Consider the following 57,671-nt stretch of genomic DNA (forward strand, 5'->3'; position numbering starts at 1 on the left):
TATTCGAACATATACAAAAATTATCATTAAAGTATTTTGACAAAACTCCTATCGGTAAAATTGTTACAAGAGTTACAAATGACGTTGAAGCATTGAATGAATTATTTTCATCCGGAATAATTACCGTATTTAGTGATGTGTTTACAATTATTTGGATTTTCGGATTTATGTTTTTTATGTCATGGGAATTAGCATTAATTACCTTATCTGTATTGCCGATTTTATTTTACGCGACTTTTCTTTTCCGTAAAAAAGTTAGAGAAGCATACCGAAAAGAAAGAAAACAATTATCGAGATTGAATTCCTACATGCAGGAACACATTACCGGAATGAATATAGTTCAGGTGTTTAACAAAGAAAGGCAAGAATTTAAAAAATTTCTTAAAATAAATACAGATTATAAAGAAGCTATTATTAAATCTATTTACTATTATGCAGTTTTCTTTCCAACGGTTGAAATACTTAGTTCAATTTCAATTGCATTAATAATTTGGTACGGCGGAGGAAGTGTAATTCAAAATACAATGACAATTGGAATTTTATTCGCGTTTCTTCAGTATACTGAAATGTTCTTCCGACCAATCCGCGATCTTTCCGAAAAATACAATATTATGCAAACGGCAATGGCGGCTTCCGAAAGAATATTTGAAGTGCTGGATGATAAAACAATTATTGTAAACCCTGAAAATCCAAAATCATTTAATGAATTCAAAGGTGATGTAGAGTTTAAAAATGTAACTTTTGCATATAACGCTGACGAGTATGTTTTAAAAAATGTTTCATTTAAAATAAAACCCGGTGAAACTGTTGCGATTGTTGGTGCTACCGGCGCGGGTAAGACGAGCATTATAAGTTTGCTTACAAGGTTTTATGATATTGAAAAAGGTGAAATATTAATTGACGGTATTAATATTAAAGAACTTAGCAAACATGAATTGAGAAGAAAAATATCAGTAGTACTTCAAGACGTTTATCTTTTTTCGGGCAATATTAAATCAAATATTGGATTGAACTCCGATGAAATTTCTGATAAAAAAATTCGGGAAGCTGCAAAAATTGTAGGCGCGGATAAATTTATTGAAAGACTTCCGCAAAAATATAATCAGGAAGTAAAAGAAAAAGGTTCATCACTTAGTGTTGGACAAAAACAGCTTATCTCTTTTGCGCGCGCTTTAGCATATGATCCGCAAATTTTAATTTTAGATGAAGCTACCTCAAGCATCGATACGGAAACTGAAATTTTAATTAAAAATGCGATTCAAAACTTATTAGTCGGCAGAACGTCAATTGTAATTGCGCATCGCCTTTCAACTATTCAAAAAGCAGATAAGATCATTGTTATGCATAAAGGTGAAATTAGAGAAATGGGAACTCACCAAAATTTGCTTTCTCAAAAAGGAATATATTATAAGTTGTATCAGCTTCAATATAAGGAACAGGAGATTAAAGTATAATAATAAATTGATAAATTGAGTATTCGAGCAGTATCTTATTCATTATTTAGGAGAAGTTATGGCAATTAATTTTATGACCTTAACAAGACATATTTATGAAGGAGAAAAAAAACATCCCGGCGCAACCGGAGAACTTTCAGATTTGCTTCATGAGCTTTCACTCGCCGCTAAAGTAATTTCGTTAGAAGTAAATAAAGCCGGACTTGTAGATATAATCGGTTTTGCGGGTCATCAAAATATACACGGTGAAAAAGTAAAAAAATTGGATATTTTCGCGCACGAAACACTTTTTAAAGCAATGGATCATGGCGGACATCTTTGCGTAATGGCATCTGAAGAAGAAGAAGATATTTTGCATATTCCCGATTATCACAGTAAAGGTAAATATGTGCTGCTTTTTGATCCTTTAGATGGATCTTCCAACATAGACGTTAATGTTAGCATAGGAACAATTTTTTCAATTTACAGAAGAGTAACACCCAATGATGGTTCCGGAGGAACTTTAGAAGATTGTTTACAACCGGGATTAAAGCAGGTAGCAGCCGGTTATATAGTTTACGGTTCAAGTACAATTTTTGTTTACAGTGTTGGTGACGGAGTTCATGGTTTTACTTTAGATCCTGCTTTCGGCGAATTTTTGCTATCACATAAAGACATTAAAATTCCGGAAAAAGCAAACATTTACAGTATCAACGAAGGTAATTATAAATATTGGCATCCTGGTGTAAAAAAATATATTAAGTATATTCAAGATGCCGATAACAGAGGAAGAAAACCATATTCGGCACGTTACATTGGCTCAATGGTCGCAGATATTCACAGAAATTTATTATATGGCGGAATTTTTATTTATCCAGCGGATAATTTAAATCCAAACGGTAAATTAAGATTGATGTATGAATGTAATCCAATGGCTTATATTATTGAACAAGCCGGCGGCAGAGCAATTGACGGAACTAAAAGAATATTAGAAATTCAACCTACTGATCTGCATCAGCGGGTTCCAATATACATAGGCAGCAAAGATGCTGTAGATAAAGCTGAAGAATTTTTAAAAGCCGAAATAAGATAAGCTATTTTATTGCAGTTAATTTTTCTTCAATTAGCTTTGCTAAATTTACTTTGCTAATTCCTTTTAACGTAAGTTTGTTATTTCTTACGGTAATTGAAGGTTCATCTCCCTGGCCTTTTAAATAATTTAGTAAAGCAAAAGACAACCGGTTTCTATCATTCATTATTGGAATGTATTGTTCAAGTGAATCTACCAAACTATATACTTTTTTTTCCATAGAATCTTCCGGAAAAAGCTTTACTTTAGGAGGAGGTAATGTTGACATTTAATTTTCCTAATTTCTTCAAAATAATACTGCAAAATATAGATAATTAAATAATATCACAATATCTGTTTAGCAAGCTTTGATGTAATTGCTTAAATTTCTTTCCAACAAATTTTATTTTACGTGAATTTTTCAGAGATCAATAAAATATTAATTATTCGTTTAAGTTCTTTAGGGGATGTTATACTAACCTCGCCGCTAATTAGAACTTTAAAAAACAAATTTCCTCATTTGAAAATTGATTTTTTAGTTAGAGAAGAATTTAAAGATACGGTGCTGTTTAATCCGTATTTGAATTCAATAATTACATTTAACAAAAAAGAGAACTCGTTTGAATTAATCTCTAAAGAAACAAAGACAGAAAAATCAAAAAACAAAATTGCTAATTTGCCTTCTCAAAATTATGATTTGGTAATTGATCTTCAGAATAATTTCCGCAGCAGAAGTATTTCTAAAAATTTAGCCCATAGAATTTTCAAATTTAAAAAACCTTCTGTCAAAAAATTTCTTTTAGTCAAATTCAAATGGAATCTGCTGAAAGAAATAATTCCAATCCCGGTTAGATACGCAAATTCAATTCCAGAATTTAAATTAGATGAAAGTGGTTTGGAAATTTTTACCGGATCTAACGAACAAAAAACAATTTTGGAAAACAATATTGGATTTTGTCCCGGTTCAAGGCATAAAACAAAAATGTGGGATGAAAATTATTTTGTTGAATTGGGAAAGATGCTCTCCTCCGAAGGTAAAAATATTTTAATTTTTGGCGGAAAAGATGATAAGGAAATTTGCGCCAAAATCTCATCACAGATTGCAAATTCGCAAAATTTATCAAATGATAATAAATTATTTAAAACAGCCGAAGAAATGAAAAAATGTAAAGCTGTAATTTGCAATGATTCGGGATTAATGCATTTGGCCTTAGCGGTAAATGTTCCGGTAATTGCAATTTTCGGCTCAACAGTTAAAGAATTCGGATTTTTGCCTTATAAAGGAAAAAGTTTAGTTTTGGAAAATAATTCGTTATCTTGCAGACCGTGCAGTCATTTTGGTTTGGGGGAATGTCCGCAGAAACATTTTAAGTGCGTGCTTGATATAACTCCTCAGTTTGTGTTTAACAAAACAATGGAATTTATAAAAGCGATATGAAAACTTTTTGGTTTTATTTTTACAATATTTTAATTCTTCCTCTTTTAAAAGTTACGTTATACTTTTTAAGTATTTTTAATAAAAAAATCCGTGAAGGAATTAAAGGCAGAAAGCGTCTTTTTGAAAAACTGATAATTGATTTAACAGAAATTGATAGAAACAAAAAAATTATATGGATTCATTCATCTTCAATGGGAGAGTTTGAGCAAGCAAAACCAATAATTGAAAAAATTAAAAGCGCTTCACAAGTAAATATTTTAGTTACGTTTTTTTCACCCTCTGGATACAATAACTCATTAAAATATCCGCACGCCGATATTATTTCATATATCCCATTAGATTCGTTCCATAATGCAAAGAGATTTGTCGGGTTGGTAAAACCTTCGGCAGTACTTTTTATGAGGTATGATTTTTGGCCTAATTTTATTTGGGTATTAAGTAAGTACAAAGTGGCTACTTTTATTGTTGATGCAACAATGAGCAAAAATTCCAAAAGAAAGCTTCCAATTTCTAAACAATTTCATATTGTTTTATTTCAAGATTTTTTAAAGATTCTTACAATAAGTGAAAAGGATAAGCAAAATTTTGCCGAGTTTGATATTCCTAATGAAAAGTTGGCAGTTGTTGGCGATACAAGATTTGATCGTGTTTATCAAAAAAGTATAGACGCAAAAACTAAAGATTTATTTAAAGCGAATATTTTTGATGGTAAAAAAGTTGTTGTTCTTGGAAGCTCTTGGGAATCAGACGAAGAGGTGATTTTTCCCGCAATTCTAAAATTATTAAAATATGATAAAAACATTGTAACAATTGTAGTTCCTCACGAGCCTTCTGTACAGCGCCTTGAAGCATTAGAGTTTACATTTAGAGGAATTCCAACGATCAGATTTTCGTACAAAAATAACTACAAAGATGAACCAATAATTTTAGTCGATTCAATTGGAGTTTTGCTGACACTTTATAAATATGCGGATATTGCCTACGTTGGCGGAAGCTTTAAGCAGGGAATTCATAATGTATTGGAACCTGCGGTCTATGGTATCCCGGTTATATTCGGTCCAAAAAATAAGAATAGTCAAGAAGCAAGAAAAATGTTGGAATTAGGATGTGGAATAGAAATTACCGATAAAATTCAAGCTTATAAAGTATTGAGAGATTTATTACAAAACGATGAAAAAAGAAAACAATTGGGCGCCATTTCGCATAAATATGTAGAAAGTAATATTGGTGCAACGGAAAAAATTATTTACGAATTAATAAAAGTAAATAAAATCAGATAAAGATTTAAAAACTTATTATAAAAAAGCAGTGAACGAAAAATTTCATTCACTGCGTTAAAATATTATAATTGCGGACCAGCAGCAACTAAACTTTTACCTTCTTCATTATCTGTGTATTGTTCAAAATTTTTAATGAATAAAGAAGCCAATTCTCTTGCTTTCTTTTCCCATTCTGCGGGATCTGAATAAGTATCTCTTGGATCTAAAATTTTTGGGTTAACATCATGCAGCGAAGTAGGAACCTCTAAATTAAATATTGGGATTACTTTAGTTTCGGATTTTTCAATAGATCCATCCAAAATAGCGTCAATAATTGCTCTTGTATCTTTTATAGAAATTCTTTTTCCGCTTCCGTTCCATCCCGTATTAACCAAATACGCGTCTGATCCGTGTTTTTCCATTTTCTTTACCAGCTCTTCACCGTATTTTGTTGGGTGCAGACTTAAAAACGCTTTTCCGAAACACGCAGAAAATGTTGGCTGTGGAGAAGTTACTCCTCTTTCAGTTCCAGCTAATTTTGCGGTAAATCCAGATAAAAAATGATACTTGGTCTGTTCTGGAGTTAACTTAGAAACAGGAGGCATTACTCCATAAGCATCTGCAGTTAAGAAAATTACTTTTGTCGCGTGTCCAGCTTTAGAAACCGGCTTAACAATATTGTGGATATGATAAATTGGATAAGAAACACGAGTATTGTTTGTAATTGAACCATCGTTAAAATCAATTTTACCGTTAGCATCAACAGTTACATTTTCCAACAAAGCGTCTCTTTTAATTGCAGCATAAATATCCGGTTCAGATTCAATATCCAAGTTAATAGTTTTTGCGTAGCATCCACCCTCAAAATTAAAAACGCCGTCGTCATCCCAGCCGTGCTCATCATCGCCAATTAATTCTCTTTTAGGATCAGTTGAAAGTGTTGTTTTACCGGTACCTGAAAGTCCGAAGAATATTGCAACATCACCGTCTTTGCCTTTATTTGCTGAGCAATGCATAGATGACATACCTTTCAAAGGCAGATAATAATTCATCATTGCAAACATACCTTTCTTCATTTCGCCGCCGTACCAAGTTCCGCCTATAACCTGCATTTTTTCGGTCAAATTAAAAACGGTAAAAACTTCAGAATTCATTTTATGTTCCTGCCATTTAGGATTTGAAGTCTTTGAACCATTCATAATAATAAAATCAGGCTCGCCGAAATTTTTTAATTCTTCTGCTGTTGGTCTAATAAACATATTAGTTACAAAATGAGCCTGCCAAGCAACTTCCATAATAAATCGAACCTTTAATCTTGAATCTTCATTAGCGCCGCAAAATGCGTCAACAACATATAGATCTTTTCCGGAAAGTTGGTCTGTAACAGTTTTCTTTAAATCATTCCAAACTTCTGTGGTTATTGGTTTATTATCATTTTTTGCTTTGTCCGATGTCCACCAAACTGTTTCTTTTGTTACATCATCTTTAACGATGTATTTATCTTTTGGTGAACGACCTGTAAAAACTCCTGTCATAACATTTACAGCTCCAAGTTCGGTTAAGTAAGCTTTTTCAAAACCTTCTAATTTTAGATTCGTTTCATGTTCGTAAAGTTGATCAAATGTCAAATTGTAAAATAAACTCTTCGTATTCTTTATGCCGTACTTATTTAAATCTATTCCATTCATTTAAATTCTCCTTAGGTATTATATTAGAAATGGTAGGTTTTCAATAATGGGGAATTAAAAAAACCTTTGACGATTATAAATTATTTTCGAGTGTAAAATTATTAAGATTTATAATTTTTAGCAATGAAAAAAAAGACATTATTGACTCATATCAAAAATAGTTCGTTTATTTTTGCATATTATTACATAATCATAATATGGAATATAGCATTGTGTTTTTTGTCACATCTAATTAAACTTTCATCACCTTATTATGTTTATTATTTAAATAATAGTGTTAAATTGTAGATATATGCAGCAGAATATTGAAATAGAAAAATTCATTGAAAAGGCTAATATTAATGTTCAAAATTTAATTGAGCATTTGCCGATTGGAACAATTATTTTCAATGAAAAATGGAATATTATTTCTGTAAACAGCAGCGCAAAAAAAATAATTACGCGTGGAAAAGATATTCAAATTGAAAAAGATTCAAATATTTTTTCGCATTATTATTTGTCTTCCATTCTTCCATTAAATAAAATTTTTAATCTTAAAAACGGAATCTCATTTGAAGGTGAAATAAAAGAATTATCTTCAAATGAAAATGAAAATATCTCAATTAACGGGATACCATTTTTTAATGATAAAGAATTTGCCGGCGGTATTCTTATAATTATGCATTCAAAATTATTTAATAAAATAAATACTGAAAATTATGACCAATATTCAATTACTAAATTATTAAATAATATTTGTTCGTGTTTTTTGATTACTGATTTAAGCGGTAGAATAATTATTAAGCCGAATGATTTAATTAACTGCAATTTTAATTTGCATTCAAGCGCAGATAGAATTGAAGAAATTTTTAATAATGAACAAAATGATTTAATAAAGCTAAGTATTAATAAATGCAAAAATGAAAATTTAAATCAGTATTTAGATCTAATTTATTATTCCGATACAGAAACTTTTACTTTTAAAACCGCAGTAATTCCTCTTAACAATAATAACGGTGATGTCGTTTCCATTTTGTTTTTGTTCAAAGACAATAATTATAAAAACAATGATACAACGGAATTTTTAAGCAATGCCAAAGAACTTCAGGTATTTAAAACTTTTACAATTGCCGGATCGGAAGCATTCTTTAAAACGAACTTAAACGGAATTATTACTTATTGGTCGGATAACGCCGGAAATTTTTTCCTTAAAAAAAGAGAAGAAATAGAAAATCAATTCATATCAGAAGTATTTCCAGAAATAACCAAACCATTCTTTGAGAAAATTAGAAGCGAACTGATTTCATTAAGCAGCTGGGAAGGTGAATTTATTTATCTAAATAATGAAAACGAATCAATTTCAAAAACGAAAATTAAATTATTCAAATCAAACAAAATAACTGAGTTGCTGTTTTACTGCGATAGAGTAAATTTACAAATTCAGAAACTAAAAATTGCCAAAGAGGAAGAAAGAAATTTCTTTAGAGAAACCGTATTAAAATCAGACGAAATGATTTTGCAGATAAATCCCTACGGCACAATTCTTTTTGCCAATGAAAAATTTTGCAGCACATTTGAGTTTGAACTCGATGAAATTAGGGGTTTGTTATTTTTTGATTTAATTGACCGGACATACAGAATTGAAAATGACTTGACGGATTTTTCAACAGCAGTTTATAAAAAATCTCTAGAAGATTTTCCAATTTACACCAAACACGGAAAAATAATTGACGTAAAATCTAATATCACAATTTCTTTATCGGATGCAAATCTTAAATATTTTACAATTTATTTAACTTCCGCTGACCATGTAAAACAATTAAATAATGAAATTTCCGAAGCTTTATTAGAAAGCATTCCAAGTGCCGTTGTTGTTCTTAAACATAATTTTATTATTCAAGCAAACGGCATATTTAAAGAATTATTTGGAGCGAACGATTGGCTTATTAACAGCAGTATTTTAAAAATTATAAAACCGCAATTCAAAGAAGAATTTGAAAATTTTATTGTTGATGATTATCAGAAAAGCAGTGAAAATGAAATAGAAATAATTGCAAAGAACGGAAACGATATCGGCGTTAGAATTGAAAAAGTTTACGTAAACAAAGAAAAAAATGTTGCTGTGTTAAGTTTAAATTCGGAAAAATTACAGAAGCATAATACGCTTAAAGATAAAACTCTTCTTGATAAAGAATTTTCCCAATTTGAACAAGTATTTTGGAAAGGGCAAATTGTAGAAAATAAAATTGTAATTGATACGTTTTCTGATTCAATAGAAAAAGTTACGGAATATAACCAATATGAATACAAATTAAACGCTGAATTATGGAAAGATATTATTTATCCGGATGATGTTGAAAATACAGAATTATTGCTGAATAAATTCTTAAGCGACGCGGAAGAAAATACGTGTTTAGAATATAGAATAATTTCAAAATCGGGTTCAATTGTTTGGCTGCGAAATAGAATTAAAAAAATTAAAAACGCTGAAAATGAATTTAAATATTTGGCGGGAATAATTGACAACATTACCGAAACAATTACAAAAGAGAAAGAACTTAAAAAGAAAATTACAGAACTTGAAAAACTAAACGTTGCAAAGGACAAATTTATATCTATAATTTCACATGATCTCAAAGCGCCGTTTACTTCAATAATTGGTTTTTCAGAATTGGGATTGATGCAGCATGAATTATCCAACGACGAACTTCGTGAGTATTTACAATATATTTATAATGCTTCGATGCATACATTAGATTTAATAAATAGTTTGCTTGATTGGACAAGAATTCAAACAGGAAGATTAGCAATTAATCCATCAACTGTTAATGCCAATTATCTGGTTAGAAAAACGATTGAAATTTTATCCGGCTTTGCAGCAAAAAAGGAAATATCACTAAGCGTTAATGTCGATGAAAAAATATTCATTCAGGCTGATGAAGGAATATTAAGCCAAGTTTTTAATAACCTTGTTTCCAATTCAATAAAGTTTACACCCAAAGGCGGGAACATAACTATTTCAGCAAAAAAAATAAATGATCAGCAGAAGGCTGAATTCACCGTAAAAGACAATGGGGTTGGAATAGATGAGGAAGATTTAAGAAAACTTTTTATCATTGATGAAAAATTTACTACGCTGGGTACAGATGGTGAAAGGGGAACTGGATTCGGTTTAAGTTTAGTTAAAGAAATCGTTGAAAAGCATAATGGAAAAATTTACGCAAAAAGTGAAGTTAATAAAGGAAGCGAATTTATTTTTACAATTCCAATTTCAACACCTTCAATTTTATTAATTGACGATAAACAAACCGAAAGAATTATATATTCCAAGTTGATTGAAAGTCTTACAACTGGAATTACTGTTTACACCGCCGCAGATTTTGAAAATGCAAAAAAAATGATAAATGAAAAAATGCCTATGCTGGTAATTACTGAAAGCAAAATTAATGGAATTTATGCTTCTGATTTTTATAAATCATTAAATTCAAGTTCAGGTAAATACATTCCAAAATATTTTGTTTTAACGAGAGAAATAAAAAATGAAGAATTGGAAAAGTGCAGGAACTTTGGAATTGATAGCATTCAAACAAAACCAATTGAAATAAAATTGTTTAAATCAACAATTGATAATTTTATTCTCGGAACTAAATAACAGAAAAATTAAAACATCAAATTATTTTTCTTTCAACACAATTCCCGATGACGGACTTATAACAATTGATCCGGAAATAGATTTAATAATATCTGGTAAAACCATATTTTCATCGGCTAAAATTTCCCACCATCCGGAAGGAAGTTCAAAATTCAGTTCTTGATTTCTATCGGCATTGAAAACCACAATATAATGTTTGTTGCTGTATTTTACCTGATATGCTAAGGCAAATTCGTTCTTCTTGAAATTTTGGAAAAAATAATCATCATAATTTGCTTTGCTGAATACTTTATGCAGTTTTCTAAGTTTGATCAAACCTTTGTAATAATTAACCAAATCTTTGTTTAATTCGGCATGTATAAAATTCAAGTAATTTGTGTTATTGTCTTTGTTATAAGTATTGTGATCAATTGTACCTACTTCAGTATCCTCAACATAATCATTAAGCTCAATTACTTTTGACCTGCCGAACTCCTGACCTTCGTGAATCATGGTAATTCCCTGCGATGTAAATAAAAAAAGCGCGGCAAGTTTATGAAGTTTCAACTCTTCTTGAGTCAGGTGAACGTTTTTATTTATATTAGTTATTACTTCATCTTTTTTTATTTTACCCAAACCTAATCGAATAAAATCACCAAGTGTATATCCATCATGCGATTCCAAATAATTAACCGAATGTTCAGGTTCTTGAAATAAACCATGTTCTTCATTAATTAAAGTGCCTCGTACGTAACTTTTAATTCTATCGAAATTATTATTACTAAACCATTTGCCGAAAATCCAGCCTAAACCATTAAACGGATTTTCACCTTTAATTCCGTTCCTAATTTGGTCGTTCCAGCTGCCCCATTCTCTCAAAGAAAATCCCATTGGATCATATCCGCCACCCCAAGGTTCACAAACAAATACAACATCCGGATTTATTTTTCGCGCTTCCCTAATTATTGCCTCAATAGTTTCCCAATCAATTAATTTTCCCAAATCAAATCTGAATCCGTCAACATGATATTCTTTCATCCAATAAATTATACTTTCAACAATCAACCTTCTCAGCATCGGTCGTTCGGTTTTAAGATCATTTCCGCAATAGCTTTCTGCAATAAAATTACCTTTGTCATCCAGTCGGAAATAATAATTTTTATCAATTTCTTTCAAATTTCCCACTTCATATTCAGAAAGATGATTGTAAACAACATCCATAATTACCGCAATTTTATTTTTATGGAAAGCTTTTACCATATCTTTAAATTGCCTTACTTGTTCACCCTTTGTTCCTATCCAGTTTCCTCTTTTTAACATTCCTATATTTTCTGCGTAATAACCTGCGGGAGCAAAAAAGTTTGAGGTCATATAACCCCAATGATTTCTTTCATAAGGATTCCAAGTGTTATATTTTCCTGCTAAAGAATCTTTAAATGGAATTTCACAATAACCGTATTCCTGCGAAGGAAGTAATTCAACTGTATTTACGCCAAGCGATTTAATATAATTAATTCCACCAGTGATGTTTTCCTCTACTAATCCTTTATATGTTCCCGGAAAATTTGAGCCGGAAGTTTTATGTGCTGTCAAATCTCTTATGTGCATTTCGTAAATTATTAAATCCCGCCAATCTTTTTGAATCCAGTTATCATTTTCCCAATCATAGCTTTCATTATAAACAATTGACTTTCGCGGATTTAAATAATCAGCATAAGTGGCAACGGCTTTAGCGTATGGATCAACGCAAAGCGGTGGATTGTTTTTTCTTGAAATATCATCCTCAGAAAAAACTTGATAACCGTAAAAATAATTGGTCAGATCTATATTAATTTTTACTTCCCAAACACCGTTTTCATCCTTGGTCATATTATAATCGGTTGAAATAGTATCAGAAACATTTACAAATGTTTTGAGTATTATTTGTTCAGCGCTAGGGGCAAAAATTCTAAATGTGGTTGAGTTGTCTGAAACAATTGATCCAAGCTCTTTTGAAGAATAAATAGTATTTAATTGATGTTGTGAGAATTTATATTTTGAACTATCTATAATAGCTTCTTTATCATCTGAAATGTACAACTTATAACCCTCTGAATTTATTTTTGGAAAAAGTAGAAAAATTGCTGTAAAGGCAAATACTTTATATTGCTCTTTCATTTACATTATCGTATTAAATTAAATGTAAATTAGTTAAAAGTATGCGACCTTGCAAGAAACGTAATTAAATAAAAAGGAAAGGTTTAATTGAATTATATCAAAAAAATAATGAAATAAGTACTTACTGTATTATTCAAAAAGCTATTTCAAATCAAAAAACTAAATTTTTAAACTTTCCAAATAAATAACTAAAAGTTTTTAAATTTTCTTCTAATATGGAATTTCGATATCCTCTGAATTATATGGAAGCGGAGTTATTTCAAATTCTTGGCTATAGTTATTAATATATTCATTGTTTGGAACTGAAATTCTTATTCTATAATGATGCGATCCAGGTAAATTTTCGGGAATCGTCCATGTAAAAACTCCGTCGTTTGCCGTTGAATTTGCAATTGTTTCAACTTTATTGAATTTTTTCAGTAAGTCAATTCTAACATTTTCAAGATTAGGAGTAATTTCCCACTTAAGATCATATGTAAAACTTTGTTTTAATAAATCATTTTCAGTAGGATATTGAACATTTTTAACTGAATAAACAAAAGGTTTTTCATCAATTTTATTTTCTTCCGGATCAGATATTGAGTTTCGGCAGGATGAAAGTATAAATGTGAAAATTAAAGCAAAAGAAATCAATTTAATTAATATTTTCATATTCACCTCAACGAAAATTTATACTTGAATATAAAAATTATTGAAGAAAGAGGAAAGTTTAAAATTTAATTTTAAAAGAAATCCGGGACGACATCCTCCATTATTACTGCTAATTTCAAAATTTTTGTTTCTTTTAAATCAGGCATTTCAATGTATATTAAATAAACGCCGCTAGCAATCCAAAAATAACTTTCATTTGTTAAATCCCATCGAACAAATTGAGATTCATCATCCTTATTAATTGTTCTAATCAAGTGACCGGCAAGATTAAAAATCCTAATTTTAGCTTTTTGCGGCAGGTGACTGATAGTAACGAATTTTTCAAATTGATGAATTTCGCTGTTTTGTGTACAGTAATAAGGATTTGGAAAAACATTTATTTCTTTAATTTGTTTTTCGGCTATAACCCGATCATTATATAATGCACCAGATGATTTAAATGTAAATTCATAATTCAATTTAGAAGGATCAACATCAGTTGTATCAAAAATTGATGGAAAAATTTCTAAACCGTTAAAATAAAAAGGTAAATATTTATTTTGATTATCGGCAATACTTATACGTAGATTTTGTTGGACTAAATTATCATTAAAATATAAATTCCAATTTATATTGTTCCAGTTTGAACTCGCAATAAGTTCAAATTTATAATTTCCAGCTACAATTTTTTTAGGTTCAACGACCGAAACCTTAAATTGAAAATTATTCTCATCATTTTGATAAAAGAATATTTTATCTCCATAATTATTGGGGAAGGATTCTCCCGGCTTTGGCTCTTGAGGAATTGCCGCGATGGTTGATATATCCGATTCTAAAATTTTAGGATAATAAACTAAATTATGATCATTATTATTTAAATATGCTGAAATGCCGTAATAATATTTTGAACCATTGTTTAAAGGTTTCTCTGAATTTAAGTAGTCTTTTTTAATTGACACGTGACGCTTTAAACCGGAATCGGTTCCATCTTTAACAATTTCAAACAAGTCTGATTCATTATGTATTTGTTCAATTGGTGAAATAATTTTAGCTACGCCATCCTTAATATCAAAAACAAAAATTTCTTTTGCTTCTGATTTTTTAAACCTATCACTTGGAAACTGATAAACTGTATAACCTTGAAATTTAAAATTAGTATAATTAATTGTTTCCAATTCTTTTATGTTTGTATTCTCATACCAAGATAAAATAATTTCCTTATCAAGTTCACTTTTATATAAGGTTGGATGAGCTGCATTAAAATCGGAAATTTGATAAAAATCATTATCATAAAAATCCTTTGAAAGATAATCATATAATTTAAGCAGTCTCACAGATTCTCTTGAGTTAATTCCAATTGTACCGCCTGCAGCAATTTCGGCTACAATTACCTCTTGAGTATCTCCGGGCTCCATTAAAAAAGGACCGCTATTCAAAAGCATTCTTCTGTCGCCAGGAGGATGTATTATACCATCAATCCATCCTTGTCCTGTGTATGGATCACCGGAAAGTGTAAATACTGTTTTTTTATTAGTAGTTGGATCAATAAAAGGTTCGCCGGTTGTTCCGACTAAGCCTAACATTAGTCGATAATAATTTAAAGTTCCTAATGTATAATTAGCTAAATTTGGATCCATATATAAAGGATCACTTCCAATAAAGAATGAAAATGATGTCATTGGTAAATTTTTGTATCCTCTTAAAATTTTACCATTGAATTTTGCTGAATCACTTGAATTACTTTCAACAATGGGTCCCTGCAAAAAGTTAAAGCCAACAGCAGGTACATCGGATCCGTAAACGCCATCAAACAAATCACCATTATATGCATAACCAAGACTTAAACTTGTATCACAACCCACAAAATCATCACCGGCATCACCAACATCCGGATCACTCCATTGTGAAACATACATATCTTTAATAGTATTTTTGCTTTTATTAATTAAAATATATTTTTTGAACAGCATATTTTTAACTACTTCATAATTTTTGTATCCCCAAACCGTCACTTGCATCTCTATTCCCATTGTTGAAGAACCATATAGTTCTTTTGCCCTGTTTGAATCCAAATCATTTGCTACATACCAAAGTGTCTGTGAAGCTCCTGGAACTCCAGGGATGTCAATTTCCGGATTATAATTTCCATCATTATCAATATCTTTGAATGGAGCGCCGTCTTTTGCCGGCCATTCATTCCAATCAAGTGCATATTGATTTCTTATCTCTTCTTCAGTTTTGTTTTCATCTAAAATTTCATTTTCTAAATTACCTGTTTTAAAATCCGGACGGACTCTATAAACTCTGACTGACTCATCATTCGGATCTTGAGCTTTGCCGTTTTCCAATATTTTTCCGCCGTATAAGCCTTGCGAATATGTTGAGCCGCCTACTAAAATCTTTTCATTTACTTTTCCACCCCAGACTAATCCAGATTCAAAAACAGCAGCTAAACTACTTCCATTTGGATAAACAAATCCGGAATTGCCATAAGGATTTATGTCAGCGTTTCCGTTATTATAAATGAAAGTTGAAATATTGTTAATGTTAAATTTTGTATAGTGTTCTTTTATATTTGTTTTATTTATCTTCTTAGAAGAATCATCATTTGAGGAAATTAGTAAATTTGAGGAAAATAATATTAAATATAAAACGAGAAGAGTTTTGCATTTCATAAATTCCACACAAAATTGGATGAGATCTACAAACCAATTTAATTTTGTAATGATAAATATACAATGCAATTATATAGTTGCAAATTAAAGTATTATAATTTTACTTTAACAAAATCATTTTTTTTGAATTGAATAAATTTCCTACTTGAAGTTGATAAACATAAATACCGCTTGGTAAATTGCTTCCATCAAACTCAACTTTATAATTTCCGGGATTTTGTTTTTGATTTACAATTTTTGCTATTTCTTTTCCAAGTACGTCATAAATAATAATTTTTACATTCTGTATTTCTCTTTTTCCGCTGTATGGAATTGAATATTTGATTGTTGTCACCGGATTAAATGGATTTGGATAATTTTGCTCCAGATTAAAATCGAAATTTTGTACTGGATTATTTACAGAGGTAATGTTTTGAACAGATTTTAAAATTAAATTATTTGGATCAATTTGTACGTTGGAAGGCATTCCCTCAACAATATAATTGAATATTTGCGAAGATGAATTATTAAATTCCTTAACCAAAGTATCTTTTAAACTGGTTTTAATTAAAAATTGAACCGGCATTGTGAAGAATGTCGGATTAATATTGTTTTTTTGCGTTAGGATAAGCTGAACATTATAATTGTTATTTCCAATTGGATTATAACTCCATTCCAAAGAATATTTAGGATAATTTTCACCGTAAATCCATTCATTGAAAAAGTAATCCAAATCAGTTTCGGAGACTTCTTCACAAATATTTTGAAAATCTTCAGTTTCGGCAACATTGTAAGCATAATTTGGATGCGAAATATACGTCCGCAGTGATTTGAAAAATAATGAATCGCCTATAATTCCTCTAAGCATATGCAGAACAACCGCACCTTTTGAATAGCTTCTCGCGCCGTCAAAAATTTGATCAATTGATGAAATATCTTGAACATAAATTGATCCTTCGGCAAAAGTTGACCAAAACATTAAATTATTTATTTCATTATTGTAATTTTCTTTCCCGTATTTTGCTTCATACCAAAGAGCTTCCGAATAAGTGGCAAAGCCTTCATTAAGCCAAATATTCTGCCAGTTTTTACAAGTAACTTTATCGCCGAACCATTGATGAGAAAGCTCGTGAGAAACAATACTTTCATCAAAACCACCCATTGAAGAAACGGTTTGATGTTCCATACCGCCGCCCCAACCGAATTCCGCGTGTCCATATTTTTCTTTAATAAACGGATATTCGCCAAACAAATCGGAAAATACTTTCAGCATTTCAGTTGTTTTATCCAAATCTATTTTTCTTTCTTCAGTTAAATTTTCGGGATAGTTATAATGAATAACAGGCATAAATTTGTTTTCAGTATATTCAAACTGTTTTTCATAAATTTCATAATTTGTCATTGCTAAAGAAATTAAATAATGCGCAATCGGATAATGATTTTTCCATTTAAATGTTTTTGTTCCATTTCCATTATCAACTATTTCAACAAGCTTACCGTTTGAAACACTGTAGAAAAAATCATCTGCCGTTATCCAAACGTCCGAAGAATCTGCTTTATCTGCGGGAGTGTCTTTACACGGAAACCAATCGCTTGCACCATATGGTTCACTTAAAGACCAAATAACCGGTGAACCGTTATGATCGCTGAAAATAAAGCTTCCGAATCCCGAACTTCCCGGTACTCCTTCATAAATTATTTGAATGGAAAATTTTTGATTTAGTTGAAGGCTTTTGCCCAAATCTATTTTAATTGTATTTGAATTATCATGTGTGTAATTGACCGTATTTCCGTCAACTAAAACACTTTTTACACTTAATTTTTTCTGCAGATCAATGAATATATTTGTTAAGTTGTTAAAATTACTTTTTGCATTGATTGTTACATCACCTTTTAGAAAATCGGGTGTATTGGTTATTTCCAAATTCAGTTTATAATAAGTAACGTCTATATTAAAATCGCCTTCGTAATTAATATTTAAAAAATTATCGTATTTACTAAGTTGCGATTTAATACAGTAATTAATGGACTTTTCCTGAGCTGTTAAATTGGCAAATGAAATTAAAAAAAATATTAAAGTTATTTTTTTCATTTTTATCTCATAAATATCAAAGTTTTGGTAACACAAAATTTAAAATGTAATTTTAAAAATTATGAAAAGATTCTAAAGTTAAAAATAAGGTTTATTAATGAGCAGACATACAAAAATTTTCCTAGGCTTAGTTGCGGGAGCAATATTTGGGATTCTTAGCAATATTTACCTGAGTCAAACAGCTTTTTTGGATTTTGTGCAGACATATTTTTCCGATCCGCTTGGTAAAATATTTCTCAACATGCTAATAATGATGGTTATTCCATTGGTTTTTGCAAGTTTGTCATTGGGTGTTGCTCAAATAGGCGATTTAAAAAACCTTGGCAGAATTGGATTAAAAACAATTTCATATTTTTTTATTGTAACAACTTTAGCCGTGGCAATTGGCTTGGTATTGGTTAATACTATAAAACCGGGGAATTATTTATCGGATGAAATTAAGACAAAGTTATTAACTACATATAAAAGTGAAGCTACAGAGATTAAGGAAAAATCTGAAAATATAGAATTTGGGATTCAAACATTTGTAAATATTGTCCCGCGAAATCCTGTAGCGGCAATTGCAAAACCAAATCCTGAAATGTTATCGCTTATTTTCTTTTCTTTAATTGTCGGCATTGCTTTAACTCTAATCAGCAAGGAAAAAGCCAAACCTGTTATAAATCTTTTAGAAGGCATAAATGAAATTACACTTGTTGTAATAAATTTAGCCATGAAATTAGCGCCCTATGGAGTTTTTGCATTAATATTCAGCACAACTTCAAAATTCGGTTTTGAACTTTTGATTGCATTAAGTATGTATGTTATTACAGTAGTTCTAGGTCTTACAATTCATCAATTGGTTTCTTTTCCAATTCTAATTAAAGTTTTCGCAAAGTATAATCCTTGGTCATTTTTTAAGAAAATAGAAACTGTAATGCTGACCGGATTTTCTACAAGTTCAAGCAGTGCAACTTTGCCCACGACAATTTCAGTTTCCCAAAATAATTTGGGAATTCCGCCTCACATAACCGGATTCGTACTTCCTTTAGGTGCAACAATGAATATGAACGGAACGGCATTATTTGAAGGTGTTACGGTTTTATTTCTCGCGCAAGTATTCGGCGTTCATTTAAGTCTTGGTGTTCAGCTTATTGTTGTTTTAATGAGTGTTCTAACAGCAGTTGGAACTGCCGGTGTTCCTTCCGGATCAATACCGCTTTTGGTTATGGTTTTAATGATGGTTAATGTTCCGGCTGAAGGCATTGCAATTATTCTAGGTGTAGATAGGTTTCTTGATATGAGCAGAACAATTTTAAATGTTACGGGCGATATTACCTGTGCTGCTTATGTTGCAAAATCTGAAGGATACGAACTTAGTAAATAATATACTAAATGATCAATCTTAAATAAGCCAGTTATTCTTTATTAAAATTAAAATTTTGTTCGAATAATTTTTGAATGAATTATAATTTATTTGTTTTGTTTCCTTTCAATACAATAGAAGCAAATACCGAAATACTTAACGCGGCAAGTATAACTATTAAAGAAATTTGAACAGGAATATGATAAAACCCGCTAATTAGCATTTTAATTCCAATAAATAACAGAATAAAAGAAATTCCATATTTTAAATATTGGAATAAATTTAAAATTCCTGCCAACGCAAAGAAAAGTGAACGCAGACCTAAAATTGCAAAAAGGTTTGAAGTAATCGCAATAAATGAATCGTGTGTAATAGCCAAGACGGCAGGAATTGAGTCTATTGCAAATATTAAATCGGTTGATTCTATCAAGATTAATGTTATAAATGCTACTGTTGCATATCTTTTTTTACCGATCTTTACAAAAAAGTGATCCGTTTCAACGTCAGTTTTTACGGGGAAAAACTTCTTTGTTATTTTAACAAATACATTATCATTTGGGTGAATTTTTTGATCTTTTGCGGTAAACATTTTTACAGCCGTATAAACCAATACTGCGCCAAAAATATAGATCATAAAACTGAATGTTTTTAATAGCTGAACTCCGGCAAGAATAAAAATAATTCTTAAAACAACCGCGCCGATAATACCCCATTTTAAAATTCTTGGTTGATGTTTATCGGGTATTCCCATCGTTCCAAAGATCATTAGAAATACAAACAAATTATCTACAGATAATGATTTTTCAATTAAGTAGCTGGCAATATATTCAAAACTTTTTGTATGCCCATCAGGAAAATAAAAGTAGATTAAAATTGCAAATGCAAAACCAGCAGCAATCCAAATAACACTCCACATTAAAGCTGCTTTTATATTAATTTTTCCTTTGTGATGACTTGTATAAACAAGATCAAAAATAAAGACGACAATAAACAATGCTGCAAATATCAGCCAAAAGAGGAAATGAATTTCCATTATATTCCAAAATTAATTGGTTAAAGATAACTAAAATAGAAGTAACGGGAAATGCAAAATGGAACTCTCAATACCGATTAAATATAGAGAATTAATTTGTACTATTATTAAGCACTTTAACTTTAATGTGAATTGATAAATGAAAGGAAATTTAAAGGTGCAGCTTAAGCATATTGCACCTTTAAATTTATTAAATAAATTCTCTTTGCCTACCCCATGAAAAAAGAAAGTAAAATACCCGCGGCAACTGCTGAACCTATTACACCAGCTACATTTGGTGCCATTGCGTGCATAAGCAAATGATTTTTTGAATCATATTGCAATCCAACAATTTGGGAAACTCTAGCGCTATCGGGAACCGCTGAAACACCGGCATTCCCAATTAGCGGATTAATCTTATTCTCTTCACTTAAAAATAAGTTCATAATTTTTACAAACATTACACCGCCAGTTGTTGCAATCACAAAGGATAGAGCACCCAATCCAAAAATTCCAATTGATTTTGCAGTTAAAAATGTTGTTGCCTGTGTCGATGCGCCAACTGTTAATCCAATTAAAATTGTTACAATATCAATTAAAGAACCTTTTGCAGTATCTGCCAATCTTTTTGTTACACCGCTTTCTTTTAAAATGTTGCCAAAAAATAACATCCCCAATAATGGTAGAGCTGAAGGAGTAATAAAGCAAGTTAATAACAAACCAACAACTGGGAATAGAATTTTTTCTAATTTTGAAACTTGTCTTGGCGGTTTCATTTTAATTAATCTTTCTTTATCAGTTGTAAGTAATTTCATAATTGGAGGCTGAATAACTGGAACCAAAGCCATGTATGAATAAGCAGAAACTGCGATAGCACCGACCAATTCCGGAGCTAATTTTGAAGATAAAAAAATTGCAGTTGGTCCATCTGCTCCACCAATAATTGCAATAGCAGCAGAATGCTGTGGAAGATATCCTAATGCTAATGATAAAGTATATGCTCCAAAAATTCCAAGTTGCGCTGCGGCTCCAATTAATATTAATTTTGGATTTGAAAGTAAGGTCGAAAAATCCGTCATTGCTCCAATTCCTAAAAATATTAAAGGCGGGTAAATTCCTTGAGTTACACCATAATATAAATAGTTTAGAACACTGCCTTTTTCGTAAATTCCTAATTGTAGATTTGCCCCTTCCAAAAATGGAATATTTCCAATTAAGATACCAAAACCTATTGGAACTAATAATAATGGTTCGTAATCTTTTGCTATTGCCAAATAAAGAAATACCATCGCAACAATAATCATTATAAGATGTCCGATTGTAAAATTGGTAAATGCAGTGTAACGCATAAATTGATCAAAACCGTGAGAAACAAATTCAAAAAATTGCTGCATTGTTAACCTCCAATCTCTACAAGAACATCACCTTCCATAACTGAGTCACCTTGTCGAACATTAATTTTTAAAATTTTACCTTCTTTATCTGCATTAACACTGTTTTCCATTTTCATAGCTTCAAGTGTAATTAGTTTATCTCCCATTTTTACGATATCGCCTTCTCTTACATGAACATTTAAAATAACACCCGGCAATGGAGATTTTATGAAACCGGCACCCTTAACTTCTGATGGTTTAGATGTTCTTTGCTCAGACTTTGCAATGTCTGTCGATGGAGTAACTATTGACCTAACTAATTTGGGAGTCTTTGTTGTCTGAATTTGTTTATTAACTTGAACATTATAGGATGTTCCATTAACTTCAACTTCGGCAATATTATCTTCAATATTAACAATCTCAACGTCGTAATCACTTCCATTTATTGTAAATTTAAACTTTTTCATTTCTTTTTCCTTATCTTGGATTTTGTCTTAAACCATAAATTTTTGAACTCCACGGAGAATAGGTTCTTGCAACTTTATTTATTGTAAGTACAGTATTTTCTTTATCGTGCAGTTCACTCATATATAAATGTAAAGCCATTGCTATGGCGGCACCAACGTTTCCGCTTAGTTCTTGTTCATTTTCTTTTTCTTGAGGTTCTTTTCCTTCAACTTTTTTTGACTTTTTAATTTTAACATTAAGTAGTTTTGTAATATTAAAAAAGAGCATATAAAGTAAAAGCAGTGATATAAAAACTACAGTCATTCCGACAAAGGTCATACCAATGCCCCAAGGATCTATTTGAGTGAACTTATCTGCATTTTCTTGAATCTTTGCAGTAGTTACCGAATCAAGTTTTGCCGCTGTTGCTTGTAAAATTAACCCTAAATTCATTTCATACCTCACAAAGGAATATTGGAATGTTTTTTAGGCGGATTTACATCTTTCTTTGTAGATAAAGATTGTAAAGCTCTAATTACTCTAAATCTGGTATTTCTAGGTTCAATGATATCATCAATATAACCATATTTTGCTGCGGCATAGGGAGTAGCAAATTTTTGTTTATATTCTGTTTCTTTTTGAGTGATAAAAGCGTTTTTTTCTTCAGGGTTTTCTATAGCTGCAATTTCTTTGCTATTGAGAACTTCTATCGCGCCTCTTGGTCCCATAACAGCGATTTCAGCTGAAGGCCAAGCATAGTTAATATCACCGCGTAAATGTTTCGAGCCCATAACGTCATAAGCTCCGCCATAAGCTTTACGAAGTATAATAGTAATTTTAGGGACTGTTGCTTCTCCATACGCAAATAATAATTTTGCTCCGTGAAGAATAATTCCGCCGTATTCTTGCGTTGTTCCCGGTAAAAATCCCGGAACATCTACTAAAGTTAAAATTGGAATATTGAATGCATCGCAGAAACGTACAAATCTAGCTGCTTTTCTTGATGAATTTATATCCAAAACACCAGCTAAATAATTAGGCTGGTTTGCAACTATCCCCACTGAAATTCCGTTAAATCTAGCAAATCCGGTAATAATATTCGGGGCATAATGTCTTTGTATTTCCAAAAATTCGTTATTATCCGCTATTGCATGAATTACATTTTTTACATCGTATGGTTTATTTGGGCTATCCGGAATAATATCATTTAATGAATCTTCAAGTCTGTCAATTGGATCATCGCAAACAACAAGCGGTGGGTCTTCCAAATTATTTTGCGGCAAGTAACTTAGTAATTTTCTAATTAGTAAAATTCCTTCTTCTTCGGAATCTGCTACAAAATGAGTTACACCCGATTTGGTTCCATGAACCATTGCTCCGCCAAGTTCTTCATCAGTTACAATCTCACCTGTAACTGTTTTTACAACTTTAGGACCGGTAACAAACATATAGCTTGTATTCTTGCTCATTATTGTAAAATCTGTTAGAGCTGGTGAATAAACAGCGCCGCCCGCACAAGGACCAAATATTGCAGAAATTTGAGGAACTACGCCGGAAGCCATAATATTTCTTTGGAAAATTTCAGCATAGCCGCCTAAACTTTTAACTCCTTCTTGAATTCTTGCGCCGCCACTGTCATTAATTCCAATAACCGGAGCTCCAACTTTCATTGCTTTATCCATTACTTTGCATATTTTCTGCGCATACATTTCTGAAAGCGATCCGCCAAAAATTGTAAAATCTTGTGAAAATACATAAACCAATCTTCCGTCTATTGTTCCGTATCCGGTAACAACTCCATCCGATAAATATGTTTGTTTATCCAAACCAAAATCAACTGTTCTATGTGAAACGAACATATCGAATTCCTCAAAAGAACCGTCATCTAAAAGCATTTCAATTCTTTCGCGTGCGGTAAATTTACCTTTTTGATGTTGAGCGTCAATTCTTTTTTCACCTCCGCCCATTCGTGCTTTTTGACGCATGTCCATCAATTCTTTAATCTTATCTTGTAACGCCATTATTTCTCCTAAAAACAAAAATTTATATTAGTTGTTTATTTATCTGAACAAAGTTCGGTTAAAACTCCACCGGTAGATTTTGGATGAAGGAAGGCAATATTCAATCCTTCAGCTCCTTTACGCGGATTTGCATCAATTAATTTTACTTCCTTTTGATTAAGTTCATTTAAAGATTCCTGCAAATTATCTACATGAAACGCAATGTGATGAATTCCTTCTCCTTTTTTTTCTATAAATTTTCCTATTGGGCCTTCTGGAGAGGTGGACTTTAAAAGTTCAATTTTTGTATCACCGACTTTAAAAAATGCGGTTTTTACTTTTTGATCCGGAACTTCTTCAATTGCGTAACATTTTAGTCCAAGTTTTTCTTCGTAAAATTTAATTGACTCTTCTAAATTATTTACCGCAATGCCTAAATGTTCTATATGTGTAAGTTTCATGTTTCCTCAAAATTAAAATCTGACTATTATGTCAATAAATGTGCCTAAATGAAAACAAAAGTTTAAAATTAGATTTTGCTTATAAAAAAACAAGTTATCCAAAATAATTTATTATTGTAAAAGGTTTTTCTTCCTTTGATAAGAAAATATTCTCATTTATTGGAAGAAAATATTCTCTCATTTGGCATTACAAATATTTACTTTCTAAAAAAGAACTTGACAAAAATTAGAATTAAGCATATTTTTGGCTCTCTAAATTTATTCCGCGATAGCTCAATGGTAGAGCATTCGGCTGTTAACCGAAGGGTTGTAGGTTCGAGCCCTACTCGCGGAGCTAAAGCCTCCCACAAAAGAGGCTTTTTTAATTTATGCCCCACTTTATTTACATATTAAAATCATTATCTGCTGCCAAGCATTATGTTGGTTCATCAGAAAACCCAAACCGAAGATTGGAATTTCATAATACAATTGAAAAAGGATTTACATCAAGATATAGACCTTGGGAAATAATATTTACTCAAGAATTTGAATCAAAATCAGAAGCACTAAGAATTGAGAAAAAAATCAAGAATTGGAAATCAAGAAAAATGATTGAAAAATTAGTCAGAGGAGAAATAAAAATTTAGTAATTCGGCTGTTATCCCGATGCAATCGGGATGTAGGTTCGAGCCCTACTCGCGGAGCTAAAGCCTCCCACAAAAGAGGCTTTACGTTTTTATGTTTAATTTTTTAAGATAATTAGTGTTAGTGAAAAACCTCACCAAATTTATACATCAATTTATTTTATACATTTCGATGTAAAATCTATTGATTTTAACAACTTTTATTCTATAATGACACAATAATTTGCATAATATTTAGAAAAACTTAATTTAGAGAAATTTTGATATTTTGTGCTGATTTAATAATTGATTATCTTCAGATATATCTTTTTGAATTATTTCAGAGAAATTTCAATTATGAAAAATAAGACAAAGCATACTTTTCATATTCCAGTTATGGGGACTGGTTTTACTATTGATACACCATTCAAAGTGGCAAAATACGGAATATCATCTGTTGTTTCATTAGTGGATGATATTTTGGTGGAGAATATGAGAGAATATTATTCTAAAAAATTCAATCTGCCTTTTGAATCAATTTCAAATAAGATTGAAGATTTTAGAGCCAAAAGATTTACCGAATATCTTAATCTTCTTGATAAATTAGTTAAAGAAAAATTCGACGAATTAAAATCTTCATATCAAAAAAATGTTGATGAAATTCATAAATATTTTGATATGCTTCCCGATGCGTTGCAGCTTAAGGAAGAGTTTAACAAACTGCTAAATCAAAATATTCAAAAAGTGCAGAATTGGCTGGATGAACATTTAAATTTGGGCTCAATAGATGTTAATATAATGACCAAGCTTGATAAAGAAAATTATTTTAATAATGAAAAACTATCTTCAGAATATAATGATGCTCATGCTGCTTTACGTGGTTTTGCTAACAGTAACTTGGAATCTTCTTTAGTTTTATCTGCCGGATTGAATCCGAGATTATATTCGTATCTTGAAAAGTTTGAAGATTTTTACCCGGATGAAAATGGAAAAATAAAAAAGAAAGTAATTATTAAAGTAAGTGATTTTCGTTCGGCTTTAATTCAAGGAAAGTTTTTAGCTAAAAAGGGAATTTGGGTTTCAGAATTTAGAATTGAATCCGGTTTAAATTGCGGCGGACATGCTTTTGCGACAGATGGATATTTATTTGGTCCAATTTTGGAAGAATTCAAAACAAAACGAAATGAACTTTATACTACTATTTATCCGATATTTGCCGAAGCTTTAAAACAAAAAGGAAAATCGATTCCAAAAAATCAGATGCAAATTTCTGTTACTGCTCAGGGTGGAGTCGGTGAAAATTACGAACAAAAATTTTTACTGGATCATTATAATATTGATTCAATTGGTTGGGGAACACCGTTTTTACTCGTTCCTGAAGCAACTAACGTAGATCCTAAAACTTTAGAATTACTTAAAAATGCAAAAGAAGATGACTTGTATCTAAGTGGAATTTCTCCGTTAGGCGTTCCATTTAACGCTGTTAGAGGAAATACGCAGGAAATTGATAAAAATGAATTGGATCAAAAAGGAAGACCCGGAAGCGCATGTCCTAAAAAGTTCCTTACATTCAATACTGAATTTACCGAGAATGTAATTTGTACCGCGTCTCGTCAATACCAAAATTTAAAGTTAAATCAATTGGAATCAAAAAATCTTGACAGTTTCCAATATTCATTTGAGAGAAAAAAAATTGTTGAGAAAGAATGTTTGTGCATAGGTTTGGCAAATTCAACAAGGCATCTTCATGGAATTGATAATAATATTAAAAGTGAAGGTGTTTCTGTTTGTCCCGGACCAAACTTAGCATATTTTTCCGAAATTGTAACTCTTAAAGAAATGGCTGATCATATTTACGGTAAGATAAATATTATTAAAAGAAACGACAGACCAAATTTCTTTATGAAAGAATTATATCTTTATTATGATTATTTGAAAAATAAAATTGAAGAAATCCAAACTCCTTTTTCAGATAAACAGATTGCTTACTTTAATACATTTATTGAAAATATGAACGAAGGTATAAGTTATTACAAAAATTTATTTACTGAGTTCAGACATCAATTTGAAGATGTGAAGGATGATATTATTGCTGAGCTTGAAAATATGGAGTATGAATTGGCAATTTTAATAAAGCCGATGCAAGTGATTAAAGTTGGTTAAAAAAAATTATAATTGAGTTTTAAGTAATAATTCAGCCGCTGAATTCGGTGATAATTTACCTTTGATTATTTTTTCTTCAATGTTTGCCAATTCCTTTTTAACTTTTTGATTGCTGTAGAAATTATTGATTAAGCTTTCTTTAATCAAAGAGTGCAGCCAATCAATTGATTGTGCTTTTCTTAATTCTTGAAATTGATTAGATTTTTTTGTGACCTTAGCAAAATCAGAGATCATTTTCCATATCTCTGAAATTCCTTCATTATTAATTGCCGAAGCCGTCATTACACGTATTTGCCAATCTTTTGAAAACGATTGTAGATAATGAACCGCTTGGGAAAATTCTGTTTTTGCTATTTTAGATTTTAGTTTATTATCACCATCGGCTTTATTAAAAACAACCGCGTCAGAAATTTCAATTATTCCTTTCTTTATACCTTGAAGTTCATCGCCGGCACCCGCAATCATAATTAAAAGGAAAAAATCCACCATTGATCTTACAGTAATTTCACTTTGACCAACTCCAACTGTTTCTATAATAATTACGTCAAAACCCGCTGCTTCACAGACTGTAATAGTTTCTCTCGTTTTACTTGCAACGCCTCCTAAATTTCCTCCGGATGGTGAAGGACGGATAAAACAATTTTTTTCCCTAGATAATTTTTCCATTCTGGTTTTATCGCCAAGAATACTGCCTTTAGATATTGAACTGCTTGGATCGATTGTTAATACAGCAACTTTATGTCCATTTCCAATTAAATATAAACCTAATGCTTCTATCAGCGTACTTTTTCCTGCCCCGGGAACACCTGAAATACCAATTCTAATGGAATTACCTGAATGAGGCAGCAGTTTACTCAATATTTTTTCAGAAGTTATTCTATGTTTTTCAGAATTGCTTTCTATTAATGTAATACATCTGGCAAGAATATTTCTGTTATCTTCAATTACACCTTTAACATATTCTTCTTCTGTTATTTTTTTTGTTTTTATTTCCTTTTTGGCAATTGGCAATTTGTTATCAATTCCTTTAATTATATTTACTGCAAATTCCTTTCCAGCGTTTTTTGGTGTCCAATCGGGTTTGTATGTTTTGTTACTTTTCAATGAATAAGTCTTTATAGTTACTCAGTAAATTAGTAATTGTTTTAACTTTATTAAAATCTAAAACTTAATAAATTTGTTGAAAAGAGACAGCGTTGAGTGCTCAAATTCAAGTCTGGATATCGGATCAAATAATTCCGGAATAAGTTTCGGCAATTCTCAAAATTGGAACGGCATTAGGTTTAATGTATCTGATTGCGAAATTAAAAATATTAATGGAATTAATATTACTTTTTGGAATCCGAAAGAAGTTGGAAATTCAAATGTTAATGGATTATCGATAGGCTTGACGCCATCTGCCGGAAACATAAACGGTATTTCAATTGGTGGTGCCGTTGTTGCCGAAGGAAATATGAATGGTATAAATTTGGGAATTTTAGCGTCAGTTGCTGAACAAAATATGACGGGAATTAATTTCGGCGGTCTAGCTTTGGTCTCACAAGGTAGTATTAGCGGAATTAATTTTGGTGGTTTAGCTCAAGTAGCTGAAAATAACTTAACAGGTTTTAACTTTGGAGGATTAGCGCTTGTTTCAAAAGGAGAAATTTCAGGAGTAAATTTCGGCAGTTTGGCTTTGGTTTCAAACGGAGCAATTGAAGGAATAAGCATTGGCGGTTTAGCTTTGGTTTCCGAAGGAAATATTACAGGAATAAATCTTGGCGGTTTAGCTTTGGTTACACAAGGTAAGATTAGCGGAATTAATTTCGGTGGTTTGGCATTAGTTTCCAATGATGAAATAAACGGCTTAAATATTGGAGGTTTGACAGTTACTAATTCAAGCGGAATTATGGGTTTAAATATAACGGCAGGATTGCTGCAATCGGAATGGAAAATTACAGGGTTAAGTTTTGCCGGCTACAAAACAAAAGCCGCGGAATTAAATGGAATAAACATTTCACCAATTTGGTCGGATATTGAAGAATTAAACGGAATTTCAATTGCAGGCTTCAATAGAATAACAAATGTTCAAACCGGAATAACAATTGGCTTAGTTAATTTTGCGGAAATACTTCATGGAATTCAAATTGGTTTAATAAATATAGTTGAAAACAATCCAGCGCCATTTAAAATTTTACCGTTTTTTAATGCAAATTTGTAATCACTAAAATTCATTATTAGTAAAAAAAAAACGCAACAACTCTGCTGCGGTTTTAAGAATTGTGTTGAATCTAAATTTAATTTTAAATGCTGAATCTTTCCTTAATTATTTCCATAACCTTTATCCCTGTTTCGGGAATTTTTGTTCCAGGTCCAAATATTGCGGAAGCTCCGTGCTCGTAAAGATATTCGTAATCTTGAGCCGGAATTACTCCTCCTATAATTACAATTATATCCTCACGATCTAATTTTTTCAGCTCTTCAATTAATTGCGGTAATAATGTCTTATGTCCAGCAGCCAATGAGCTCATTCCAATTACATGAACATCATTTTCCACAGCTTGTTTTGCTGTCTCTTCAGGAGTTTGAAACAGCGGACCCACATCAACGTCAAAACCCATATCCGCATAAGCAGTAGCAACTACTTTGGCTCCGCGATCATGGCCATCTTGACCAATTTTAGCGATTAAAATTCTTGGTCTTCTACCTTCGGTTTCTGAAAATTCATCGGTCAATTTTCTTACATTATTTAACATTTTGTTTTCTTCATTTTTATATTCACTGCTGTAAACTCCGGAAATTGTTCTCGTCACAGCTTTATACCTTCCGCTTACTTTTTCAATTGCGTCTGAAATTTCGCCTAATGTAGCTCTATTTCTTGCAGCGTCCACCGCCAAATCTAATAAATTTCCTACTTTTGTCTCAGCACATTTTGTAATGGCTTCCAATGAATTTTTAACAGCCTTTTCATCTCTGGATTTTTTAATTTGGTTTAATCTTTTTATTTGAGAAATGCGAACCGCGGTATTATCCACTTCAAGAATTTCAATTGGATCTTCTTTATCTAATTTGAATTTATTTACGCCGACAATTGTTTCTTGTCCCGAATCAATTCTTGCTTGTCTACGCGCTGCGGCTTCTTCAATCCTCATCTTTGGAATTCCTGCTTCTATAGCTTTAGTCATACCGCCGAGTGATTCAATTTCTAAAATATGTTCCCAGCCTTTTTTAATAAGTGAATCGGTTAAGTATTCAACAAGATAAGAACCTCCCCACGGATCTATCACATTTGTAATTCCGGTTTCATGCTGCAAATAAAGCTGTGTATTTCTGGCAATTCTTGCGGAAAAATCAGTAGGAAGTGCAATTGCTTCATCTAAAGAATTAGTATGCAAAGATTGAGTATGACCTAATGCCGCAGCCATTGCTTCAATACAAGTTCTAATAACATTATTAAAAGGATCCTGCTCTGTTAAGCTCCAACCGGAAGTTTGTGAGTGAGTTCTTAATGACATTGACTTAGGATTTTTCGGATTGAATTGCTTAATTATTGTTGCCCACAGAACTCTTGCTGCACGCATTTTTGCAATTTCCATAAAGTAATTCATTCCCAATGCCCAAAAGAATGAAAGCCTTGGAGCAAATGTATCTACGCTTAATCCTGCCTTAATTCCTGTTTTCACATACTCCAAACCATCTGCTAAAGTATAAGCCATTTCCAAATCGGCCGTTGCCCCGGCTTCCTGCATATGATAACCGGAAATACTAATCGAATTGAACTTCGGCATATTACGTGAAGTATATTCAAAAATATCCGCAATAATTTTAATTGATTGTTCGGGAGGATAAATGTAAGTATTCCTTACCATATATTCTTTTAGAATATCATTTTGAATTGTTCCGGTAAGTAGTTCGGGCTTTACTCCTTGCTCTTCTGCCGCAACAATAAAAAATGCCATAACCGGAAGAACAGCTCCGTTCATTGTCATAGAAACCGACATTTTATCTAACGGAATTTTATCGAAAAGGATTTTCATATCTTCAACAGAATCAATGGCAACGCCGGCTTTACCAACATCACCGACAACCCTCTGGTGATCCGAATCATATCCTCTATGCGTAGCCAAATCAAAAGCAACTGAGAGACCTTTTTGACCTTGAGCTAAGTTTCTTCTGTAAAATGCGTTGCTTTCTTCCGCAGTAGAAAATCCGGCATACTGACGGATTGTCCAAGGTCGTACAACATACATTGTACTATAAGGTCCGCGTAAAAATGGAGGAATTCCTGATAAGAAATTCAAATGTTTAAAATCTTTCAGATCATTTTTTGAATAAATCGGCGAAACCGGAATTTGCTCCATAGTATGAAAAATAGTTTCATCAATAGATTTTCCGATTGATTTTTCAAATTCAATTTTCCAATCATCATATGATTTTTTATTTGCAGATAAACTTAGATCAACATTTTTAAAATTAGGTTTTTTCATTATTCAATCCCTCCAATTTTATTATGAAGGGAATTAAGAATTTTGAACGCGTCGCAGCCTAAAAACATAAAATCATCTATTCCGGATTTTTTATGCTGTTCAATTTGATCTTTTGGATATCCCGCAAGAATTATTTGAATTTTTTGATTCTTTGATTTTATCGATTTTGATATTTGCGGAACCAATTCCGGATATTTATCGTCAGTTGAGCAAATAACAACAATTAAAGTACCTGAATCAATTACATCTTTAGTTAAATTTTCAATATCAGAATAACCAGGCGGGTCAAAAACTTCAAAACCTCCAATTTCAAAAAAGCCTTTTGCGAAATCTGCTCGGGCTTTATAGTCTTTTATTGTTCCCATATTTGCCAGAAAAATATTCGGCAGAAATCCGTTTTTTAATTTGTAATCATGACTCTTTTTCCTCAGTTCTTCAAAATTTTCCGATGCTCTTTTTTGTGAAAGCCTTTTAATTGTTATTTCACTTTTATGACTTGCGGTAAGCGCATTAGTAATTTCTCCAATTGTTGCGCCATCCAAAAAAGATTCTGTCAATAAATCTACTAATTCAACTCCATTCATATTTGAAATTGAATTTAGTTTATTGATTATTAATTGATGTTTTTCATGTGAGCCGTTTAATCTGAATTTTTTTAAATATTCAGATCTTTTTTTATGAAAAGCATTTTTATCGAATGCTTTTTTCTCTAATTCTTTTTCTTTTATATCCGCATACATATTAGTACCGATAACAATATTTTTTCGTTTATTAATATCTTTTGTTCTTTCTTGTACGACGTTATCAATTTCACTTTGAATAAAATCGTTTTTTAATGAAACTAATATTCCGCCATTATTTTCAATTGTTTTAAAATATTCCCAAGAATTTTTTGTTATTTCGTCCGTCAAACATTCAATGTAATATGAACCGCCGGCAGGATCAATAACTTGGTCTAAATGGGATTCTTCACGCAAAATAGTTTGAGTATTTCTTGCTATTCTTCTTGAAAAATTATCCGGAGTTCTTAAAACTTCATCAAATGGTAAAGTCGTTATTCCGTTTACGCCGCCAATAATTGCGCTGAATGTTTGAGTTGTTGATCTTAATAAATTTACATATGGATCTATTCCGGTGTGATAATAATTTGTGTTTTTGGTATCAATAACAAAATCAATTTTGCTCGGATCTACATTGTAAGATTTAAAGATGTTTATCAGTAAAATTCTAATTGCTCTAAATTTACTGATCTCCATAAAATAATTTGTGCTTGTGCCAAAAGTAAAATGAATTTTATTGAAAATAGTTTCAGCATTCAATCCCAAATCAATCAAATTATTTGTATAGTAAACAAGTGTTGATAAGCAAATTGCAATTTCTTGAACAGAATTTGCGCCGCTGTTTGCATATGGAAGAGTATTAATTCCGATTACTTTTAATTTAGGTGAATTTATTTCACTCCATTTGATCGCCGTTTTAATTGAATCGAAAATAAATTTTTCCGAGTAATTAATTTTACCTGTCAAAGCTAATTCATATATAGGATCTGCTGAAATTGCACCCGCAATTAGTTTTGTATCAATATTATTTGCTTTGAAATATGAATTTAACAATGATAAAAATGGAAGAGCAGTTGTACCGGTGTGAATTGAAAATGGTAATTTAGTAACGTTAATATTTTTTAAAACTCTCGCAACACTGTTTATTGCAGAAATTGATAAACCGGAATCACCAACTAAATTTATATCGGCATAATCGGCATCAATTCCTAATTTCGTCGCAGAATCCAAACTGATGTTTATACAATTTTGTCCGTTTGCCAAGGCTTCATTTAATGCAATATTGTATTCGGCTGCATCAGCAATATTTATTTCTTGATCAACTTTCCAAGTGTTGTTAAAATAACCGCATACATTTTTTCCCCTTGTAAAACTGTCAAAACCCGGCAAAGTATCGGCTTCTGTTAAATCAGCCAAATTTTCTTTCGTATAAATTGGTTTAAGTTCAATACCTTCATAGGTTTTTGTAATCATTTTTTTTTCATACAATGCACCTTTAAGCTCTAACTCAACATTTTCCTTCCATTCTTTAAATGTTGGAATTGTGAATTCTTTCTCTAAATCCAAATATGGATTTAGTTTAATTTCATCTGACATAATGAATCTCCATAAAAGAAAAATTTTATTATCGTAAAATAAAAAATTCCGCTGCATTAAAGAATGTAAAAACGCCATGTGAAATTAGTCACTTAATAATTCAGCAAATAAATCGAAAGTTATTTGTGAATAAAATGAAAAATTGGAGCAAATTTGAACGAATTAGAAACTACATACTATTTAATAAATAAATTGTTGAAAGTAAGAGATGAATTAACAAATTGGTCAAGTCTTATTAGAAAAGATTTATTTTCTGATTTTCACAACAAACAAATGGTAAACTTAGCATTTGAAATTGATGAGTTGTTAAGAGATATTGGGATTGAATGGATTACGGATTTTGAAGAAAATATGAAGATCAAAAATAAAATAATGAAAGATATTGCTAACCAATCAAATCAGTAACATACTGCGCTATTTTATTCAAAGGCAAAATTTGTGAAATACAGCCCGATTTTATTGCGCTTTGCGGCATACTAAATACATCGCAGCTTTGTTCATCTTGTGCGATTGTCAGCGCATTATATTCGGATAATTTCATTATTCCGTCTGTACCATCTCTTCCCATTCCGGTTAATATAATTCCTATTGCTTTTTCTTTGCAAATTATTGCCGCCGATCTGAAAAGATAATTTATAGACGGTTTACAGCTTTGTTCGGGCTCCGAATCATTATACAAAATTATTAGTTCATGATTTTTATTTAATCCGACTTCAATATGAATACCGCCGGGAGCAATATAAGCCGTGTTGTTCTCAATTACCATATTATGTTCGGCTAATAAAATTCTCTTATCTGTTAATGAACTTAGAGTTTCTACAAAAATTTGTGAAAATTTCTGCATCATATGCTGGACAATAATTATCGGGAGATCTAAATTTTTAAGCAGATCAGGTAAAAGAGTTCTCAAAGCTTTTGGTCCTCCCATTGAAACGCCAATAAACACGGCGCAGTAATCCGAATGAATATGCAATGGCTTCTTTAATACTATTTCTTTATTTTCCGAACTTTTCTGTTTAAGTGAATTAAAAATTTTATCAATAACTGGAAAAAGTTTTAATTTCAATTCTCTTAAAAGAACATCTCCATTTTTGCTAAGCGCGGGAACATAAACTGCTGAAAGTTTTTTAATTAATTTTATTAAATCTAAGGTTGTTTGGTTTTCATATTCATAAAGTAAAATGATGTGAGAATGAAATTTTAAGTCACTGGTAAATTTCGTAAAAAATGGTATATTACTTTTTATGGATTCTGCGGTTATTATAATTATATCAACCTTTGAGAAAAAGGGCAGTTTTTCCAAACTTTCAATACTGCCGAACATATAAACATTTATAATATTTTTATGTGTGCTGAGCGAGTTTTTTATTTTGGCTCTTATAGATGCTGAGATATCAAAAATTGCAATATTCAAGTTAAGTTTTTGCATTATTATCGATCAAAATCATTTCTTTTGAAATTAAAAAGTGATTCAAAATATTTGTTTTAATTAAATAAAATCTAAAAAAATTTTTAAGTATAAAATTTATGAAGATTCTAAAAATTGTATTGGCTTTTATTTCAATAGCTACAATTGCGCTAATTATTAACTCTTGTGAAAATGAAAAACCCGTAAAAATAAATACCCTAGATGAATTGAAATCTAGAGGGAAAATAGTTGCAGTTACCGGCTATAATAACTACAGCTATTTTATTTACAAAGGCAAAATCATGGGTTTTGAATATGAAATTTTAAAAAAATTTGCAAATAGTCTTGGTCTCGAAATTGAATTCAAACTAGAAAGAAACATCAATGATATGTTTGAAGATATTGAAAGTAATACAGCAGACTTAATTGCTTACAATTTAACAGTTACAAACGATAGAAGGGAAAATTGTGAATTTACTGAATATCTTGATTTAATCGATCAGGTTCTTGTTCAAAGAAAGCCCACAAATTGGCGGCGCATGAGTCTGGATAAAATAATTGATTCTTTAGTCAAATCACCTTTTGAGTTGGATAACAAAACAGTGTATGTAAGAAAGGGCAGCTCATATTATAATAGATTGAAAAATTTAGCTGATGAAAATGGAATAAATATAAATATAATTGTAGCAAACGATACTCTTTCCATTGAAGATTTAATTTCTCAAGTTGCGAGCGGAGAAATTGATTATACGATTGCAGATGAAAACATTGCGGCGCTCAACAGAGAATATTTTACCAATTTGGATATTGATACAAAAATTTCATACCAGCAGAGAATAGCATGGGCAGTGAATAAAAATTCTGCTGAACTTCTTTCTGAACTTAACAAATGGCTTGTCGACTTTAGGAAAACTTTGGAATTCAAAGTTATTTACGAAAGATACTATGAACATAAAAATTATTATAAAAGTAGAAGACAAAGTAGTTTTTTACTTAAAGACGGCGGAAAAATTTCTCAGTATGATAATATTATTAAAAAATACGCAAAAACAATTAATTGGGATTGGCGGCTTGTATCTTCTATTGTGTTTCAAGAATCAAAATTTGTAAACGAAGATACATCTTGGGCAGGTGCAGTAGGTTTAATGCAGATTTTACCTGAAACCGGTGCTGCGTATGGGGTTGATGATTTATTGAATCCCGAAAAAAATATTCAAGTTGGAGTTAAATATTTAAAATGGCTTGATGATTATTGGAAAAGAAAAGTAAAAAATAGCAATGAACGAATTAAATTTGTGCTCGCATCTTATAATTTGGGTTACGGCCATGTTGACGATGCGCGTAAATTGGCAATTAAGTATGGAGCGGATTCAGCCAAATGGAGCGATAATGTTGAAACATATTTAATGAAAAAATCTAATGAAAAATACTATAACGATAATGTTGTTAGAAACGGATATTGCCGATGCAAAGAAACATTACAGTTTGTTAAAGATATAATTCAAAGATATGAACGCTATAAACAATTCATTAACTGACAAAAAAACATTTAGATCAAAGATTTTTAATAATGATTAAAATCACGTCAATTTTTTAATCAACTTACTTTTCTCTATTTTTACACTTCAAAATTCTTGTTTCTATTGAGGTCATTAAATGAAAATTGGTATTAGAAAAGAAACGCAGTATCCTTCCGAAAGAAGAGCTCCATTAACACCCGAACAAATAAAAATATTAAATTCGGAAAATTTTAAAATTGTTGTTGAACCTGCAGAACAAAGAATATTTTCTTCCGAGGATTATATAAATGCCGGTGCGGAAATAAATTCCGACCTTTCAAATTGTGATATTATTTTTGGAGTAAAGGAAGTACCGATAAAAGATCTGCTTCCCAATAAAATGTATATTTTCTTTTCTCATACGATTAAAGGTCAATCATATAATATGCCTTTACTTAAATCTATTCTTGAAAATAAAATAACTTTGGTTGATTATGAATTAATTAAAAATGAAAAAGGTCAGCGCCTAATATTTTTTGGCAACTATGCGGGTTACGCGGGAATGATAAACTCTCTTTGGCTTTTAGGAAATAGATTAGAGCATGAAGGCATCAAAAATCCGCTATCAAAAATACAACAGGCTTTAAATTATGAAAATTTGGAAAGTGCTGAGCAAGCAATAAAATCGGTTGGAAAAGAAATTTCTGAAAATGGATTACCTAAAGAAATTACGCCAATGATTACAGGTTTTGCCGGATACGGCAATGTTTCTAAAGGTGCTCAAAATGTTTATGATTTGTTACCGACAGAAACTTTAGCTCCTAATGAATTGGAAGAATTTATTTCACACGGACATTTTTCCAATAAAGTGGTTTATAAAGTTGTATTTAAGGAAGCGGATATGTATAAGCATATTTCCAATAATGAATTTAATTTTGATCATTTCGTTAAAAATCCAAACGAGTATGAAAGTATTTTTTCAAAATACATTCCAAATTTATCCTTGTTGATTAATGGAATTTATTGGGAAAATAAATTTCCAAAACACGTTACAAAAAAATATTTGAAGGAATTCTATAGTTCAGATAAAAAAAGAAAACTTAAAGTTATTGGCGATATTAGCTGCGATATTGAAGGATCGATTGAAATTACCGTTAAAAATACCGACTCAAATAATCCGTCATTTGTTTATGAGCCGTTGACCGATGAAGTTAAAAATGGAATTGAAGGTGAAGGTCCCGTTGTTTTAGCAGTTGATAAACTTCCAGCAGAGTTGCCGAGAGAATCATCGCAGTTTTTTGGAAATTCACTATTACCTTTTATAAAAATTTTAGCGAAAGCTGATTACTCGAAAAATTTTGAAGAAATGGAAATTCCAAGTGAAATAAAAAATGCAATTATTGCACACAAAGGTAAATTAACTCCGAATTATACCTACTTAAATAAGTATTTATAGCAAAATTGAATTTGTTATAAATTCTATATTCAATAGGTTTACTAACATGAATTAATTATTGTTAATACTATTTCCCGGTAAGGTTTATTATGAAGAAAATTTTAATTTTAGGCGCCGGACAAAGCGCGCCGTTCTTAATCAGCTATCTTTTAGAACAAGCAAAATTAAATGATTGGTTTGTTACCGTCTGCGATCGTGATGTAAAGCTTGCCGAAAACTCAGTTAACAATCATCCCAATGGAAAAGCTTTGGAGTTTGACGTTAATGACGATGCGCAGAGAGAAAACCAAATTCAAAATTGTGACGTTGTCGTAAATTTTTTAGCTCCAATGTTTCAATTATTAATTGCTACAGAATGTGTTAAGCATAAAAAGCACGTCGTAACAGCTTCGTATGAAAATCCTAAAGTTGCTCAACTAAACAATGAAGCAATTGAGAAAAATATTTTAATACTAAATGAAATGGGTTTAGATCCGGGCATTGATAATATGTCAGCAATGAAAATTATTACCGGAATTAGAAATAAGGGCGGAAATGTAAAAAGTTTCATTTCATACGGCAGCGCGTTACCGGCGCCAGAGGTAAGATCGAATCCTCTTAATTATTGTATTACATGGAATCCCGCAAATGTTGTAACTGCAGGCGACGCAGGCGCACAATATTTAGAAAACGGTCAAATGAAAATTTTACCTTATCAGCAAGTTTTTAACAGAACTTGGAATGTTGATATTAAAGATCTTGGAAGATTTGAGGCTTATCCTAACAGAGACTCATTGTTGTATCAGAAAATATTTAAATTGGAAAATGCTGAAACAGTTATAAGAGGAACATTGCGGAATTCCGGCTGGAGCGAAACATGGACTCAGCTGATTAAATTAGGAGTTACACAAGGAACTTTACTGCTTCCAGATGTAGCCGAATTGACTTATAGAGATTTTAGTGAAATGTATTTACCGCAGAATATTTCCGGAACAAAACTTGAATTAAGAATTGCAAATTATTTAGGAATAAACCCGACAGGAACCATTATGAAAAATTTGGAATTTCTCGGGTTATTTAGTGATGAAAAAATAGGGAAGAATTTTAAAAATTCTGTTGAATTGATGACTGATTTAATTAAGAAAAAATTACCTCTGCCTGAAAATTCAAGAGATATGGTAATTCTGCATCATGAAATTGAAGCTTCTTATCCAACCGGAAAAAATGAAAAGATAATTTCAACTCTAGTAGATTATGGAAATCCACAAAGTAAAATAACTGCAATTGCCAAAACAGTTGGAGCTCCCGCAGCAATAGCGGTAAAACTTTTGTTAAAAGGTGAATTGAATTTACGCGGATGTTTAATACCAACTCATCATGAAATTTATCCGAAAATATTAGATGAATTGCAAAATTTAGATCTAAGTTTTACTGAATCTATAATTGAATTAAGTTAAACTGAAATTTTTCAAAAATATCAGAAATATAAATAAACGTATTGAAGGGAATGTTCTTTTGTATTTTGATGAATGTAGTAATTTAACATAACTAATTACGCAACATTTCTTTTCTGTTCAATGAATTCAATCAATTGATTGAAATTGTTTTTTTCTTCTTCGGTTAATTTTTTGAAAACTGTTTCATAAGCGATTTTTAACCATCGTGTATTTAATAATTTAACTACGTCAGGCAATTCTATTTGCTTATCCGATTCAAGTCCTTGATTATTTTCGTCAATGCTTAAAATCAAACCGGATAAATAAATTGTTGATTTTACATTAAGAATATTTTCAAGCTTATTGTTGTTTGCGATTGAAATTAAATTATTGTAGAGTTCTTCGTTATTGATTGCGATTGCAATTGCCGCTTCGCCCGCTTTCACCATTTCATTTCTTTTCTGGAATAATTTCAAATCGGAATCTGTCGCGATATCCAAAAGTTCATTAATGGAATTTTGTTTCTTAGTCGGATTTTCTTCTGCATAACGGATTAAATTTTCAATTGCAACGTCGACGGTTTTAGTCAACGAATTCTTTGCCTTTTGAACAATTTCCGGATTAGTACCGACTCCGCCCTTTGCTTCTTTTGCAACTTCGCTTATTCTTCCTTCGTTAATCAACTGCTCAAGTTCCTGGAAAGTTATTTGTTTAACATGAACACCAATTTCTTTCCAACCGCGCGCTCTTAGTTTTTGCCTTTTATGCTCTTTCTTTTCATCAATAAAATCAATAACGGATTGATCTTTTATTATTACTGGTATATCATTGTAAGCTAGTTTTTCTAAAACTTGCGCATAATACTTATTGTGAACTCTAAATGAAACCAAAACATCTTCGCCAATTTTTCCCGTTTTATATTTCATAACAGAAAAATCTTTGTTCATTTCTTTTAGAAAATCTAAAATTGATTTAATAACCGGAAGATTTTTTTCTTTGATTAAAATTGTGATAGTTTTAATATTTTCATTTGAGTTAAGGAACATAAATTATTTGCTCCTTCACTATAAAGAATTCATTTCTGAATTTGACAGCACTTTTGTCAAGTCAAGAAGAATTATTAATCTATCTTCAAGTTTTCCAATTGCAGTTATATAATCGGAATCAACACCAGTTACTATTTCAGGAGGAGCTTCTGTTATGCCTTTGGGTATTCTTAAAACTTCTTTAACTTCATCAACAATAAATCCAATAGTTTTATCTTCAATTTCAACAACGATAATGCGTGTTTCAGAATTATATTCTTTAACATTCAAACCTAACCTTGAACGTAAATTCAATACAGGAATAATTCTTCCTCTTAAATTTACAACTCCTTCAATAAATGGAGGCGTATTTGGAACAACGGTTAATTCCATCATTTTATTAATTTCCTGCACACGTAAAATATCTACACCAAACTCAGCGTCGCCAATTTTAAAACTTACTAACTGAAGTAATTCATCGGTAATTATTGTTGTATTGGTTGAATTTTCCATTTTTAAAACCTCTTATAATTACAAATTCTTTAATTAATTTCTGCAAATTGATGTGAATCATGATTTACTTTTGCAGAATAATTCCCCCTAAAAGAATTATTCTTTTTAATTTTAAACTTGCTTATTAAATCTTGCAAATTTGCCGTCATCGTGTTAAGATCATCGGCAGCTCTTGCAGTTTGTTGAATACCAAGTAGAGTTTCTGAAATTACATTATTAACTGTTTCGATATTTTTTGCTATTTGTCCAGAAGTTAATGATTGTTCTTCACTTGCCGTAGCGACTTGGTTTATTTCATCAACAACGTTATTTGTTGTATTAACTATATCTAAAATTGCCTTTCCGGCGCTTTCGCCCAATCTTATACCCGATTCAACTTCTTTATTTCCTTCGTTAATTGATTTAACGACTGTTATTGTTGCAGTTTGAATTTGTTGAATCATGGATGCAATTTCTTCAGTTGATTTAGTAGTTCGTTCTGCCAATTTTCTTACTTCATCGGCAACAACTGCAAAACCTCGACCATGTTCACCGGCTCTTGCGGCTTCAATAGCAGCGTTTAAGGCAAGTAAATTTGTTTGGTCGGCAATTTCATCAATAACTTTTATAATTTCACCAATTTTATCGCTGTCTTTTCCCAAACCAACTACTTTTGTTGAAGCTTGAGTAACAATATTTGCGATTTGTCCCATTGCATGAACTGCTTTCTGAACAACATCACTACCTTCTTGAGCTAGCATTCCGGCATTTCTAGCGGATTCGGCAGCCGTAGATGTATTCTTGGTAGTTTCTGAAACAGTTTTAAGCATTTCATCAACTGCGGAAGTAATATCGTTTGTCTGTCTGCTTTGTTCTTCGGATGCTGCTGCCATTTCTTCAATTGCCGCTGCAATTTGTGTGCTGGCGTTAATTGTAGAATTTACAGCTTCATTTAAATGTTCTATCATTTGATGAATGTTTATAACCGAATTGTTAAATCCGGAATATAATCTTCCCATAAGATCATTTTCATCATCAATCTGTAGTTTTTCGGTTAAATCTCCTTTAGAAAATTTATCCATTGCATTAAGAAGTTCTGCAGCTTTACTTTCAATATCTTTTTTCTCTTTAATAAGTGTCTGGGAGTATTTTCTTAGTAAAGTATCTGCTTCATTTAGTCTAATGGAAAAGGAACCTTTTAATCCTTTTGTTAAAACGGGTCTAAAATATTTTTTTTGTGATATGTAGCTAATTGATGTAATTAATTCTTTTACCAAAGCTTCAAATTGATCTGTTGCGTCATTTAAATCCCAGCAGATTTTACCGAATTCGTCTTTTTGTTTAATGTTTGTAATCCTTTCTGACAAATTTCCATTACGCAAATATCTAATTTGCTGTTCAATTATTTTTATTGTATTTATTATGTAATTGATTAGTTGGTTGGCAATGTAAAGCAAAACAACGGAAAGTAAAACTAGGGAACTCCAAAATACAATTGATATTACGGGAGATGTAGTTTTCAGTTCTTCAATTTTTACAGCAGAAAATTGCTGTTCTCCTTTTACTACTTTTTCGTAATAGTTGCATAATTCATCGGATCTATTATTTAATTCATTAAATCTAACTAATAATATAATTGTTGATAATATCATTAGTCCGCCAATAATAAAGGCGCGATTGTAGATCATTTTTTTAATTGAATTAAACTTATAGACTGAAAATAAATTCTTCATAGGTTTTGCCTTCATCATTTAAAATTTTGTTAAGTAATTTTTCGGAAGCTATTAAACCATCCTTTGAACCATATTTTTTTTCTTCTGATAGTAAAAGGTTATACATTTTTTTTACTTTCTCTAATTTTTTTGGATCCGGTTTCCGTCTTACCGAATAATATCCTTGTATAACTCCCTTATCATCCATTACCGGCGTAACATTTGCATCAACCCAGTAAAATGATCCGTCCTTAGACATGTTTTTTACATAGGCATTAATTTCTTTTTTATCTTGAACTGTACTCCATAATAATTTAAAAATGCATCTAGGCATATCCGGATGGCGAACGATATTATGTTGTTGACCAAGTAATTCTTGTTCCTCGTATTTTGCAAACTCCATAAAAATACGGTTACAGTAATTTATCACTCCTTTGGTATCGGTTTTTGACACAATAAAATCGTCATCCCTTAGTAGCATTTCAACATTGGTTGGTTGAATTTGTGGTCTCATTAATACTCCGTTAGACAATCGTTTGTCTTATAACTTTTAATATGTGAATGTATTTCTACCAAAAATTATCGCAAAATATGTTGCATAGTTTAGATTTTTTAGGAGCATTATTTTACAAATTTTAAGATTAGGCTTTGATTTCAGTTAGTTTGTAAGTAGAATCATTAAATTATTCAGGTTATCTCAAATACAGACAAAATGTCTTTATGTTATAATATTAAATTAATTCATTATTTGAATATGTTGGGTCAATAATATATTTTTATACTATAAAATATATTATTAGGTCTGTATTGAATCCTATCAGAAAAAATTCATTTTCACCCAAAATTATTCAATTTATAAATCCGTTTTTAGGAGGTAATTAATGAGCTGGCTTTTAGATCGCTTAAATTCTTCCATTGGAAAAAAAATTATTATGGCAATTACTGGGTTATCGTTATTGTTTTTCCTAGTAATTCACCTTGTTAATAATTTATTACTTTTCGCTGGACCAGAAGTGTTTAATAAAAATGTTGAACAGCTTGAATCAATTAAACCAATAATTAGAGTTGTAGAAGTTGTTTTACTTTTAATATTTGCATTGCATATTTATAACGCATTAAAATTATATTTTGAAAATAAAAAGGCCAAACCGCTTAAATATGCTGTTGATGCGTCTTCACAAAACAGCACTTTTTATTCAAGATATATGACTGTTTCCGGAATAATTATTTTGGTATTTCTAATAATTCATTTGGCAACTTTCTGGAAAACATTCAATTTCGACGCTCATAAATTAGAGGTTGAATTTCCGTTTTACACAATCGTTCAAGATGCATTTGCAAATCCAATTATTTCAATTTTCTATATTGTTGTGATGTTCTTTTTGGGAATTCATCTCAATCATGCGTTTCAAAGTGCTTTTCAAACATTTGGACTAAGAAATAAGAAATTTACATGGGTAATTGAAAAATTTGGGACATTAATTGCAATTGTAATTACAATTGGTTTTGCGTCAATTCCGGTAATTTTTTACATAGCTTCGCTGGGAGGTAAATAATGGTAAAATTAAATTCGAAAATTCCGGAAGGAAATATTTCCGAAAAATGGACAAATCATAAATTCAATATGAAACTTGTCAATCCGGCGAATAAAAGAAAGTATGAAGTAATTATTGTTGGAACGGGATTGGCCGGCGCTTCTGCTGCCGCAACTTTAGGTGAATTAGGTTATAAAGTAAAAGCGTTTACTTATCATGACTCATCCAGAAGAGCTCACTCAATTGCTGCTCAAGGCGGAATTAATGCCGCTAAAAATTATCAAAATGACGGAGATTCCATTTATAGATTGTTTTACGATACCGTAAAAGGCGGAGATTTCAGATCTAGAGAAGCTAATGTTCATAGACTTGCGGAAGTCAGTAATAATATTATTGATCAGTGTGTCGCTCAAGGCGTTCCTTTTGCAAGAGAGTATGGCGGAACTTTGGCCAACAGATCATTCGGCGGCGCTCAGGTTTCAAGAACATTTTATGCAAGAGGTGAAACGGGACAGCAGTTATTGCTTGGTGCTTACAGTTCTTTAAATCGTCAAATTCATGATGGAAATGTTCAAATGTTCCATCGAAGGGAAATGCTTGATATTGTAATTGTTGATGGAAAAGCAAAAGGAATTGTTGTAAGAAATTTAGTTACAGGCGAAATTGAAAGTTATTCGGCCCAAGCGGTAATTTTGGCTACCGGCGGATATTCAAATGTATTCTTTCTATCAACAAGCGCTATGAATTGTAACGCAACTGCAATATGGCGAGCTCATAAAAAAGGAGCGCTTTTTGCAAATCCATGCTATACTCAAATTCATCCAACAGCATTACCTTTGCATGGGGAAGGACAATCAAAATTGGTTTTAATGAGTGAAAGTTTAAGGAACGATGGAAGAGTTTGGGTACCTAAAAATGTAGGAGAAAATCGAAGTCCTGAAAATATTCCGGAAAGCGAAAGAGATTATTATTTGGAAAGAAGGTATCCTTCATTTGGAAATTTGGCTCCTAGAGACGTATCCTCAAGAAGTGCGAAATATGTTTGCGATGAAGGAAGAGGAGTAAACGGAGGTCGTTCGGTTTATTTAGATTTTGCAGATGCAATTAAAAGAATTGGTGCTGAAAAAGTTAAAGAAAAATACGGCAATCTTTTTGAAATGTATGAAAATATTACCGGTGAAAATCCTTATAAAGTCCCTATGCAGATTTACCCGGCACCACATTATACAATGGGTGGACTTTGGGTTGATTACAATTTGATGAGTACAATAGATGGATTGTTCATTCTTGGCGAAGCTAATTTTTCAGATCATGGCGCAAACCGACTTGGTGCAAGCGCATTGATGCAAGGTTTAGCGGACGGGTATTTTGTTATTCCATATACTTTAAGCAATTATTTCGCAAGCGAAAAACCCGAAAAAGTATCGACTGATAAAAATGAATTCAAAGATGTTGAAAAGAAAGTAAAAGATGAAGTAAATAAATTGCTTTCAATAAACGGCAATCAAACAGTTGATGAAATACATAGAAAATTGGGTGAATTATTAATTGCGGATGTGGGAATGTCGCGTGAAAAAGAAAAATTAGAAAAAGTTATAAAATCAATAAGTGATTTAAGAGAAGAATTTTGGAAAGACGTAAAAGTTGTTGGAAAAGGCGAGGAATTAAATCAAACATTAGAACGAGCCGGAAGGGTTGCCGATTTTCTTGAGTTAGGCGAACTAATGGCGGTTGATTCATTAAATAGAAATGAATCTTGCGGCGCTCATTTTAGGGAAGAATATCAGACTGAAGACGGAGAAGCGATACGTAACGATGACGAATATGCTTATGTCGCAGCTTGGGAATATGAAAAAGCGGGTAAATGGAATCTGCATAAAGAAGAATTAAATTTCGAGTATGTTAAATTAGCAACAAGGAGTTACAAATAATGGCACATTCAAGCATTAATTTAACATTGAAAATTTGGAGACAGCAATCTGAAACTACAAAAGGGAATTTTGAAGAATTTAAAGTTTCCGTTTCACCTCACGCATCTATTTTAGAATTACTTGATGAATTAAATAACAGATTGGAAAAGGAAGGAAAAATTCCTATTGCCTTCGAAAGTGATTGCCGCGAGGGGATTTGCGGAACTTGTGGATTAGTTATAAACGGACATCCTCACGGACCATTACCAAAAACAGCAACATGTCAATTGCATATGCGTAACTTTAAAAACGGCGATACAATTTTTATTGAGCCGTTCAGAGCATCCGCGTTTAAAATAATTAGAGATTTAATTGTTGATCGAAGCGGATTTGATAAAATTCAACAAGCAGGTGGTTATGTTTCCTTTAATACCGGAAGCGCGCCAGACGCAAATGCAATTCCAATTTCAAAAGAAATTGCTTCCTTAGCATTAGACGCGGCTGAATGTATTGGCTGCGGCGCATGTGTTGCAGCATGTAAAAATTCTTCGGCAATGTTGTTTGTCGGCGCAAAAGTTTCGCAATTCGCGCTTCTGCCGCAAGGTCAATCAGAAAGAATGGAAAGAGTTGATGCAATGGTTGCAGCAATGGACGAAGCTGGGTTTGGAAGCTGTACAAATACCTATGCTTGCGAAGCTGAATGCCCCAAAGGAATTTCTGTATCAAATATTGCAAGAATGAACAGAGATTTTATTAAATCAATTTTTGTTTAAGTTAATCTAAATTGGAGGTTTTTTATAATTAGGTCAAAAATTAAAAGAGAATTAGAAAGTTGTGATTCATAGCACTTAAAGAATATTATTATCTTTATAAGATTCTATGTTGCATAAATATTTTAATCTAATTATTTAATTTAAGAAAAGAATAAAAAATATGAACAATATTGTACTTTCTGTGGCTGCTCCAAAAGGGGGAGTAGGAAAAACTACTACGGCAGTCAATATTGCAGTTGCATTATCACTCAAAAATAAAAAAACATTACTTCTTGATGCAGATCCAAGCGGTTTTGCAAGTTCCGCATTCGGCTATGATGAAGATAAAATATTTGGGAATGTTATGGATTTGTACAAAAAAACCAAATCCATTCATTCTATAATTCATAAAACCGAATTGAGGTACTTGGAAATTATTCCTTTCGCAAAAATTAATTATGATGAAGAAGTTGTTTTTAATGGTTTAACGAGTGATAAAAGTATAATCAAAGAAGCTGTCAATCAAATTAAACATAAATATGATTACGTAATTATTGACTGCCCGCCATTTCTCTACGGATCAACTATTAATAGTCTTATTGCAACCGATTATTTAATCATTCCGGTGAAATCTTCAAAATTTTCATTAGAAGCCGTTGATAAAATGATGAACTTTGTAACAGAAATTAAAAAATATGAAAACCCAAAATTGCAAGTTGATGGACTGCTTTTAACTATGTACGAATTAAATACAAAAGCGGCGTTTAATACAAAAAAAGAATTATTTGAGAAATATCCGAATTTGGTTTTTAAAACCTCAGTACCAAAAAATACCGAAGTTGCCGAATCTACATTTTATAATAAACCTATAATTTTGTTTAATTCCGAATCGAAAGCCTCTAAAGCGTATTTGAAATTAGCCGAAGAATTGATAGAAAAGCACGAAACTCTACATTTAATGGGAGTTACCGGTTTTGATAATTTGGATTTTTTGGACGAAGAGCCCGTCCAAAAAATTGAAAATGAAAATCAAGAAATAATTTATTTCGCAAAATAATTTTTCTAGTTTAAAAATATTCTTCTGTCAATTAAAGAAGTTTCTGAATTTAATTTTTTAAGCGTTTTATTTTGTCTTTCAAGTAATGTTACTCTAGATTCCAGATTTTTTAAACTTAAAGTAAGATCTTTATTTCTTTCGTTCATTACTTTTGCAATTTTCTCTAATGTAGTTTCAATATTGAATGGCTTTAAGATATAATCTTTAACTCCGAGAGCCAAAATTTTATTTAATGATATTTTTTCGTTAACGGCAGAAATTACAATTACGGGAATATTTCTGTGCATTTTTCTTTGACGTAATTCTTTTAGAAAATCATATCCATCCATATTCGGCATCATATAATCTAAAAGTATAAAATCAGGTTTGCTTATTGGCACAAGCTTCAATGCTTCTAATCCATCTTTCGCGGTATAAACATTGCAGTAAAATTTTCTTTTAAGAATATTCTTAAGTAAAATTTGTGTGCCGCTGTTATCTTCAACTAATAATACATTAAACATTTTATTCTCCGCAAAAAAATAGTAATTTCATTTAATTTAAAGAGTAAGGCAAATTCAATTTTGAGGTTTTATTTGCTTTAATCTTTGTGTGAAAATAATAGAATCCGGTTATTTCAATTTGTGTTTTGGCACACACCTGTAACTACTTTATTTAAAAATGTTGTGCTATATTAATGCACAAAAATTTTGATATTGAGGAATTATGGAAATTCTAAGTATTACTCTTAGTTCTGTAATTGTAGTTTTGATAATTTATTTGATTTATTCAGAAATAAAAAATTCTATCAGAATTGAAAAAGTATTAAAAGAAAATAAAAAATTTTTGGAATCAATTGAAAAGTATGTAGAAATTTTTAATGAGCATAATGTAAAGAATCTTTTAAGTGATGGAATTGCAGAAGATTCAGAAGCTCAAGCAACTATAATATCAATAAAAGATGAATTTAAAAATAAACTGCTTAAAAAAAATTCTAAATTTACCGAAGAACATGAAATACTTATCGATTTTGTAATTCTTAATTTATCATTGCTTATTAGAATCCCTCCAAGTTTAAGAAAAAAATTGATTGATCAATCAACCGAGAATGAAGAAATTAAAGAAATTTTAATTTCAAAACTTAATACTATAGAAAAGCATTACGCACCGGTTTCAATTTTAGATATTGCAATTTCTGAAAGTTGAATAAGTGAATTAATTACAAGTGATTTCCTGCCCAAAAATTATTTCAATATGAGTCACTCTTAAATAAAAATCTCAAAAATTTTTTATTAAATTGGACAAGATGTAATTTTTACATCATTAGTTTAATTCAATTTTATTTATTTTTTATTCATAATCAAACTTTTATACAATTGCCTAAACATTATTTGTAATATTTTGGCATAACACCATTCTACTTCTGCTTGGTATAGTTATTGTTGTAAATCCCGCTAAAATGATAATTATCAAAAAAAGGAAAATCGGCAAGTTTTTTAATTAACAAAGGGGAGTATTAATAATGGAGCTATCATACGAAACTTCTTTATCAGCATACATATTGCTTCAAGAAGTAGAGAGAGAATTAAACATCAAAGAAACACCTGAGGAAAGCAGAAGAAACGGCAATTTCAAAAAAATATTAATGAGGTGTAATAAGGTTATAGAAAAACGTTACACAAATGAGGAACAGCAAATTAAACTAAAAACATATATTGAAAATATTTTTTTTCAAGATTAAACAGTCCAGTTGAATAAAATGTCTAATAAGAAAACTATTATTCATCTTAAAAGAAGAATGCAATGAGTGATTATCTTGAGCGATTAACAAAAATATCTGATTTAGAAAATCTGCAAAACAAACATACGGTGGGAATTCCTGCATCTAAAGAGAATAATGCCTTCTTTTCAATAATTTCGCATAATATTAAAAATCCGTTTACTACTTTAATTGGGTTTACGGATTTGCTTTATGAAGATTATGAACTATTAGATGATGTGGAACGCAAGTTTTATTTAAGCGAAATAATTAAATCAGCTCAGTTTACCAATAAATATTTAGAAAGATTTTTTGAATGGATCTATTATAAAAACGGTAAGGTTAAAATCAATATTGAAAGATTAGAGTTGAATGAACTAATTAACTATTCTATAAATCTTATCTTCAAAAAATTCAATACTCAGAATATTGCTTGCGATCTTGGTAATCAGATATTTGTAAAAGGTGATTCCGAATCAATAATAAAAATTATTTATTATGTTTTGGAAAATGCAGTTCTTCACTCAGGCAGTGAAAATGAAATTATTATTAAATCGCAAATTGATTTTTTTAATCAGAATGTTATTGTTACAATAAAGGATTTTGGAAAGGGAATGTCGGAAGATCAAATTGCAAAATTATTCAAAATAAATGAAGACATTACATTAAATTCATGCAGCGATACAAAAGGAACGGGATTAGGCTTAATTTTATCGGATTTATTAGTTAAGATAAATAACGGAAAAATTTCTGTTAGCAGCAAATTGAATGAAGGTGTGGAAGTTAAAATAGAATTACCAATTTCATAAATTAATTTAATTTCTTATGAAACAATTCGATTATCACAATGCAGTTGTTCAGAAAATTAATAACTCAGGAGAACTATGACCAACATCACTCTTGATGAAGCCAACAAAATTGCCTCTAAATATTTCAAGTTGTTAATTGATCGTCATACTGCTCAAGGATTTTCCGCTCAAGTCGTAGAAAAAAAGGAAGATAAAAGTTCATCAAATTTTTATCTGGAGTTTTGTAATGCGGAAAAATGTAAGAAAAGCTACAAAATTGTAGCTACTCACTAACAACTCTATTATTTAGCTTAAAAAGGGTAAATTATTTTTACCCTTTTTTTTTCTTGCAGTTCAATTCCAGATTTCATATATTACCTAATAATAATTATCAAATAATAAATGTTAAGATGGAATTTCAAAAGAAAATAGATTTATTTATAGAGAAATGCCGAACTAATGGTTTAAGCGTTACTCCACAGAGATTAGCAATTTATAAAGCTCTTGTAAAAGATAAAACTCATCCAAAGCCGGAAACTGTGCATAAAAATATTTTAGGTGAATTCCCAACAATTTCACTTGCTACTGTTTATAAAACTTTGGAAACTTTTGAAGAAAAGGGAATAATTTCGGTAGTCACGCCATTACATGAAACTGTACGATATGAAGCCGAAATTGAAAATCATCATCATATAGTTTGCGTTAGGTGTAAAAAAATATTAGATGTTCATGATCCGGAATTAAATGAATTAAAAGTGCCTGAAATTTTATCCGGACATAGTTTTATAAATTATAATATTCAGTTTAATGTTATTTGCGATGATTGTAAGAATTAGCTAATAATTATCTATTAAATTTCATTTGGATAATTATAGTAAAAAAAGGAACTTATTTATAAATTATTTCTAAAAGTTGCAGCCGTATTATTTACGGCAATTTTTTTAATAATAAATAATAATAATTATTATCTAATAATTATTGAATCTTTTTGAAAATACTCGCATCTTATTTATAAAATAAATTTATTCACATGCAAAATAGGGAGTTACAAATGGAAGAAACACAAATATTTAGTTTACCACGACTTAATGAACCGGCACCGGATTTTAATGCAAAAACAACTCACGGGATTATAAAACTATCAGATCTAAAAGGGAAATGGGTTGTACTTTTTTCACATCCAGCTGATTTTACTCCGGTTTGTACAACAGAATTTATAGCATTCGCTAAAAAAAATGAAGAGTTCAAAAAACTAAACACTCAAGTTATAGGTCTAAGTATTGATAGTATTTATTCCCATTTGGCTTGGGTAAAAAACATTAAAGATAATTTTGATATAGAAATACCATTTCCAATAATTGATGATTTAAGCATGAAAGTTGCAAAGTCTTATGGTATGATACATCCGGGAGCTTCCGATACATCTGCCGTACGTGCCGTATTTATTATTGATGCTGAAGGAATTTTAAGATCAATGATTTATTATCCATTGACAAACGGTAGAAGTATAGATGAAATTTTACGAATAGTCGAAGCTTTACAAACAAGTCAAAAATACGGAGTTGCAACTCCGGAAAATTGGAAACCGGGAGAAAAAGTAATTGTTCCGCCTCCATTGACACAAGAAGGACAGGCAAAACGAAAAGATGAAGGTTACGATTATACCGATTGGTATTTCAGCAAAAAATCTTTATAAATATTTAATGCCGTATTTAACATACGGTAATTTTTTTAATAATAAATAATAATAATTATTATATAATATCAATTATGAGAGGTAAATAAAATGGTAGAACTTACAAAACAACTCAATCAAAATTTGTCGGATGTACAAGTTTTGTACGTAAAACTTCACAATTATCATTGGAATATAAAAGGACAGCTTTTTTTTGGAATTCATAAACAAACTGAAGAATATTATGAATATTTTGCCACGGTTTATGATGATATTGCCGAAAGAATTTTGCAGATTGGCGGCAAACCATTAGTTACAGTAAAAAGCTATTTGGAAACCGCAAAAATTTCTGAAGAAGGCAAAACTGAATTTTCAGCAAGTGAAGTACTTAATAGTTTGCTAGATGACTTTAATTATTTGCTGAAGGAATTTATAAAAACTTCACAATTAGCATCTGGTAAAAATGATATAGGCACTCAAATGATGGCGGACGAAAAAACTGCTTGGTTAGAAAAGGCAATTTGGATGCTGAATTCAAGTAAGGGTTAATAATATTGCAGCAGATGTTTGAAAGTCATCAAACATCTGCTAAATCTTTAATTTTGATTTAAATGTACTTCTCGTTGAGGATAAGGAACTTTTATTGCATGCTCTACAAACTTTTTCTTAACATCTTCAGTTACGCTGTAATAAACGTCCCAATAATCGGAAGTTTTACACCATGGGCGAACTTCAAAGTTAACGCTACTGTCCGCTAATTTACTAACAAGAATATCCGGTTTAGGTTCACCAATAATTTTGGAATTTTTATATAATGCTTCGATTATAATTTTACGTATATTGTCAATATCTTCTTTATATCCAACACCAAATACTAAATCGACTCTTCTAATTTCTTTGCCGGAATAATTTACAATGTTATCAGCCGTCAGTTTTGCATTAGGAACAAAAATCTGTTTGTTATCGAGTGATAATAATGTTGTAACAAAAATGCCTATTTCTTCAACAATACCTTGATTTCCTCCGCCTTCAATGTAATCTCCGACTTTAATTGGTCTGAATATAATTAACATAACTCCGGAAGCAAAATTGGAAAGTGAACCTTGCAAAGCTAAGCCTACTGCCAAACCTGCCGCACCAAGAACTGCAATAAAAGAAGTTGTCTCAACTCCTGCTTGACTTATAGCGGCGATTACAACAAAAGTAATTAATGTAAATCGCACCAAAGATGTTAAAAACTTAACTAATGTAGGATCAGTATTCTTTTTGATAAGATGTTTACTGATATTAGCGGCAATTAACTTTGCTAACCATAAACCAATAATCAGTATCAATACGGAACCTAAAATTTTTAGTCCGTAAATTGTAATATAATTCTGCAATGTTAATAAATAATTATCCATGGGGGAATTCCTTATATGTTTATTAATGAAAAGATTGTTTAAGTTAAAAATTAAGTTATTTAATTGTAAATTACAGAGTTAACATTAATATATAAAAATTATGATTTTTTAACACAATTAATTTTAAAAATCTTATTAAAAAGGGAATTCTTCTTTTAAATCGATTTTTTCATTAATTTTCTCTGTTTTTGGCTTTTGTGCGGTTTGATGGATTGAATTGCCTTCAACGTAAATTGATTTATATGGTTTAGTAGGACACGCATGTTCGCATGCTCCGCATCCAATACATATTTCTTCTTTAAGAAACGGTGCCTTTAATTTAACCGTTTTATCAAAAATCATTTCGACTGCTTTAGTTGGACAATGTTCGGCACAAGCGCCGCAATCTGTTTTTTGAGAATATACAACACAGTTTTCCTTAACAAATTTAGCTTTCCCTAATTGAATTAATTGTTTTTTCTCTAAATTCTGAGGAATTATTGCGCCGGTTGGACAAACTTCCGAACATATAACGCAGTCATAATTGCAATAACTCTTTAAATAATCCATTCGTGGCTGAAAAATTCCTAGCAAACCGTATTCTAAAAATGAAGGCTGTAAAACTTGTGTCGGGCAACTTGCAACACATAAACTGCAAGCGGTGCATTTATCAATGAAATTCTCTACTGAAATTGAGCCCGGTGGAGATATAGGAGTTTTTCTTATTACCGGAATTTTACTGTCTTTATAAACCTCTATTTTTTTTTGAGCTTTTAAAATTAAATTAGAGCCAAATATAAAAATTCCAATATTTATTAAAAAATTCCTGCGTGACGAATTTCTACTTAGTTTGTTTATTTTTTTTGATTTTAAAGAATATCTCGGTACATAACTAATTCCGATTGACGGACAAACATCAAAGCAATTAAAACAACCTACGCATCTGGTGAAATCTACTTTTTGAGACTCGGATTCAATGCAGTTCGCTTTGCATACGGTTTCACAATCTCCGCATGAAATACAATTTTGCTCAATAACGGCAATTTTATAAATAGAAAATTTTGATAAAATTCCTAGAAAAGTTCCAATCGGGCAAACCGGTATTTGATAATATTCTTCCAAAATTACTGTACGGATCAAGTAAAGAGATAAAAATAGAAATTCCAAATAAAAAGGAAAATATTGTAATAATTAAAAATGCATATCTGGTTTTTTCAAAAGAAATTGAAAATTTATTTTTGATTCGTTTTTTTCTATCTCTTAAATAAATTATTATATCTTGCAAAATACCAAGAGGACAAACAACAGAGCAGTAAACTCTTCCCAAAAATAAAGTAAGAATTATTATGATGAAAAATCCAAATACTGTAAATGAAAATGTCGCGAGAAAATCTTTAAGTGAAGGAATAAATTGCAAGAAAATGGGATATTTAGCAAAAGCTGACTGAATTGAAAATGATAAGTCGAAAAATAAAATCAGAAATGAAATAAAAAATATTAACGAAATTATTACTCTGATCTTTTTGAGGATTTGAAGATTCATATCAAAGTATAATTCTGTTTATTTTTAGCTTTGACAAATCCATTGTTCCAATTTTCATATCATTAGCAATTTTTATGTAACCAATTTCACTTGGTTCTTTTCCAAATAATTTAGCCGCAGCTGAATCAGCCGCAACAATATCCGTAGATATTATTTGAGATTTTAAAGTTAATACGTCTTCATTGGAAACACCTCGGGGACCATTTCTTTTCATCACAAAATATGCGTCAACAATATTCAAATCGGGTTTTCTGTAACTCGCGTAGTCCGCAATGCATTGGTGCAAATCGTTTCTATGCCAAAAACCCCTATCCCAAACGTTCCCCATTAAATTTTTCATAGAAATTGTTAGCTCCGCACTTGAATGATTTTTTAAGATTGGTACATTTATAAAAACGTCAGAATCCAAAATAAGTTCGTGTTCTGTTGTAGAAGTTAAATTTTTACCGGATTTTAAATCAACTTTTTGATAATAACTTTCACTGTTGCCGGTAACAACTTTGGCTCCCGCATCTTTTGCGGCTTTTTCAATACCACTGTTAGAATAACATTTATTCCAATTGTCACAAGTATGATCAAAAACATAAACATCTTTTGCACCCGCGTCAAAACATCGCTTAACAATTTGAGAAATTAATTTTGGATTTGTATTAGCACCTCTTTCTGGAATAGTATCCCAGCCGATATTTGGTTTTATAACAACTTTTTGATTTTTTTTAACAAACTTATTCATTCCGCCTAAAGATTTAATTGCCTCATCAAACATTGCGTCAGGCTCACCTCCTTTGATGGCAACTAAATCAAATAATTCGGAATTAGGACTTTTACTTTTCGCGAAAACATTTAATTTGTCACCAAATGAAAAATATGTGCAAGCAGCAATTCCCGCATAGGAACTTTTTCTAAAAAATTCTCTCCTATTCATAAATTTCTCCAATGTTTAAAATTGAGACAATGCTATCTCTTTTATTTTACGAAAAATATAAATATATTATAATTAGTTCAAGAAAAACAATAGGTATTATTATGGAAGCAGTTTTAGGTAAACTCGGTGGTAAAGAAATCGTAAAAAATTCAGCATTCGATGTATTTGCCGTTGCATTTGTTTATTTTGTCCCGGCACTTTCACATTTAACTTCGTTGCCTATTTATTTAATTGAACCGATGCGTTTGATGTTAATATTGGCAATTGCGCATACATCAAAGAGGAATGCGTATATTGTTGCGGCAACGTTACCTATTTTTTCTTTTGTCGTTTCGGCACATCCTTATCTGATAAAAACATTTTTAATTACAGGTGAATTATTATTGAATGTTTGGCTGTATTTTTTCTTTGTCGAAAAATTCAAAAATAAATTTTCCTCGATGATCTTAAGCGTCGGATTGAGCAAAATGGCTTATTATGCGGTTAAATTTGGATTGCTAAGCTTGCTGATTATTGATGGAAGTTTAATTTCAACACCAATTTACATTCAAATTATAACAACCGTTTTGTTTAGCGGATATATTTTTATGATGAAAAAATAATACACTTAAAAATGTATTAATAATAATTTAATGTCATCACAAAATTAATTATTAAAACAAAATTTTTAATTGTTATATAAGTGAATATCCCTTTGCGGAAAAGGAATTTCAATTCCATTTGCATCAAATTTTAATTTTATTGTTTCAGTAACTTCGGAAATAACAGTCCAATAATCTTCAGTTTTACACCATGGTCTTACCGAAATATTGACACTGCTATCCGCCAATGCTCTAACAAAAATATCCGGAGCCGGTTCTTTTAATACTTTCGAATTATTATCTAAAACTTCTTTAATAATATTTTTTGCTTTTTCAATATTGGATTTATAACCAATTCCAAAGATCATATCCACTCTTCTGGTTTCATTAAAAGTGAAATTAGTAATATTATCCGAAGTTAATTTTGAATTTGGAATAAATAATAATTTGTTATCTATTGAAGTTAATTTAGTAACGAAAATTCCAATTTCCTTAACAACACCTTCACCGCCGCCGCCTTGAATATAATCGCCGACTTTAATAGGACGAAAAATAATTAGCATTATTCCTGAAGCTAAATTTGAAAGAGAACCTTGCAGCGCTAAACCAATAGCCAGACCCGCAGCTCCAAGTACGGCAACCAAAGATGTTGTTTCAACGCCTAATTTATTAACCGCGGCAATAACAACAATAATTATTAAAACAATTCTTACCAATGAAGTA

51 protein-coding genes and 1 tRNA gene (2 of these 52 running past the window's edge) are annotated in these 57,671 nt (G+C 31.0%); 26 read left to right on the forward strand and 26 right to left on the reverse strand.

Annotation, left to right across the window (positions count from 1 at the left end; all coding sequences use genetic code 11):
- Together IPK06_01035 and fbp are read left to right on the forward strand one after the other, a co-directional pair.
- Positions 1-1,454, forward strand: partial view of an ABC transporter ATP-binding protein gene (locus IPK06_01035; GenBank protein MBK7978600.1) — the 3' portion only. The gene continues 331 nt to the left of window position 1, outside the view; 1,454 of the gene's 1,785 nt are visible here — the last part of the coding sequence; its start codon lies off the left edge, out of view; it ends in the stop codon at positions 1,452-1,454.
- Between the two features lie 58 nt (positions 1,455-1,512).
- A complete protein-coding gene (fbp, locus tag IPK06_01040) occupies positions 1,513-2,526 on the forward strand; it encodes a class 1 fructose-bisphosphatase (GenBank protein MBK7978601.1) in 1,014 nt (337 codons plus the stop codon).
- Between the two features lies 1 nt (position 2,527).
- Here the strand turns inward: fbp and IPK06_01045 are convergent, their stop codons facing one another.
- On the reverse strand, positions 2,528-2,791 hold the full coding sequence (locus IPK06_01045) for a hypothetical protein (GenBank protein MBK7978602.1): 264 nt from the start codon (positions 2,789-2,791) through the stop codon (positions 2,528-2,530).
- Positions 2,792-3,022: 231 nt separating this feature from the next.
- On the opposite strand from IPK06_01045, the gene IPK06_01050 reads away from it, so the two are divergent.
- Positions 3,023-3,940 carry a glycosyltransferase family 9 protein gene (locus IPK06_01050; protein ID MBK7978603.1) on the forward strand — a complete coding sequence of 306 codons (918 nt, stop codon included), beginning with the start codon at positions 3,023-3,025 and terminating at the stop codon, positions 3,938-3,940.
- The gene (locus IPK06_01055; GenBank protein ID MBK7978604.1) at positions 3,937-5,220 is read left to right on the forward strand and encodes a 3-deoxy-D-manno-octulosonic acid transferase; all 1,284 of its coding nucleotides are present in this window, start codon (positions 3,937-3,939) and stop codon (positions 5,218-5,220) included. The genes IPK06_01050 and IPK06_01055 overlap by 4 nt, the downstream gene beginning before the upstream one ends.
- A gap of 62 nt (positions 5,221-5,282) precedes the next feature.
- Here the strand turns inward: IPK06_01055 and pckA are convergent, their stop codons facing one another.
- Complete coding sequence (gene pckA, locus IPK06_01060) at positions 5,283-6,887, reverse strand: phosphoenolpyruvate carboxykinase (ATP) (protein MBK7978605.1); 1,605 nt, start codon at positions 6,885-6,887, stop codon at positions 5,283-5,285.
- 292 nt (positions 6,888-7,179) lie between these two features.
- Between pckA and IPK06_01065 the strand changes: the two genes are divergently transcribed.
- Entirely contained in the window at positions 7,180-10,518 is a 3,339-nt protein-coding gene (locus IPK06_01065) for a PAS domain S-box protein (GenBank protein ID MBK7978606.1), read from the forward strand.
- 21 nt (positions 10,519-10,539) lie between these two features.
- Here the strand turns inward: IPK06_01065 and IPK06_01070 are convergent, their stop codons facing one another.
- The 4 genes from IPK06_01070 to IPK06_01085 form a co-directional block, all read right to left on the reverse strand.
- Positions 10,540-12,654 (reverse strand): pullulanase, encoded by a 2,115-nt coding sequence (locus IPK06_01070; GenBank protein ID MBK7978607.1) that lies wholly within the window; start codon positions 12,652-12,654, stop codon positions 10,540-10,542.
- A 210-nt stretch (positions 12,655-12,864) separates the two neighbouring features.
- Positions 12,865-13,305, reverse strand: a complete 441-nt coding sequence (locus IPK06_01075; GenBank protein ID MBK7978608.1) for a GPI anchored serine-threonine rich family protein — start codon at positions 13,303-13,305, stop codon at positions 12,865-12,867.
- Positions 13,306-13,376: 71 nt separating this feature from the next.
- On the reverse strand, positions 13,377-15,959 hold the full coding sequence (locus tag IPK06_01080; GenBank protein ID MBK7978609.1) for a T9SS type A sorting domain-containing protein: 2,583 nt from the start codon (positions 15,957-15,959) through the stop codon (positions 13,377-13,379).
- Positions 15,960-16,059: 100 nt separating this feature from the next.
- Complete coding sequence (locus IPK06_01085) at positions 16,060-18,030, reverse strand: T9SS type A sorting domain-containing protein (protein ID MBK7978610.1); 1,971 nt, start codon at positions 18,028-18,030, stop codon at positions 16,060-16,062.
- Between the two features lie 97 nt (positions 18,031-18,127).
- On the opposite strand from IPK06_01085, the gene IPK06_01090 reads away from it, so the two are divergent.
- Positions 18,128-19,396, forward strand: a complete 1,269-nt coding sequence (locus IPK06_01090) for a dicarboxylate/amino acid:cation symporter (GenBank protein MBK7978611.1) — start codon at positions 18,128-18,130, stop codon at positions 19,394-19,396.
- Between the two features lie 79 nt (positions 19,397-19,475).
- Here IPK06_01090 and IPK06_01095 read toward each other — a convergent pair whose 3' ends face one another.
- From IPK06_01095 to mce, 6 genes are all read right to left on the reverse strand, one after another.
- Entirely contained in the window at positions 19,476-20,408 is a 933-nt protein-coding gene (locus tag IPK06_01095) for a TerC/Alx family metal homeostasis membrane protein (GenBank protein ID MBK7978612.1), read from the reverse strand.
- Between the two features lie 209 nt (positions 20,409-20,617).
- Positions 20,618-21,781, reverse strand: coding sequence for a sodium ion-translocating decarboxylase subunit beta (locus IPK06_01100; GenBank protein MBK7978613.1), 1,164 nt, complete (start codon positions 21,779-21,781; stop codon positions 20,618-20,620).
- A 2-nt stretch (positions 21,782-21,783) separates the two neighbouring features.
- Positions 21,784-22,227, reverse strand: coding sequence for a biotin/lipoyl-binding protein (locus tag IPK06_01105; GenBank protein MBK7978614.1), 444 nt, complete (start codon positions 22,225-22,227; stop codon positions 21,784-21,786).
- A 10-nt stretch (positions 22,228-22,237) separates the two neighbouring features.
- Complete coding sequence (locus IPK06_01110; protein MBK7978615.1) at positions 22,238-22,660, reverse strand: OadG family protein; 423 nt, start codon at positions 22,658-22,660, stop codon at positions 22,238-22,240.
- A gap of 8 nt (positions 22,661-22,668) precedes the next feature.
- Positions 22,669-24,228 carry an acyl-CoA carboxylase subunit beta gene (locus IPK06_01115; GenBank protein ID MBK7978616.1) on the reverse strand — a complete coding sequence of 520 codons (1,560 nt, stop codon included), beginning with the start codon at positions 24,226-24,228 and terminating at the stop codon, positions 22,669-22,671.
- Positions 24,229-24,263: 35 nt separating this feature from the next.
- Positions 24,264-24,668 (reverse strand): methylmalonyl-CoA epimerase, encoded by a 405-nt coding sequence (gene mce, locus IPK06_01120; GenBank protein ID MBK7978617.1) that lies wholly within the window; start codon positions 24,666-24,668, stop codon positions 24,264-24,266.
- Positions 24,669-24,930: 262 nt separating this feature from the next.
- On the opposite strand from mce, the gene IPK06_01125 reads away from it, so the two are divergent.
- From IPK06_01125 to IPK06_01135, 3 genes are all read left to right on the forward strand, one after another.
- Positions 24,931-25,002: transfer RNA gene (locus IPK06_01125), tRNA-Asn, on the forward strand.
- Between the two features lie 34 nt (positions 25,003-25,036).
- The gene (locus IPK06_01130) at positions 25,037-25,294 is read left to right on the forward strand and encodes a GIY-YIG nuclease family protein (GenBank protein MBK7978618.1); all 258 of its coding nucleotides are present in this window, start codon (positions 25,037-25,039) and stop codon (positions 25,292-25,294) included.
- Positions 25,295-25,627: 333 nt separating this feature from the next.
- Complete coding sequence (locus IPK06_01135; GenBank protein ID MBK7978619.1) at positions 25,628-27,433, forward strand: hypothetical protein; 1,806 nt, start codon at positions 25,628-25,630, stop codon at positions 27,431-27,433.
- 6 nt (positions 27,434-27,439) lie between these two features.
- On the opposite strand, the gene meaB is transcribed toward IPK06_01135, so the two are convergent.
- A complete protein-coding gene (gene meaB, locus IPK06_01140; GenBank protein MBK7978620.1) occupies positions 27,440-28,537 on the reverse strand; it encodes a methylmalonyl Co-A mutase-associated GTPase MeaB in 1,098 nt (365 codons plus the stop codon).
- Positions 28,538-28,613: 76 nt separating this feature from the next.
- Here meaB and IPK06_01145 point away from each other — a divergent pair, with 76 nt between their 5' ends.
- Positions 28,614-29,633 carry a hypothetical protein gene (locus IPK06_01145; protein MBK7978621.1) on the forward strand — a complete coding sequence of 340 codons (1,020 nt, stop codon included), beginning with the start codon at positions 28,614-28,616 and terminating at the stop codon, positions 29,631-29,633.
- A gap of 82 nt (positions 29,634-29,715) precedes the next feature.
- On the opposite strand, the gene scpA is transcribed toward IPK06_01145, so the two are convergent.
- Positions 29,716-31,902 carry a methylmalonyl-CoA mutase gene (scpA, locus tag IPK06_01150; GenBank protein MBK7978622.1) on the reverse strand — a complete coding sequence of 729 codons (2,187 nt, stop codon included), beginning with the start codon at positions 31,900-31,902 and terminating at the stop codon, positions 29,716-29,718.
- Entirely contained in the window at positions 31,899-34,055 is a 2,157-nt protein-coding gene (locus IPK06_01155) for an acyl-CoA mutase large subunit family protein (GenBank protein MBK7978623.1), read from the reverse strand. The genes scpA and IPK06_01155 overlap by 4 nt, the downstream gene beginning before the upstream one ends.
- Positions 34,056-34,208: 153 nt before the next feature.
- Between IPK06_01155 and IPK06_01160 the strand changes: the two genes are divergently transcribed.
- Positions 34,209-34,460 carry a hypothetical protein gene (locus IPK06_01160; GenBank protein ID MBK7978624.1) on the forward strand — a complete coding sequence of 84 codons (252 nt, stop codon included), beginning with the start codon at positions 34,209-34,211 and terminating at the stop codon, positions 34,458-34,460.
- Here IPK06_01160 and IPK06_01165 read toward each other — a convergent pair.
- On the reverse strand, positions 34,441-35,484 hold the full coding sequence (locus IPK06_01165; GenBank protein ID MBK7978625.1) for a chemotaxis protein CheB: 1,044 nt from the start codon (positions 35,482-35,484) through the stop codon (positions 34,441-34,443). The genes IPK06_01160 and IPK06_01165 overlap by 20 nt on opposite strands.
- Before the next feature lie 98 nt (positions 35,485-35,582).
- Between IPK06_01165 and IPK06_01170 the strand changes: the two genes are divergently transcribed.
- From IPK06_01170 to IPK06_01180, 3 genes are all read left to right on the forward strand, one after another.
- A complete protein-coding gene (locus IPK06_01170) occupies positions 35,583-37,001 on the forward strand; it encodes a transporter substrate-binding domain-containing protein (protein MBK7978626.1) in 1,419 nt (472 codons plus the stop codon).
- Between the two features lie 118 nt (positions 37,002-37,119).
- Positions 37,120-38,418: a hypothetical protein gene (locus IPK06_01175; protein MBK7978627.1), complete on the forward strand. Its 1,299-nt coding sequence runs from the start codon at positions 37,120-37,122 to the stop codon at positions 38,416-38,418.
- An 89-nt stretch (positions 38,419-38,507) separates the two neighbouring features.
- Complete coding sequence (locus tag IPK06_01180) at positions 38,508-39,854, forward strand: saccharopine dehydrogenase NADP-binding domain-containing protein (GenBank protein ID MBK7978628.1); 1,347 nt, start codon at positions 38,508-38,510, stop codon at positions 39,852-39,854.
- Between the two features lie 95 nt (positions 39,855-39,949).
- Here IPK06_01180 and IPK06_01185 read toward each other — a convergent pair whose 3' ends face one another.
- The 4 genes from IPK06_01185 to IPK06_01200 are packed head-to-tail and all read right to left on the reverse strand — an operon-like array spanning position 39,950 to position 43,576.
- Positions 39,950-40,879 (reverse strand): hypothetical protein, encoded by a 930-nt coding sequence (locus IPK06_01185; GenBank protein ID MBK7978629.1) that lies wholly within the window; start codon positions 40,877-40,879, stop codon positions 39,950-39,952.
- An 18-nt stretch (positions 40,880-40,897) separates the two neighbouring features.
- Positions 40,898-41,371, reverse strand: a complete 474-nt coding sequence (locus IPK06_01190) for a chemotaxis protein CheW (GenBank protein ID MBK7978630.1) — start codon at positions 41,369-41,371, stop codon at positions 40,898-40,900.
- A 29-nt stretch (positions 41,372-41,400) separates the two neighbouring features.
- Positions 41,401-43,101, reverse strand: a complete 1,701-nt coding sequence (locus tag IPK06_01195; GenBank protein ID MBK7978631.1) for a methyl-accepting chemotaxis protein — start codon at positions 43,099-43,101, stop codon at positions 41,401-41,403.
- A complete protein-coding gene (locus tag IPK06_01200) occupies positions 43,058-43,576 on the reverse strand; it encodes a PAS domain-containing protein (protein ID MBK7978632.1) in 519 nt (172 codons plus the stop codon). The genes IPK06_01195 and IPK06_01200 overlap by 44 nt, the downstream gene beginning before the upstream one ends.
- A 367-nt stretch (positions 43,577-43,943) precedes the next feature.
- On the opposite strand from IPK06_01200, the gene IPK06_01205 reads away from it, so the two are divergent.
- The 4 genes from IPK06_01205 to IPK06_01220 all read left to right on the forward strand — a co-directional run bounded on the left by IPK06_01205 (position 43,944) and on the right by IPK06_01220 (position 48,316).
- Positions 43,944-44,618 (forward strand): succinate dehydrogenase cytochrome b subunit, encoded by a 675-nt coding sequence (locus IPK06_01205; GenBank protein MBK7978633.1) that lies wholly within the window; start codon positions 43,944-43,946, stop codon positions 44,616-44,618.
- Positions 44,618-46,528 (forward strand): fumarate reductase/succinate dehydrogenase flavoprotein subunit, encoded by a 1,911-nt coding sequence (locus IPK06_01210; GenBank protein ID MBK7978634.1) that lies wholly within the window; start codon positions 44,618-44,620, stop codon positions 46,526-46,528. Before IPK06_01205 ends, IPK06_01210 begins: the two co-directional genes overlap by 1 nt.
- Positions 46,528-47,280: a succinate dehydrogenase/fumarate reductase iron-sulfur subunit gene (locus IPK06_01215; protein ID MBK7978635.1), complete on the forward strand. Its 753-nt coding sequence runs from the start codon at positions 46,528-46,530 to the stop codon at positions 47,278-47,280. The genes IPK06_01210 and IPK06_01215 overlap by 1 nt, the downstream gene beginning before the upstream one ends.
- Before the next feature lie 160 nt (positions 47,281-47,440).
- The gene (locus IPK06_01220) at positions 47,441-48,316 is read left to right on the forward strand and encodes a ParA family protein (protein MBK7978636.1); all 876 of its coding nucleotides are present in this window, start codon (positions 47,441-47,443) and stop codon (positions 48,314-48,316) included.
- Positions 48,317-48,321: 5 nt separating this feature from the next.
- On the opposite strand, the gene IPK06_01225 is transcribed toward IPK06_01220, so the two are convergent.
- Positions 48,322-48,819, reverse strand: a complete 498-nt coding sequence (locus IPK06_01225) for a response regulator (GenBank protein MBK7978637.1) — start codon at positions 48,817-48,819, stop codon at positions 48,322-48,324.
- Positions 48,820-49,021: 202 nt separating this feature from the next.
- Between IPK06_01225 and IPK06_01230 the strand changes: the two genes are divergently transcribed.
- The 7 genes from IPK06_01230 (at position 49,022) to IPK06_01260 (ending at position 53,066) form a co-directional block, all read left to right on the forward strand.
- Entirely contained in the window at positions 49,022-49,501 is a 480-nt protein-coding gene (locus IPK06_01230; GenBank protein MBK7978638.1) for a hypothetical protein, read from the forward strand.
- A 316-nt stretch (positions 49,502-49,817) separates the two neighbouring features.
- Positions 49,818-50,036 (forward strand): hypothetical protein, encoded by a 219-nt coding sequence (locus IPK06_01235; protein ID MBK7978639.1) that lies wholly within the window; start codon positions 49,818-49,820, stop codon positions 50,034-50,036.
- Between the two features lie 62 nt (positions 50,037-50,098).
- The gene (locus tag IPK06_01240) at positions 50,099-50,863 is read left to right on the forward strand and encodes a hypothetical protein (protein ID MBK7978640.1); all 765 of its coding nucleotides are present in this window, start codon (positions 50,099-50,101) and stop codon (positions 50,861-50,863) included.
- A 75-nt stretch (positions 50,864-50,938) separates the two neighbouring features.
- Positions 50,939-51,136 (forward strand): hypothetical protein, encoded by a 198-nt coding sequence (locus tag IPK06_01245; protein ID MBK7978641.1) that lies wholly within the window; start codon positions 50,939-50,941, stop codon positions 51,134-51,136.
- Between the two features lie 116 nt (positions 51,137-51,252).
- Complete coding sequence (locus tag IPK06_01250; GenBank protein MBK7978642.1) at positions 51,253-51,678, forward strand: transcriptional repressor; 426 nt, start codon at positions 51,253-51,255, stop codon at positions 51,676-51,678.
- A 215-nt stretch (positions 51,679-51,893) separates the two neighbouring features.
- Positions 51,894-52,538 carry a peroxiredoxin gene (locus IPK06_01255; protein ID MBK7978643.1) on the forward strand — a complete coding sequence of 215 codons (645 nt, stop codon included), beginning with the start codon at positions 51,894-51,896 and terminating at the stop codon, positions 52,536-52,538.
- 90 nt (positions 52,539-52,628) lie between these two features.
- Positions 52,629-53,066, forward strand: a complete 438-nt coding sequence (locus tag IPK06_01260) for a DNA starvation/stationary phase protection protein (protein ID MBK7978644.1) — start codon at positions 52,629-52,631, stop codon at positions 53,064-53,066.
- 47 nt (positions 53,067-53,113) lie between these two features.
- On the opposite strand, the gene IPK06_01265 is transcribed toward IPK06_01260, so the two are convergent.
- The 4 genes from IPK06_01265 to IPK06_01280 form a co-directional block, all read right to left on the reverse strand.
- Positions 53,114-53,920 (reverse strand): mechanosensitive ion channel, encoded by an 807-nt coding sequence (locus IPK06_01265; GenBank protein ID MBK7978645.1) that lies wholly within the window; start codon positions 53,918-53,920, stop codon positions 53,114-53,116.
- Between the two features lie 135 nt (positions 53,921-54,055).
- Positions 54,056-55,021 (reverse strand): 4Fe-4S binding protein, encoded by a 966-nt coding sequence (locus tag IPK06_01270; protein MBK7978646.1) that lies wholly within the window; start codon positions 55,019-55,021, stop codon positions 54,056-54,058.
- Positions 54,945-55,442, reverse strand: coding sequence for a 4Fe-4S binding protein (locus IPK06_01275; protein MBK7978647.1), 498 nt, complete (start codon positions 55,440-55,442; stop codon positions 54,945-54,947). Before IPK06_01275 ends, IPK06_01270 begins: the two co-directional genes overlap by 77 nt.
- 1 nt (position 55,443) lies before the next feature.
- Positions 55,444-56,367 (reverse strand): DUF362 domain-containing protein, encoded by a 924-nt coding sequence (locus IPK06_01280; protein MBK7978648.1) that lies wholly within the window; start codon positions 56,365-56,367, stop codon positions 55,444-55,446.
- Between the two features lie 101 nt (positions 56,368-56,468).
- On the opposite strand from IPK06_01280, the gene IPK06_01285 reads away from it, so the two are divergent.
- A complete protein-coding gene (locus IPK06_01285) occupies positions 56,469-56,969 on the forward strand; it encodes a hypothetical protein (GenBank protein MBK7978649.1) in 501 nt (166 codons plus the stop codon).
- A 65-nt stretch (positions 56,970-57,034) separates the two neighbouring features.
- Here the strand turns inward: IPK06_01285 and IPK06_01290 are convergent, their stop codons facing one another.
- Positions 57,035-57,671 carry the 3' portion of a mechanosensitive ion channel gene (locus tag IPK06_01290; protein MBK7978650.1) on the reverse strand. The gene runs 170 nt beyond the window's last position, so 637 of the gene's 807 nt are visible here — the last part of the coding sequence; its start codon lies off the right edge, out of view; its stop codon occupies positions 57,035-57,037.

The sequence above is a fragment of the Ignavibacteriota bacterium genome, from assembly GCA_016713565.1.
GTDB lineage: Bacteria > Bacteroidota > Ignavibacteria > Ignavibacteriales > Melioribacteraceae.

Bases quoted from the DNA above. Each gene is read 5' to 3' on its own strand.
- fbp (MBK7978601.1), top strand. From the start codon at position 1,513: ATGGCAATTAATTTTATGACCTTAACAAGACATATTTATGAAGGAGAA.
- IPK06_01045 (MBK7978602.1), bottom strand. From the start codon at position 2,791: ATGTCAACATTACCTCCTCCTAAAGTAAAGCTTTTTCCGGAAGATTCT.
- IPK06_01055 (MBK7978604.1), top strand. From the start codon at position 3,937: ATGAAAACTTTTTGGTTTTATTTTTACAATATTTTAATTCTTCCTCTT.
- pckA (MBK7978605.1), bottom strand. From the start codon at position 6,887: ATGAATGGAATAGATTTAAATAAGTACGGCATAAAGAATACGAAGAGT.
- IPK06_01065 (MBK7978606.1), top strand. From the start codon at position 7,180: ATGCAGCAGAATATTGAAATAGAAAAATTCATTGAAAAGGCTAATATT.
- IPK06_01070 (MBK7978607.1), bottom strand. From the start codon at position 12,654: ATGAAAGAGCAATATAAAGTATTTGCCTTTACAGCAATTTTTCTACTT.
- IPK06_01075 (MBK7978608.1), bottom strand. From the start codon at position 13,305: ATGAAAATATTAATTAAATTGATTTCTTTTGCTTTAATTTTCACATTT.
- IPK06_01080 (MBK7978609.1), bottom strand. From the start codon at position 15,959: ATGAAATGCAAAACTCTTCTCGTTTTATATTTAATATTATTTTCCTCA.
- IPK06_01085 (MBK7978610.1), bottom strand. From the start codon at position 18,030: ATGAAAAAAATAACTTTAATATTTTTTTTAATTTCATTTGCCAATTTA.
- IPK06_01090 (MBK7978611.1), top strand. From the start codon at position 18,128: ATGAGCAGACATACAAAAATTTTCCTAGGCTTAGTTGCGGGAGCAATA.
- IPK06_01095 (MBK7978612.1), bottom strand. From the start codon at position 20,408: ATGGAAATTCATTTCCTCTTTTGGCTGATATTTGCAGCATTGTTTATT.
- IPK06_01100 (MBK7978613.1), bottom strand. From the start codon at position 21,781: ATGCAGCAATTTTTTGAATTTGTTTCTCACGGTTTTGATCAATTTATG.
- IPK06_01105 (MBK7978614.1), bottom strand. From the start codon at position 22,227: ATGAAAAAGTTTAAATTTACAATAAATGGAAGTGATTACGACGTTGAG.
- IPK06_01110 (MBK7978615.1), bottom strand. From the start codon at position 22,660: ATGAATTTAGGGTTAATTTTACAAGCAACAGCGGCAAAACTTGATTCG.
- IPK06_01115 (MBK7978616.1), bottom strand. From the start codon at position 24,228: ATGGCGTTACAAGATAAGATTAAAGAATTGATGGACATGCGTCAAAAA.
- mce (MBK7978617.1), bottom strand. From the start codon at position 24,668: ATGAAACTTACACATATAGAACATTTAGGCATTGCGGTAAATAATTTA.
- IPK06_01130 (MBK7978618.1), top strand. From the start codon at position 25,037: ATGCCCCACTTTATTTACATATTAAAATCATTATCTGCTGCCAAGCAT.
- IPK06_01135 (MBK7978619.1), top strand. From the start codon at position 25,628: ATGAAAAATAAGACAAAGCATACTTTTCATATTCCAGTTATGGGGACT.
- IPK06_01155 (MBK7978623.1), bottom strand. From the start codon at position 34,055: ATGTCAGATGAAATTAAACTAAATCCATATTTGGATTTAGAGAAAGAA.
- IPK06_01165 (MBK7978625.1), bottom strand. From the start codon at position 35,484: ATGCAAAAACTTAACTTGAATATTGCAATTTTTGATATCTCAGCATCT.
- IPK06_01170 (MBK7978626.1), top strand. From the start codon at position 35,583: ATGAAGATTCTAAAAATTGTATTGGCTTTTATTTCAATAGCTACAATT.
- IPK06_01175 (MBK7978627.1), top strand. From the start codon at position 37,120: ATGAAAATTGGTATTAGAAAAGAAACGCAGTATCCTTCCGAAAGAAGA.
- IPK06_01180 (MBK7978628.1), top strand. From the start codon at position 38,508: ATGAAGAAAATTTTAATTTTAGGCGCCGGACAAAGCGCGCCGTTCTTA.
- IPK06_01185 (MBK7978629.1), bottom strand. From the start codon at position 40,879: ATGTTCCTTAACTCAAATGAAAATATTAAAACTATCACAATTTTAATC.
- IPK06_01190 (MBK7978630.1), bottom strand. From the start codon at position 41,371: ATGGAAAATTCAACCAATACAACAATAATTACCGATGAATTACTTCAG.
- IPK06_01195 (MBK7978631.1), bottom strand. From the start codon at position 43,101: ATGATGAAGGCAAAACCTATGAAGAATTTATTTTCAGTCTATAAGTTT.
- IPK06_01200 (MBK7978632.1), bottom strand. From the start codon at position 43,576: ATGAGACCACAAATTCAACCAACCAATGTTGAAATGCTACTAAGGGAT.
- IPK06_01205 (MBK7978633.1), top strand. From the start codon at position 43,944: ATGAGCTGGCTTTTAGATCGCTTAAATTCTTCCATTGGAAAAAAAATT.
- IPK06_01210 (MBK7978634.1), top strand. From the start codon at position 44,618: ATGGTAAAATTAAATTCGAAAATTCCGGAAGGAAATATTTCCGAAAAA.
- IPK06_01215 (MBK7978635.1), top strand. From the start codon at position 46,528: ATGGCACATTCAAGCATTAATTTAACATTGAAAATTTGGAGACAGCAA.
- IPK06_01220 (MBK7978636.1), top strand. From the start codon at position 47,441: ATGAACAATATTGTACTTTCTGTGGCTGCTCCAAAAGGGGGAGTAGGA.
- IPK06_01225 (MBK7978637.1), bottom strand. From the start codon at position 48,819: ATGTTTAATGTATTATTAGTTGAAGATAACAGCGGCACACAAATTTTA.
- IPK06_01230 (MBK7978638.1), top strand. From the start codon at position 49,022: ATGGAAATTCTAAGTATTACTCTTAGTTCTGTAATTGTAGTTTTGATA.
- IPK06_01235 (MBK7978639.1), top strand. From the start codon at position 49,818: ATGGAGCTATCATACGAAACTTCTTTATCAGCATACATATTGCTTCAA.
- IPK06_01240 (MBK7978640.1), top strand. From the start codon at position 50,099: ATGAGTGATTATCTTGAGCGATTAACAAAAATATCTGATTTAGAAAAT.
- IPK06_01245 (MBK7978641.1), top strand. From the start codon at position 50,939: ATGACCAACATCACTCTTGATGAAGCCAACAAAATTGCCTCTAAATAT.
- IPK06_01250 (MBK7978642.1), top strand. From the start codon at position 51,253: ATGGAATTTCAAAAGAAAATAGATTTATTTATAGAGAAATGCCGAACT.
- IPK06_01255 (MBK7978643.1), top strand. From the start codon at position 51,894: ATGGAAGAAACACAAATATTTAGTTTACCACGACTTAATGAACCGGCA.
- IPK06_01260 (MBK7978644.1), top strand. From the start codon at position 52,629: ATGGTAGAACTTACAAAACAACTCAATCAAAATTTGTCGGATGTACAA.
- IPK06_01265 (MBK7978645.1), bottom strand. From the start codon at position 53,920: ATGGATAATTATTTATTAACATTGCAGAATTATATTACAATTTACGGA.
- IPK06_01275 (MBK7978647.1), bottom strand. From the start codon at position 55,442: ATGAATCTTCAAATCCTCAAAAAGATCAGAGTAATAATTTCGTTAATA.
- IPK06_01280 (MBK7978648.1), bottom strand. From the start codon at position 56,367: ATGAATAGGAGAGAATTTTTTAGAAAAAGTTCCTATGCGGGAATTGCT.
- IPK06_01285 (MBK7978649.1), top strand. From the start codon at position 56,469: ATGGAAGCAGTTTTAGGTAAACTCGGTGGTAAAGAAATCGTAAAAAAT.